This window comes from Bifidobacterium sp. M0399 (genome assembly GCF_016100595.1).
GTDB classification, from domain to species: Bacteria; Actinomycetota; Actinomycetes; order Actinomycetales; family Bifidobacteriaceae; genus Bombiscardovia; species Bombiscardovia polysaccharolytica.
Map to the genome: position 1 here is coordinate 114189 of NZ_JACFSD010000002.1, position 57671 is coordinate 171859.

43 protein-coding genes, 3 tRNA genes, 2 pseudogenes and 1 CRISPR repeat array (2 of these 49 cut by a window edge) are annotated in these 57671 nt (G+C 60.0%); of the genes and pseudogenes, 7 read left to right on the top strand and 41 right to left on the bottom strand.

Features of this window, described 5'->3' with window-relative positions; all coding sequences use genetic code 11:
* A protein-coding gene (locus H3V09_RS05155; RefSeq protein ID WP_198191367.1) for an FAD-binding protein crosses the window boundary here: on the bottom strand, positions 1-1185 show its 5' portion. The gene continues 48 nt to the left of window position 1, outside the view; only the first 1185 of its 1233 coding nucleotides appear in the window; the start codon lies at positions 1183-1185; the stop codon falls past the left edge of the window.
* A gap of 327 nt (positions 1186-1512) precedes the next feature.
* Between H3V09_RS05155 and H3V09_RS05160 the strand changes: the two genes are divergently transcribed.
* A complete protein-coding gene (locus tag H3V09_RS05160; protein WP_198191366.1) occupies positions 1513-2844 on the top strand; it encodes an O-acetylhomoserine aminocarboxypropyltransferase/cysteine synthase family protein in 1332 nt (443 codons plus the stop codon).
* A gap of 160 nt (positions 2845-3004) precedes the next feature.
* Here H3V09_RS05160 and rpmG read toward each other — a convergent pair whose 3' ends face one another.
* The 13 genes from rpmG to H3V09_RS05225 form a co-directional block, all read right to left on the bottom strand.
* A complete protein-coding gene (rpmG, locus tag H3V09_RS05165; RefSeq protein ID WP_015022386.1) occupies positions 3005-3172 on the bottom strand; it encodes a 50S ribosomal protein L33 in 168 nt (55 codons plus the stop codon).
* A 46-nt stretch (positions 3173-3218) separates the two neighbouring features.
* Positions 3219-3292 (bottom strand) — tRNA-Met (locus tag H3V09_RS05170).
* A 4-nt stretch (positions 3293-3296) separates the two neighbouring features.
* A tRNA-Thr gene (locus H3V09_RS05175) sits at positions 3297-3368 on the bottom strand.
* A 1-nt stretch (position 3369) separates the two neighbouring features.
* Positions 3370-3451: transfer RNA gene (locus H3V09_RS05180), tRNA-Tyr, on the bottom strand.
* A gap of 116 nt (positions 3452-3567) precedes the next feature.
* Positions 3568-4563: a class 1b ribonucleoside-diphosphate reductase subunit beta gene (gene nrdF / locus H3V09_RS05185; protein ID WP_015022387.1), complete on the bottom strand. Its 996-nt coding sequence runs from the start codon at positions 4561-4563 to the stop codon at positions 3568-3570.
* Positions 4564-4733: 170 nt separating this feature from the next.
* Positions 4734-6929, bottom strand: coding sequence for a class 1b ribonucleoside-diphosphate reductase subunit alpha (gene nrdE, locus H3V09_RS05190; protein ID WP_110425749.1), 2196 nt, complete (start codon positions 6927-6929; stop codon positions 4734-4736).
* Between the two features lie 51 nt (positions 6930-6980).
* Positions 6981-7478 carry a class Ib ribonucleoside-diphosphate reductase assembly flavoprotein NrdI gene (gene nrdI / locus H3V09_RS05195; protein ID WP_015022389.1) on the bottom strand — a complete coding sequence of 166 codons (498 nt, stop codon included), beginning with the start codon at positions 7476-7478 and terminating at the stop codon, positions 6981-6983.
* Between the two features lie 175 nt (positions 7479-7653).
* A complete protein-coding gene (gene nrdF, locus H3V09_RS05200) occupies positions 7654-8649 on the bottom strand; it encodes a class 1b ribonucleoside-diphosphate reductase subunit beta (RefSeq protein ID WP_046323878.1) in 996 nt (331 codons plus the stop codon).
* A gap of 65 nt (positions 8650-8714) precedes the next feature.
* Positions 8715-9203, bottom strand: a complete 489-nt coding sequence (gene nrdI / locus H3V09_RS05205) for a class Ib ribonucleoside-diphosphate reductase assembly flavoprotein NrdI (protein ID WP_121913617.1) — start codon at positions 9201-9203, stop codon at positions 8715-8717.
* Between the two features lie 180 nt (positions 9204-9383).
* The gene (locus H3V09_RS05210; RefSeq protein WP_198191450.1) at positions 9384-10484 is read right to left on the bottom strand and encodes a histidinol-phosphate transaminase; all 1101 of its coding nucleotides are present in this window, start codon (positions 10482-10484) and stop codon (positions 9384-9386) included.
* Positions 10485-10604: 120 nt separating this feature from the next.
* Positions 10605-10898, bottom strand: a complete 294-nt coding sequence (groES, locus tag H3V09_RS05215) for a co-chaperone GroES (protein WP_015022393.1) — start codon at positions 10896-10898, stop codon at positions 10605-10607.
* Positions 10899-11076: 178 nt separating this feature from the next.
* A complete protein-coding gene (locus tag H3V09_RS05220; protein ID WP_198199036.1) occupies positions 11077-12504 on the bottom strand; it encodes a hypothetical protein in 1428 nt (475 codons plus the stop codon).
* A 103-nt stretch (positions 12505-12607) separates the two neighbouring features.
* Positions 12608-13261: a GNAT family N-acetyltransferase gene (locus H3V09_RS05225; RefSeq protein WP_198191364.1), complete on the bottom strand. Its 654-nt coding sequence runs from the start codon at positions 13259-13261 to the stop codon at positions 12608-12610.
* Positions 13262-13340: 79 nt separating this feature from the next.
* On the opposite strand from H3V09_RS05225, the gene H3V09_RS05230 reads away from it, so the two are divergent.
* From H3V09_RS05230 to H3V09_RS05245, 4 genes and pseudogenes are all read left to right on the top strand, one after another.
* A complete protein-coding gene (locus H3V09_RS05230) occupies positions 13341-14018 on the top strand; it encodes a 5-formyltetrahydrofolate cyclo-ligase (protein ID WP_198191363.1) in 678 nt (225 codons plus the stop codon).
* A 101-nt stretch (positions 14019-14119) separates the two neighbouring features.
* Positions 14120-14335 carry an FmdB family zinc ribbon protein gene (locus tag H3V09_RS05235; protein WP_044097723.1) on the top strand — a complete coding sequence of 72 codons (216 nt, stop codon included), beginning with the start codon at positions 14120-14122 and terminating at the stop codon, positions 14333-14335.
* A 72-nt stretch (positions 14336-14407) separates the two neighbouring features.
* Positions 14408-14746: pseudogene (locus H3V09_RS09175) on the top strand (SAF domain-containing protein); the annotation flags it as partial.
* Between the two features lie 718 nt (positions 14747-15464).
* Positions 15465-15875, top strand: a complete 411-nt coding sequence (locus tag H3V09_RS05245; protein ID WP_390895337.1) for an MscL family protein — start codon at positions 15465-15467, stop codon at positions 15873-15875.
* 9 nt (positions 15876-15884) lie between these two features.
* Here the strand turns inward: H3V09_RS05245 and H3V09_RS05250 are convergent, their stop codons facing one another.
* From H3V09_RS05250 to H3V09_RS05305, 12 genes are all read right to left on the bottom strand, one after another.
* Positions 15885-16118 (bottom strand): hypothetical protein, encoded by a 234-nt coding sequence (locus H3V09_RS05250; RefSeq protein WP_198191362.1) that lies wholly within the window; start codon positions 16116-16118, stop codon positions 15885-15887.
* The gene (locus tag H3V09_RS05255; protein WP_232339463.1) at positions 16118-19828 is read right to left on the bottom strand and encodes a helicase; all 3711 of its coding nucleotides are present in this window, start codon (positions 19826-19828) and stop codon (positions 16118-16120) included. The genes H3V09_RS05250 and H3V09_RS05255 overlap by 1 nt, the downstream gene beginning before the upstream one ends.
* A gap of 8 nt (positions 19829-19836) precedes the next feature.
* Positions 19837-21429, bottom strand: a complete 1593-nt coding sequence (locus tag H3V09_RS05260; protein WP_198191361.1) for a variant leucine-rich repeat-containing protein — start codon at positions 21427-21429, stop codon at positions 19837-19839.
* A 250-nt stretch (positions 21430-21679) separates the two neighbouring features.
* Positions 21680-23215, bottom strand: coding sequence for a glycoside hydrolase family 30 protein (locus H3V09_RS05265; RefSeq protein ID WP_198191360.1), 1536 nt, complete (start codon positions 23213-23215; stop codon positions 21680-21682).
* A 52-nt stretch (positions 23216-23267) separates the two neighbouring features.
* Positions 23268-24809: a glycoside hydrolase family 30 protein gene (locus H3V09_RS05270; protein WP_198191359.1), complete on the bottom strand. Its 1542-nt coding sequence runs from the start codon at positions 24807-24809 to the stop codon at positions 23268-23270.
* A 322-nt stretch (positions 24810-25131) separates the two neighbouring features.
* Positions 25132-25512: a 50S ribosomal protein L7/L12 gene (rplL, locus tag H3V09_RS05275; protein ID WP_045924837.1), complete on the bottom strand. Its 381-nt coding sequence runs from the start codon at positions 25510-25512 to the stop codon at positions 25132-25134.
* Between the two features lie 103 nt (positions 25513-25615).
* Positions 25616-26137, bottom strand: coding sequence for a 50S ribosomal protein L10 (rplJ, locus tag H3V09_RS05280; RefSeq protein ID WP_015022404.1), 522 nt, complete (start codon positions 26135-26137; stop codon positions 25616-25618).
* Between the two features lie 219 nt (positions 26138-26356).
* The gene (locus H3V09_RS05285) at positions 26357-29068 is read right to left on the bottom strand and encodes an alpha-L-rhamnosidase-related protein (protein WP_198191358.1); all 2712 of its coding nucleotides are present in this window, start codon (positions 29066-29068) and stop codon (positions 26357-26359) included.
* A gap of 54 nt (positions 29069-29122) precedes the next feature.
* Positions 29123-30016, bottom strand: a complete 894-nt coding sequence (locus H3V09_RS05290) for a hypothetical protein (protein WP_198191357.1) — start codon at positions 30014-30016, stop codon at positions 29123-29125.
* A gap of 3 nt (positions 30017-30019) precedes the next feature.
* On the bottom strand, positions 30020-30895 hold the full coding sequence (locus tag H3V09_RS05295) for a carbohydrate ABC transporter permease (RefSeq protein WP_046323336.1): 876 nt from the start codon (positions 30893-30895) through the stop codon (positions 30020-30022).
* Positions 30896-30899: 4 nt separating this feature from the next.
* Positions 30900-31889 carry a carbohydrate ABC transporter permease gene (locus H3V09_RS05300; protein ID WP_198191356.1) on the bottom strand — a complete coding sequence of 330 codons (990 nt, stop codon included), beginning with the start codon at positions 31887-31889 and terminating at the stop codon, positions 30900-30902.
* A gap of 130 nt (positions 31890-32019) precedes the next feature.
* Complete coding sequence (locus H3V09_RS05305; RefSeq protein WP_046323884.1) at positions 32020-33372, bottom strand: ABC transporter substrate-binding protein; 1353 nt, start codon at positions 33370-33372, stop codon at positions 32020-32022.
* Between the two features lie 308 nt (positions 33373-33680).
* On the opposite strand from H3V09_RS05305, the pseudogene H3V09_RS09180 reads away from it, so the two are divergent.
* Together H3V09_RS09180 and H3V09_RS09005 are read left to right on the top strand one after the other, a co-directional pair.
* Positions 33681-33932 (top strand): annotated as a pseudogene (locus H3V09_RS09180) (DeoR family transcriptional regulator); the annotation flags it as partial.
* A 327-nt stretch (positions 33933-34259) separates the two neighbouring features.
* Positions 34260-35015, top strand: coding sequence for a substrate-binding domain-containing protein (locus H3V09_RS09005; RefSeq protein WP_232339462.1), 756 nt, complete (start codon positions 34260-34262; stop codon positions 35013-35015).
* A 197-nt stretch (positions 35016-35212) separates the two neighbouring features.
* On the opposite strand, the gene mtnN is transcribed toward H3V09_RS09005, so the two are convergent.
* The 15 genes from mtnN to H3V09_RS05385 all read right to left on the bottom strand — a co-directional run bounded on the left by mtnN (position 35213) and on the right by H3V09_RS05385 (position 53772).
* The gene (gene mtnN, locus H3V09_RS05315) at positions 35213-35947 is read right to left on the bottom strand and encodes a 5'-methylthioadenosine/S-adenosylhomocysteine nucleosidase (protein ID WP_198191354.1); all 735 of its coding nucleotides are present in this window, start codon (positions 35945-35947) and stop codon (positions 35213-35215) included.
* Positions 35948-36012: 65 nt separating this feature from the next.
* Entirely contained in the window at positions 36013-37233 is a 1221-nt protein-coding gene (locus tag H3V09_RS05320) for a 3-deoxy-7-phosphoheptulonate synthase (protein WP_198191353.1), read from the bottom strand.
* The gene (locus tag H3V09_RS05325) at positions 37230-38375 is read right to left on the bottom strand and encodes a 3-deoxy-7-phosphoheptulonate synthase (RefSeq protein WP_198191352.1); all 1146 of its coding nucleotides are present in this window, start codon (positions 38373-38375) and stop codon (positions 37230-37232) included. Before H3V09_RS05325 ends, H3V09_RS05320 begins: the two co-directional genes overlap by 4 nt.
* A gap of 155 nt (positions 38376-38530) precedes the next feature.
* Positions 38531-39895 (bottom strand): C1 family peptidase, encoded by a 1365-nt coding sequence (locus tag H3V09_RS05330; RefSeq protein WP_046323340.1) that lies wholly within the window; start codon positions 39893-39895, stop codon positions 38531-38533.
* 112 nt (positions 39896-40007) lie between these two features.
* A complete protein-coding gene (locus H3V09_RS05335; RefSeq protein ID WP_198191351.1) occupies positions 40008-41024 on the bottom strand; it encodes a CPBP family intramembrane glutamic endopeptidase in 1017 nt (338 codons plus the stop codon).
* A gap of 191 nt (positions 41025-41215) precedes the next feature.
* Entirely contained in the window at positions 41216-42940 is a 1725-nt protein-coding gene (locus H3V09_RS05340; RefSeq protein ID WP_198191350.1) for a cell division protein, read from the bottom strand.
* A gap of 144 nt (positions 42941-43084) precedes the next feature.
* Positions 43085-43804, bottom strand: coding sequence for a pyroglutamyl-peptidase I (locus H3V09_RS05345; RefSeq protein ID WP_046323342.1), 720 nt, complete (start codon positions 43802-43804; stop codon positions 43085-43087).
* Positions 43805-43826: 22 nt separating this feature from the next.
* A complete protein-coding gene (locus tag H3V09_RS05350) occupies positions 43827-44618 on the bottom strand; it encodes an IspD/TarI family cytidylyltransferase (RefSeq protein ID WP_110425775.1) in 792 nt (263 codons plus the stop codon).
* Positions 44619-44738: 120 nt separating this feature from the next.
* Positions 44739-45719, bottom strand: coding sequence for a polyphenol oxidase family protein (locus H3V09_RS05355; RefSeq protein ID WP_232339461.1), 981 nt, complete (start codon positions 45717-45719; stop codon positions 44739-44741).
* Positions 45716-46597: an aldo/keto reductase gene (locus H3V09_RS05360; protein WP_110425777.1), complete on the bottom strand. Its 882-nt coding sequence runs from the start codon at positions 46595-46597 to the stop codon at positions 45716-45718. Before H3V09_RS05360 ends, H3V09_RS05355 begins: the two co-directional genes overlap by 4 nt.
* A gap of 78 nt (positions 46598-46675) precedes the next feature.
* Entirely contained in the window at positions 46676-48928 is a 2253-nt protein-coding gene (locus H3V09_RS05365; protein WP_198191349.1) for a DUF2207 family protein, read from the bottom strand.
* Positions 48925-49509: a LemA family protein gene (locus H3V09_RS05370; RefSeq protein WP_046323346.1), complete on the bottom strand. Its 585-nt coding sequence runs from the start codon at positions 49507-49509 to the stop codon at positions 48925-48927. The genes H3V09_RS05365 and H3V09_RS05370 overlap by 4 nt, the downstream gene beginning before the upstream one ends.
* A gap of 80 nt (positions 49510-49589) precedes the next feature.
* Positions 49590-52370: a polyribonucleotide nucleotidyltransferase gene (locus H3V09_RS05375; RefSeq protein ID WP_198191348.1), complete on the bottom strand. Its 2781-nt coding sequence runs from the start codon at positions 52368-52370 to the stop codon at positions 49590-49592.
* A 250-nt stretch (positions 52371-52620) separates the two neighbouring features.
* Positions 52621-52890, bottom strand: coding sequence for a 30S ribosomal protein S15 (gene rpsO / locus H3V09_RS05380; RefSeq protein ID WP_024626835.1), 270 nt, complete (start codon positions 52888-52890; stop codon positions 52621-52623).
* A gap of 165 nt (positions 52891-53055) precedes the next feature.
* Positions 53056-53772 carry a hypothetical protein gene (locus H3V09_RS05385; RefSeq protein ID WP_198191347.1) on the bottom strand — a complete coding sequence of 239 codons (717 nt, stop codon included), beginning with the start codon at positions 53770-53772 and terminating at the stop codon, positions 53056-53058.
* A 447-nt stretch (positions 53773-54219) separates the two neighbouring features.
* A CRISPR array of direct repeats spans positions 54220-57671; the repeat unit is 32 nt; unit sequence ATTTCAATCCACGCTCCCGTGAAGGGAGCGAC; it runs 3184 nt beyond the window's last position.

Below are 57671 nucleotides of genomic sequence, written 5' to 3' on the forward strand. Positions count from 1 at the left end.
GATGCCGAAGGTGGAATCCACGCCTTTCTGGATGGCACGGGCCAGGGCCACCATGTCGTCTGATCCGGCACCCCCGCGGTTGGTCAAGGCCAGTGTGTGCACGTCAGACAGGGCAGCAGCCGACCCCTGCTCCACAGCGAATCCCTTGTGGAAACCTGAATAATCGATCAGCCAGGCTGCTGAGGTCTTGACCAAGGCCGAGTCTTCGACAGGATAGCGAGGGGCATCCACCGGCAGGGCATCCGCGGCCTCACGGCTGATAATTGGGTTGGTGAAGAAACTCCCGCAGCTATGACGGTCAAGCAGCACCCGCTCGCCCCTAGGGCCGTGAAGGTCATCCTGGACTGCCTCCAGAGCCTCTTCCAGGTCGGAGGTTCGGCGGCAGGACCCCATCCAATCAGTCAGGTACCGGTAGGGATCCTCCAGCATCCCCTTGCCTGCTCTGACGGTCAGGACCGCCTGTCGAATCCGCTCTAGAGGCAGGGTTGCCCCAACTTCCACACCTAGAGCCTTGGCAAGCTGGACGGAATCCACCTGAGCGGCAGACCCGTGCCGCAAAACCAGTGTGACAGAAAGCACCACGTACCGGGGAGTGGGGAAGAACCGCGTATCTGGCACGGCAGGCGCCTGGTACATGGTCTGCTTGAGCAGGGAGGTCCTGTATCCGAAATCGAGATCAGAGGCACGTAGATAGGCAGTGACCTTGTCCTGGCGGTCCCAGACCTCGACCGAGTCGACAAGACGCCCGACCTCCTGGCCGTAGGCGCCAATGTTCTGGACAACCGAGGCCCCGACAGTCCCGGGGATGCCTGATAGACCCTCTACTCCAACCAGATGCATGCGCACGCAGTAGGAGACCAAGTCATCCCAATTGGTTCCAGCTGTGGCATTGATATGAACGACAGGAACGCCGCCCTCAGGCGGAGCCACCTCGTCAGGAACGCTGATGTCCTGGCGGGTGTCACGCACAACCACGCCGGGAAAGTCCTGGTCAGAGGCCAGCAGATTGGATCCTCCGCCGATCAGGCAGAGGGGCAGCCCCTTGGAATCCGCGCCCTCCACAGCCTCGATCAATCCGACCCTGTCGTGTGGCTGAATAAAGGCTGCAATACGTCCTCCCACACCCATGGTGGTGATATCAGCAAATGTCGGAGTTGAGGTGTTGACCGTGACTGCTTCTGGCATGTCTTTCACTGTATCATCGCGAGTGACAGGGTTGGTCTGGAGCCCTTCTTATATTCCAGCCATCTGATCTGTTGCCTTCATCCGCTTTCTCGACCCACTGGCCCGATTCAGTGAATTACGGCAGGCAAAAGCAAAATACAGCCACACACAGGCAGGTTCTTTTGAATTAGCTCGGTCAGCCGATGCATGCCGACAAAGACGACGGCGGCTGAATAACCTCCTATAAGGAACGTCTATAGAGGCACTGTTGTCTCGAAATCTGAAAACGAGTTTGATATTCCGTGAAGCACGCGAGCATCTAGACCATATTCAGAGGAACACATCCGCATGAGCAAAGGATTCGCGACAAAAGCCGTCCATGACGGCTATGACTGTCAAAGCCAAGGCGGAGGCGCAGCCAGCGTCCCCATCTACCAGTCGGCCGCTTTTGACATGGTCACCGCCGACCGGGGAGATGCCCTGGCCGCCGGTGCAATTCAAGGGTTCTCTTACTCACGCCTGGCCAATCCCACAGTCAAGGTCCTGGAGGATCGCCTGGCCAGCTTGGAGGGGGGCAAGGGGGCTGTGGCCATGGCCTCAGGGATGGCCGCCGTGTCGTCAGCCCTCATGTGCGCAGCCGAAAGCGGCGGGAGACTAATTTCACCGGTCGATCTTTATGGAACTTCGGTGGATGCCATGAAGACCTTCTTTCCCAACTTCGGCATCGAAACGGATTTTGTGGATGACATCAACGACCTTGACGAGGTGGAATCCCTGATCCAGGACAACACCAGGGCCATCTTCGCCGAGTCCGTGGCCAATCCGTCCACAGCCATAGCCGACATCCCGGGCCTGGCCGACCTTGCCCATCGGCATGGGCTGGCCCTGATCATCGACAATACGGTGCCCACACCCTACCTGCTCAATCCAATCGACTTCGGCGCCGACATCGTCGTCCACTCGACCACCAAGGGGATCAGCGGCCACGGCAACGCACTGGGCGGGGTCATCGTGGATGCAGGGCGATTCGACTGGGGCAACGGCCGCTTTCCGCAAATGAGCCAGCCCGAACTGATCATCAGCGACGAGCGACACGGGTCCATGGTCAGCTTTCTGGATGCCTTCGGCAAGATGGCCTTCCTGCACAGGATCCATACCAAATACCTGCATACCTTCGGGGCGGTCATGAGTCCTTTCACCGCCTACCTGCAACTGACCGGCCTTGAGACCCTGGCCCAGCGTGTCGCCGCCGAGGTAAAGACGGCAGCGATCCTGGCCCGCCACCTGCTGACCATTCCCCAGGTGGAACAGGTCAATTACTCAGGCATTCCGGAGGGTCGGCACCAGGGCGATGCGGACCAACAGGACCGCCTGGCTTCGACTCTGCTGCCCAAGGGCGTCGGCACGATCCTCTCCTTCAAGGTCAAAGGGGGCTATGAGCAGGTGAAGCGCATCGTGGACTCAGTGCATCTCATGAGCTACATGCCCAACATCGGCGACTGTCGCACCCTGATTGTGGACCCGGCCAGGATCACCCACAGGGAGGTTCCAGGCCCCTACCGCCTCAGTGCCGGTGTGGGCGACGACCTGATTCGGATCTCCGTAGGTCTGGAGAACCCGAATGACCTGGTCGCCGACCTGGATCAGGCCTTTGCAGCCGCCTACCAGAACACTCGCTAAAAGCTGCGTCCTCTACATCATAAAACCCATTCTGCTCCCAACACATCCCGGGTAATGGGGAACAGGCATATATGCAGAGTTGCATAAAGAAGAGCCTCTTGTATAAAAAAGGACCCGACCAAGTGGTCGGGTCCTGATGAAGCCAAACGATAGGAAGAACTCAGCGAGTCTCCCGGTGCAGGGTATGCTTGCCGCAACGGGGGCAGAACTTCTTGAGCTCCAGACGGTCAGGAGTGTTACGACGGTTCTTGGTCGTAATGTAATTACGCTCCTTGCACACGGTGCACGCCAGCGTAATGCCAGGACGGATATCTGCGGCTTTTGCCATGGTTCACCTCTATAGTCGTTGCACGACCGACGTATGTCGGCCACAGTAGCGAGGAAGAGACTCGAACTCTTGACCTTACGATTATGAGTCGTACGCTCTAGCCAGCTGAGCTACCCCGCCAGAGAGCCTCGGGTGAGAATCGGACTCACGACCTCTTCCTTACCAAGGAAGTGCTCTGCCACTGAGCTACCGAGGCGTGGCGGATAGAGGATTCGAACCTCTGAAGCATTACGCGGCTGATTTACAGTCAGCTCCCTTTGACCGCTTGGGAAATCCGCCATGTCGCACTAGAACCGGAGCTCCGTACGGCAACTTGCCTATAATGACATGTTTTTTCGTTTTCCGCAAGTCCCGCTCCGACGTCGTGTCTTCCGCGTCGGAGCGGGACAGGCTGGTCAGAAATCCCAGTCGTCGTCGTCGGTCTCCACGGCCTTGCCCATGACATAGGAGGAGCCCGAGCCGGAGAAGAAGTCGTGGTTCTCGTCGGCGTTGGGACTCAGCGAGGCGATGATGGCCGGATTCACGTCGGTGCTGTCCGAGGGGAAGAGTGCCGGATAGCCCAGGTTCATCAGCGCCTTGTTGCCGTTGTAGCGCAGGAACTTGGTGACGTCCTCCACCAGACCCACTCCGGAATACAGGCTCTCGGTGTATTCCACCTCGTTGTCGTACAGGTCACCCAGGAGCTCGTAGGTGTAGTCGCTCATGGCCTGACGCTCGGAGTCGGAGACCTTGGCCAGCCCCTTCTGGTACTTGTAGCCGATGTAGTAGCCGTGCACGGCCTCATCACGGATGATCAGGCGGATCAGATCAGCCGTGTTGGTCAGCTTGGCATGGCTGGAGAAGTACATGGGCAGGTAGAAGCCCGAGTAGAAGAGGAAGGACTCAAGCAGGGTGGAGGCCACCTTGCGCTTCAGGGGATTGTCGCCCTCGTAGTAGTCCAGGACGATCTGGGCCTTGCGCTGGAGGAACTCGTTGTGCTCGCTCCACTCGAAGGCCGCGTCGATCTGTGGCGTGGAGGCCAGGGTGGAAAAGATGGAGGAGTAGGACTTGGCATGGACCGACTCCATGAAGGCGATGTTGGTGTAGACCGCCTCCTCATGGGGGGTCAGCGCATCCGGGATCAGGCTGACGGCGCCCACGGTCCCCTGAATGGTGTCCAGAAGGGTCAGACCGGTGAAGACCCGCATGGTCAGGGTGTGCTCCTCCTCGCTCATGGCCTGCCAGGAGGGCAGATCATTGCTGACGGGAACCTTCTCGGGCAACCAGAAGTTGCCGGTCAGACGGTCCCAGACCTCCAGGTCCTTCTCGTCCTCCAGACGATTCCAGTTGATGGCGGAGACCCGGTCGATCAGCTTCAGCGGCTGCCGGGGAATGGAAATGGGTGGGACCATGGTTGATTGCTCCTTGTTGGATAGGTGTTCGACAGTGCGAAGCGGATCATGACAGGACCGTCAGTCTACCGCATGGACGGACCCGACCTGTGGACGTGGATGCCAAAGGGCCGGCGCCGCCCTCAAAGACGGTACCGACCAGTGATTGCATATGCCTTAGGACATGCGCCTTAAAGCATGCAGCTGACGCAGCCTTCGACCTCGGTGCCTTCCAGCGCCTGCTGGCGGATCCTGATGTAGTAGAGGGTCTTGATCCCCTTGCGCCAGGCGTAGATCTGAGCCTTGTTCAGATCGCGGGTGGTGGCTGTGTCGGGGAAGAAGAGGGTCAGAGAGAGCCCTTGGTCCACATGCTGGGTGGCCTCGGCGTAAGTATCCACGATCTTCTTCCAGCCAATCTCGTAGGCATCCTCGAAGTAGTCCAGGTTCTCGTTGGTCATGTAGGGGGCCGGGTAGTAGACGCGCCCGATCTTGCCCTCCTTGCGAATCTCGATCTTGGAGGCGATCGGGTGGATGGAGCTGGTGGAGTGGTTGATGTAGGAGATGGACCCGGTCGGGGGGACGGCCTGGAGGTTCTGGTTGTAGATGCCGTCCTTGAGGATGGCCGCCTGGAGTTCCTTCCAGTCCTCAACCGTGGGAATGTGGACCTTGTACTGGTCGAAGAGGTCCTTGATCCGCTGGGTCCTGGGCTCCAGGGAACGGCTGCCCTCAGTGTACTTGTCGAAGTAGTTCCCCTGGCCGGCAGGCTTGGCATAATCGGACTTGGCGAAGGAGGCGAAGGCCTTCCCCCGCTCCACGGCCAGGGCATGTGAGGCCCTGTAGGCGTGGTAGGCCACGGTCATGAAGTACATGTCGGTGAAGTCCAGCCCCTCCTCGGACCCGTAGTGGATGCCCTCGCGGGCCAGGAAGCCATGGAGGTTCATCTGGCCCAGACCGATGGCATGACCCTCGTCGTTGCCCCGCTTGATGGAGGGAACCGCCTCGATGTTGGTGTGGTCAGAGACGGATGTCAGGGCCCGCACCGAGGTTTCGACCGTGTCGGCCAGGCCGCCGTCCATGGCCTTGGCGATATTGAGGGATCCCAGGTTGCATGAGATGTCGCGGCCGATATGTTCATAGTTCAGATTCTCGGAGTAGGTGCTGGGCTCCTGGACCTGCAGGATCTCCGAGCAGAGGTTGGACATGGTGATCCGGCCGTCGATGGGGTTGGCCTTGTTGACCGTGTCCTCGAAGAGGATGTAGGGGTAGCCGGACTCGAACTGGATCTCGGCCAGAGTCATGAAGAAGTCGCGGGCGTCGATGTACTTCTTGTGGATCCGCTTGTCCTTGACCATCTCCTCGTAGTGCTCGGTGATGGGGATGTCAGCGAAGGGCTTGCCGTAGACCCGCTCCACGTCGTAGGGCGAGAAGAGAGCCATGGGCTCCTTGCGCTTGGCCAGCTCGAAGGTGATGTCGGGAATGACCACGCCCAGGGCCAGGGACTTGATGCGGATCTTCTCGTCCGCGTTCTCCCGCTTGGTGTCCAGGAAACGCATGATGTCAGGATGGTGGGCCGACAGGTAGACCGCGCCGGCACCCTGGCGGGCACCCAGCTGGTTGGCATAGGAGAAGGAGTCCTCCAGAAGCTTCATGACCGGAACCACACCGCTGGACTGGTTCTCGATGTGCTTGATGGGCGCGCCCATCTCGCGCAGGTTGCTGAGCAGCAGGGCCACGCCACCGCCCCTCTTGGACAGCTGCAAGGCAGCGTTGACGCCGCGGGAGATCGACTCCATGTTGTCCTCGATGCGCACAAGGAAGCAGGAGACCGGCTCACCGCGCTGGGCCTTGCCCAGGTTCAGGAAGGTTGGGGTGGCGGGCTGGAAGCGTCCGGAGATGATCTCATCCGTGTACTTCATGGCGGCCTGCTCATCCCCGTCGGCCAGCTCCAGGGCCACGGCCACACAGCGCTGGGGGAAGTCCTCCAGGTAGCGCTTGCCATCGAAGGTCTTCAACGCATAGGAGGTATAGAACTTGAAGGCGCCCAGGAAGGTCTCGAACTCAAAGCCGCTCTCGGCCGCATGCTTGTAGATCCTGTCCAGGAACTCAGGGGTATAGCTCTCGAAGACCTTGCGATCGTAGTACTCGTGATCCAGGAGGTAGGCAATCCTCTCGGCCGTGGAGGGGAAAGTCATGGTGTTGGGCCGTACGTGCCGGTCCATGTACTGGCGCTCGGCCTCGCGGTCCTTGTCGAACTGAATCCTGCCGTCCTTGTCGTACAGGTTCAGCATGGCGTTCAGGGCATGGTAGTCGTGAGCCGGATCGAAGGTCTCCTCATCCTCGGATGCGGTCCTATCCAGGGCCAGGGACGTGTCCTCGTTTGCTCCCATCGGGTGTCCTTTCATGAGTATTGCAGTGATAGTGCGTGTAATGAAATAGGCTCAGGACTCGGGGTGGTTGCGGAAGAAATCCACAACCCCGCGGCGGACCTTCTCCTGGTCCTCCTTGGTGCCCATGAGCTCGAAATAATAGAGGAAAGGCACATTGCACTTGCGGGAGATGATGTCCCCCGCCATGCAGAAGGCCTCCCCGAAGTTGGTGTTGCCCGAGGCGATGACCCCGCGGATGCCGGCCCGGTTGGCCGGGTCGTTCAGGAAGCGCTTGATCTGCGGCATGACCGCCTTCTTGGCTGATCCGCCCCCATAGGTGGGGACGATCAGGATGTAGGGCTGCCGAATGTTGAGCGGCGGATCCTTGGGCCTCAAAGGGATGCGGAAGACGTCAATCCCCTCGTCATCCAAATGGCAGTTGGCGATGAACCGGGCGGTGTTGCGCGAGGCCGACGAGAAGTAGACCACGGCCCCCAGGCGCTGACCCTGGGCGGCGAACTCGGGAGCACTGAGCTCCGAATCAGTTCCGGCGGTCTGCTGTTGCTCCATGCTTCCTCCTGATCAGGCCATCCAGAGCCTGTCTTGACGGTGATGCCCGCCCTGAAGACGGACCGATCAGAACCCGCCCAGCGCGAGCCTGAACTACTATATGTGCTATTGATATTAAAAACGGTGAGCATATATAGGGTTTTCTGTGCCCAATATCACAGCAGATCCAACTCGCCTAGAAGTCCCAGTCGTCGTCGTCAGTGGACTCGGAGTGCCCCATGACGTAGGAGGAGCCCGAACCTGAGAAGAAATCATGGTTCTCGTTGGCCGATGGCGACAGGGCCGCCAGGATCTCCGAACTGACATCAGTCTGGTCGGCCGCAAACCGAGCCGGGTAGCCCAGGTTCATCAGCGCCTTGTTGGCATTGTAGCGAACGAAGGCGAAGACGTCCTCGACGAAGGGGAAGCCCTCATAAATCTGCCCCGAGTAGACCATCTCCAGGTCGTAGAGCTTGTCCAGCAAATCGTTGGTGAACTTCTCCAGCATGGCCTGGTCGGCCTGTGTCCTCTCCTCCAGACCCCGCTGATACTTGTAGCCCGAGTAATAGCCATGGATGGCCTTGTCACGCAGGATCAGACGGATCATGTCGGCCGTATTCATCAGCTTGGCATGGCTGGAGAAGTAAAGGGGCAGATAGAAGCCCGCATAGAGCATGAGCGAGGAGAGCATGGTGGAGGCCACCTTGCGCTTCAGGGGATCCTCGCTGACATACTCGTGCAGGACCGTGTGGACGCGCTCCTGGAGGACGTCGTTGGCCACAGCCCAGCGGTAGGCCTTGTCGATTTCCTCGCTGGAGCAGAGCGTGGAGAAAACCGAGGAGTAGGAGCGGGCATGGACCGACTGCATGAAAGCGATGTTGGTATAGATGGCCTGCTCCTGCTCGGTGCGGGCGTGATCGATCTGCACCAGCTCACCGATGGTGGCCTGCGTGGTGTCCAGCATGGTCAGTCCGGTGAAGACACGAACCGTGGTCTGGCGCTCATGATCGGTCAGGGTGTTCCAGGATGGGATGTCGTTGGACAGGGGCACCTTCTCGGGCAGCCAGAAGTTGGAAACCAGTCGGTTCCAGACCTCCAGATCCTTCTCGTCGGTGATGTTGTTCCAGTTGACCGGGCGAATCCTGGCCTCAGGGGTGACACGGTACTGGGGCGGGGTGATGGATTGGCGCATCATCTCGTCGTCGGCATAGACGCCGGCCTCTGACTTGGTGCTTTCTTGCGTGCTTTCCTGCTGGCTCATGACAAAACCGCCTTTCGTGAATCAGTCGACTGCTGCTGGAGCTGCACTCCCATTCCGGCCAGAATGGCCCTGACCGCTTGAACATCCTCCGCGGTGCCCAGCAGCTCGAATCGATAGAGCTCAGGGACGCCGCACCGGCGGGCTATCAGAGGGCCGGCCGCGCAATAGGCGCTGCCAAAGTTCCGGTTGCCCGAGGTGACGACTCCGCGGATCAGTCCGCGGTTGACCGGATTGTTCAGGAAGTGGATGACCTGCTTGGGCACGGCCCCCTTGGCTGACCCGCCGCCATAGGTGGGCACCAGCAAAAGGTAAGGCGCATCCATAATGGGCATGGGCTGGCGCCGCTCGTACAGGGGGATGCGGATGGGCCCCTCCACGCCCAGCCGCTGCACAAAGCGGTGGGTGTTGTTGGAGACGCTGGAGAAGTACACCAGCTTGGAGGCACCATCGGGAGGATCGTGCCGATCCACATCTGCTGAGGACATAGTGACTGTTGCTCCTTGGTAAACACTATATATTGGATAGACTAGGCCAGCCAACCACAATATATAGGTTTATCCAAGACGACACAAGCTCACAAGAGCAAAACAGCCTTTGCTGTGACATTCCAGACAAGGACGGAGACAGCAATCATTGGCATTTACGCTCGCGACAGTACGCGGCCTTCAGTCAGCAATCGGATCCTGCGGTAAACCCTGCCGACGCAGATCAGCGCAAACTTCCAGGACCCGGTCGTTGGCTTCCCGCTCCCCCACAGTGATGCGGATGCCCTCGCCGGGGAAGGTCCTGACCGACAGGCCTGCGTCGCGGAAGCGCTGATCAGCCTGTGCGGCGGCCTGGCCCAGAGGCAGCCAGTAGTAGTTGGCCCGAGGCTCAGGAATCTTCCACCCCTGCTCCTGCAAACCAGCCAGGATCCTGGCCCGTTCCTGCTTGAGTGCCTGGACCCGTTCGGCCAGGCGGTCCTGTGCGTCCAGGCTGGCCATTGCCGCCGTCTGGGCCACATCGGTGACGCCGAAGGGCAGGGCCACCTTGTTCATACCGGCAATAATCGGCTCCGCTGCCACGGCGTATCCGATCCGCAGACCAGCCAATCCATAGGCCTTGGAGAAGGTCCGTGCCACTATCACATTGGGATGCTCGCGCACAAGCGTCAATCCGTCGGCTCGATCAGGGTCGTCGTTGAACTGTATATACGCCTCATCAAAGAGCACCGGCAGGTCTGCGGGCAGGGCTTGCAGGAGCCGTTCGGCCTGATTGCGATCGACGTTGGTCGCAGTCGGATTGTTGGGATTGTTGACAATGACCAGTCTGGTGTGGTCATTGACCGCGGCGATCATGGCCTCGATGTCATGGCGCCCCTGCTTATCCAGAGGCACAGGCACCCCGGTGGCGCCAGCCGTGGTGATGATGATGGGATAGGCCTCGAAACTGCGCCAGGGATAGACCACCTGATCGCCGTGACCGGCCACCAGGTCAACCAGCTGGGTGATGACCTCAGTGGATCCGCATCCCAGTTGAATGCATGCTGGATCGACCCCGTGCAGCTTGGCCAGCCGCTCTACCAGACGGGTGCCATGCATGTCCGGATAGCGGTTCAAATGGCCCAGGGCCTGCTCTGAGACGGCCTGAAGCACACCGGGCAGGGGCGGGTATGGGTTCTCGTTGCTGGAGATCTTGTAACTGGTTAACCCGGGAACGGCTGGTGCCGGGCTGCCCTGCCGGTATCCGGGAAGGGAATCAATGCTGGCGCGATGACGATAGTACATGGGCACCATGCTAGTGGCCGCCACATGTCCCTGCGGCATCTGGTCCGCTGCACGGTCCTGACGAGACGCAAATGGCCCCTGGTCCTTTCACAGGACCAGGGGCCACTAATCACCGCCTCTTTACTTGAGGATGGCCAGAACGTCGCGCGCGGATACAATCAGGTAGTCCTCGCCACCGTAGTTGACCTCGGTGCCGCCGTACTTGGAGTACAGAACCTTGTCGCCAACCTTGACATCCATGGGGATGCGCTCGCCCTTGTCGTCACGACGGCCGGGGCCTGCCGCCAGCACCTCGCCCTGCTGGGGCTTCTCCTTGGCGGTATCGGGGATGACCAGCCCGGAAGCGGTCTTGGTCTCCGCCTCAGCCTGCTTGATGACGATCTTGTCTTCCAACGGTGTGAGTGAAATCGACACTGTGGACCTCCTACATCTTGTGAGAACAGCCAATGAACCCACGCCGGAACGTCGATGAGAGGCTGACGAACACTCACCACGCATTCCTTTGCGCTACAAGTCATAGTAGCGCGAAATTAGCACTCTGCCAACTTGAGTGCTAACGCTGGTGGTGAAAGATTGATTGTCGATTGGCCCCTCAGGACTTGGCTGACGGACGACGCCGGGCCAATATGGCCTCCACGCCGATGGACAGGGAGTTCTCGCTGCGGTCAGGCGCTTCGACCTGGGCCTGCATCTCCCTCTCATGGAAGTCGTCGGGCCGCCCATCGGCCTTCTTCTTTTCGGGGGGACGGGCCACGGAGACCTGACGGGTTGACTTGATCTCCAGGCTGTGGGGACCCTCATCTTCGTTGCTCTTGCCGTCCTTGTCCGCTTCCTCGCCGCGGGCCGATCCCAGGGAGAAGGAAATCAGATCCTGGCCTGCCGCCATGTCGAAAGCATCCAAGGCCGGAGAGGGATTGATGCGTTCGAGTTCGTTGGTGGCATCCTCCTGGGCCTTTGCCGAGGACGACGATGCCGCGGATTTGGAGGCCTGATCTGACGAAGCCTGGTGCTCTTTGCCGATAGACGCAGAGACCGATCCGGACTTGCCTGAATGGGCAGCGGCGGATTGGGCAGGCATCGACTGTGAAGAAGTAGGCCGGACTGCAGACTTCGAGGCAGCGGATTTGTCCATTGGCGACTTGGGCGTAGCAGATTTGGAGGCAGCCTTTTGGGCCTTTGAGGATTTGGCAGCTGCCGGTTTGGAAGCCGCCGGTTGAGAGGCCGCTTGTTTGGCTGGGGTCTGCTCAGAGGCCTTCTTGGTGACGGGCTGCATGTTCGAGGTATGTCCGGTCTGAGCAGCAGTCTTCTCATTCGACTTTGCGGACCCGGCCGAACCCTTGGCCTTGCTGGTGCCGGCTGACGGCTTTGCTGGCTTGGCGGAATTGTGCTGCCTGGCCTTGAGCGCTGCCTGCTGATCAGCCTTGGCCTGAGCCAGCGTTTGACGAATCTCACCCTGGTCAAGCACATCCGTGGCAGTTTCCGTGCGGCCCTCATTCTTGGCCTGCACAGGCCTGCCGGAGGTCTTGCCCTTAGTCAGACTGGCCGCCTGCTGACGACGCTGCCTAGCACGCCGCTGGGCCAAATTGCGCTCCCAAATCCGAGCCTGGGCCGAAGCATGTGCGCCGGCGGCCAACACCACTATCACCAAGGCCAGAGGAATCAAAGTGAACCATGGGCTGTAACCTACAAGGTAAGAGAGCCCAGCCACCAGCAGAGTGATGACCAACAGGGTAAGGACCAGGATGCGACGACGGCGTATGGCCGCGCGGCGCAACTGTCTGATCTGCTTGATGCGCTGGGCCTGACTCAGCCGGTTGCCATCCTGCTGCCCTTGCTGCATGACCAACCCTTTCACCGTCCTCGACTGCCTGTCGCAGAACCTCATACCGTCTTCCCGACCCACCATGTGCAGGGAGGTGGAAAGCCTGTCCTGGCGATGCTCCGAGGCCCGCTTCATGCCCTTGACGGTGCGAAACGGCAGCCAACCCAGCACCAGAATCACTGCAATCACCAAAACCATGATGCTGCTGAGTGATTCATAAACCATAGGTACTACGTTAGTTGACGGTATGCCCCAAGCGGCAAGTCAAACCCAGCGTGTCGACCATGTCCGCCCCAGGGGTTCATAAACGGGCCAGCAGATCTGGATCGAATTGGTCGCTGATCCAGGCAAAGGTCAGGTGGTCCCGCCACTGTCCGTTTACATACATGTAGCTGCGACGCAGCCCCTCCGGCTCCATGCCCAGCTTTTGTACTACACGCAGGGACCGCTGATTTTCAGGCAGAATCGCAACCTCCAGACGGTGCAGATGAGGCCCGCTCCTATCCTTGAAGACCCAATTCGCCACCATGGCCAAGGCCAGGGGCGCGAATCCGTGACCGATCCAATCCTGGTCAACCCAGTAGCCCGCTACCCCCGTGCACATGGAACCATAGCGGATGGCGCCTAGGGAAATCTGCCCTACGATGCTCTGATGAAAATCCATCAGGAAGACCGCCGAAGTACCCTCCTGCCGGGCACGCTCCAGCTCCTGCATCCACTGGGCATAGGTCATGCCAGGTCCGTGGCGGGGATCCCCCGATTCCCATGGGGCCAGCCAATCACGATTCCTCCATCGAACCGCATTCCATGCTGATTGATCACCCTCGCGGATGGGTCTCAGCAGGAAGTCCCCATGGCCTGGGGGCGGGGTCAGACGATCAGGCAGGTTCAGGGCATGGCCCGAGCGGGCCCGGGAACCCTGCCAGACCTGACGGAAGGTATGCAGAACCGACATGATTCCATGTTCTCACCGAACGGCAGCTGAGGCAGACAGGCGTCCATCCGGGAGAGCCCCTACTGGTAGAACTGAGGACATGAACGAGCAGGAACGCATCGATATGGACAAGCAAGATCGGCGTGGCCGGCTGCTTGAAGACCGAAGGCACATCGATCAAGCCCAATGCCTGGATGCGGGCCGCAAGCTGGCCTATCTGTTGGCCGACCATGTGCTCCCCGGAGTCGAACGCTCCCGAAGCGACCAGAGCCTGACCGTGGCTGCCTTTGCCTCCATTCGGGGGGAGATAACCATGGACCCCAGTCTTGACCTTCTGCTGGGCCGGAGATACCAGGTGCTCATCCCCATGCTGGGCACGGGCACCCAAGTAGGCTGGGGATGCCTGCAATCAGAGCATGATCTGGATGGCATGAAGCGGATTCCCGGCTGGCGGCCGGACGAACCCGATATGCCGGCACTGCCAGCGCAGGCTTTGCATCAGGCTGATCTGATCCTGGTGCCGGCACTGGCCATCGACCATACCGGCATTCGTCTGGGTCGGGGCGGCGGCTGGTATGACCGGGCTTTGGCCTTGCGCGCTGAACAGACCACAGTGGTGGGCATCTGCTGGCCCGGCGAATTCGTTGAAGCTCCTCTGCCCCATCTGGACCATGATCTTCCTGTGGATGCCGTCCTGACGCCTGAAGGTTTCACGCCCACAGCCGCAGGTCTATCACGAAGACACAGAGCGGACCATAATGGTGATGAACAAGACTGACGAGAGGCCCGGTACCGATTCTTCTGGTCGAAGCCACCACTAGGATATTGGGTGTTGAACCAATCGTCGCGCGAACCGACCATCAGCGGAGGGAAAGAACGGTGCCCACCTATCATTATCGTTGCAAGAACTGCGGATACGACTTTACCAAGGAGCAGTCTTTCAACGACGAACCCATCACCATCTGCCCCAAGTGCGGGCAGCAGCAGGTCCGCAAGGTCTTCTCCGCAGTGCCTATCGAGTTCAAGGGTCATGGTTTCTACCGGACCGACGGAGCCTCATCTTCCTCCTCTTCGAGCTCCACAAGCAGCAAGTAGACCAAGAGGCACATTCGACCACATCGACCATGCGGACCCATACGCCGGTCAACATCCTGGCAGGCTGGGGGCATGGTCGATTTTCCCATCTTCACCAAGAAGAACAAGCCTTCAACGGTCACCAGCACCCTGACTCGCCGACGGCGGCTTTTTCGGCTACGGCGCGTAGGGGCCGCCCTGGCATTGGGGCTGGCAGTCTTCTGTGCCCTGCAGATCCTGGTCCAGGCGCAGGGCCGTCTGTCTGTATTGGTCGCCGCTCGGCCTATTGCACGCGGCTCAGCCATCGAGCCTGCCATGGTTCGGACACGAATCCTGCATGGCAGGGAACGGCTGCCCGGCCTGATCGCTTCATTTGGGCAAGTACGCGGACGGAGGCTGATGGTCAGCGTCCGCACAGGGCAACCGCTGACCACGGCCATGATCAGCAACAGACCGGCACAGCCGGCCGGGACCACCCCAGTGACGGTCCGCCTGGCCGATGATCCGGGAGACCTGCAGGCCGGCGATCAGGTGAGTTTGCTAGCCGCGGGGAACTGCCCGGCCGACAACGGCCCGCATCCCACCCAATCCAGTTCCCTGCCGCCATCCTCCAAGCGAGACCAACCCCGTTCCGATAGTGTGCCGGGGCTTGCCCACAGTCGACAAGTCAACGAAGTACAGACACCGGCTCCCAGGCAGGCCTCGGGTGGCGGACGCTGCATGATAGCCGAGCAGGCTCTGGTTTTGCAACCAGCGCAGACCGTCCCCAGGAATCAATCCAATCCAGACGGGCGGGAGGGCGACCAAGGCCGGCAAGGATCCCAGTCCATCTTCGCTCTGGATGCCAATCAGGCCCTGCTCTTGTTGTCGCTGGATCCATCCACCCCTGTCATTGCCATCCGCCCCGAAAGAACCTCTGCACCGACACCCTCCAATCATGTCGGAAAACCGAAACCATCCTGCGCCCGCGATAATGGAGGGAGAAGCAGGCATGGGCGCTCCATGCGCTACATCAGCTACGGAAGGATGCAGGATGGCCTCGATCAATCAGGTGGCGGCCAAGGATACCGCCGAAGCAGTGCACAAGATCTCGCAGATCAGCAACAAGGGTGTGCTGGGCGAATTCAAGCAGTTCATCTCGCGCGGATCCATGGTGGATATGGCCGTGGGCGTGGTCATGGGTTCAGCGGTGACCAGCGTGGTAAACGCCATCGTCAACAATCTGATCAGCCCCCTGATCGCCATGATCTTCGGCAAACCGGACCTGTCGGGGCTCCTTACTATCAGCTACCGGAACGCCACCATCTCTTTCGGTGCCATTCTGACGGCCCTACTCAACTTCCTCTTGATCGCCATCGCTGTTTACTTCTGCATCATTATGCCCATCAACAAGCTGCGGCAACTGAGCAGGGCCGCCTCGGGCATCAAGGACCAGCCCAACGCACCCAGCCCCCAGGACCAGAGCCTGCAGCTGTTGCGCCAGATCGCCGCCGACATCCACCAGTCAACAGGTGCAGACAGTCAAGATGCCGGAACCGGTCTGCCGACGGGACAGAATTAGAACCAGCAGTCAGTCGCCACGCTCATTGGGGAAGAGTCCCCAATGCGGCGGCAGCTCACCCAGGATCCGTCGGTCATCCCCGTCAAGACGATCCTGCGTGCAGACCTGATCCTGAGGATCCTCCTCGATGCCGTCAACATCGAACCGTTCCGTGCCTGGGCGAACCACCCGGCGATGCCGACGTCGGCGTGAAGCTGCGGGATTACCGGCCTGATTTCCCCGGTCTTGCTGATTATCCGCCATCAACGCGCCTGATGGTAGATATCGGCAAGGCGAGCGACGATCCTATCGGCTTCCTTATCAGGGTTGACAAAGGCCGAAACGCTCCAGACCGTCATGACCGACCAGCCAAGATACTGCAGGTCCTCGGTGGTGAACCGGTGACGCTCCCTGGTGGACTGAGTGTGCATGAACTCGGCATCGTCGGTCAGCACGGCCAAAGCATAGGGCTTGTTCTTGAGCCCCACCACCAATGGAATTCGGGGTGCCTGGTCATAACCGTAATCCAGGGCAACATCCAACCCTCGGGTCCGCAGCCGCTGGGCCAAATCCCGGAAGAGCACATTGGTAGACTGCTCGGCCTGCTCGGGCCGGACCGGCTCCGCGTCAGGATGCTCAGCCCAGGTCAACAGATCCTTGAGCAGACGCGGCCCGGGCTGGTGAAGACGGTCATCCTCCAGATCCTCAGCAGAGAAAGCTGCGACAATGTCCAGATTCCGATCCGGCAAGACCAGAGCATCCAGCAGCATGCCCTTGCCTCTTTCGCCTTCCAGATCGCCAAACTGCTGCAGGAGACGGCCGTGGGTGGTCTTGGCAAAGCCCAGAGTGAGGATCACGTCTGTGGCCCGGGCACCGCAGACCTCGTCAATGCCGACAATGCGTACGTGCCGCAGGAACTTGGCGAAAACCCTGTCCTTGGCGGCTGCCGACTTGAGTTCAGCGCCCAGCCGCGAGCGATGGGTAGCTGACAGAGTGACCACAGTCAGCAGGTAACTGTTCGGTACCAGGGAAAAAGATCCGGCCTTGCGCTTGAGCATATCGACGATAGCAGCGACCTCCTGCTGGCTGGACTCGACCAGACCGGTGGCCATGACCGGGACGCCAGCACCCTCCACCCTGGTCAGGGTCACCCTGCCAGGCTCCCGGCAATCGGGCACAGGCGCCGACAAATCCCCATAGCCGTGATCCTTCAGGAAGGCGTCCAGACGAATCGAGCGGCGCGAAGGCCGGGCTTTGACAGTGACCGGAACCAGACGGTCGATCAGCTGCAACAGGCCATCCGAGGTTACGGTCGGCCGGTGGGCGATGACTGCCACCTGCCGGGCTCGAGCCAGCACAGTCAGGACCTGGATGGAAGGCATATGGGCCCCGGCGTCGATGATGACCGTATCGGCCAGCTGTGTCGGATTGGTTCTGGTCGCCAGCGTAGCAGGAGTCGCGATGATGATGGGCTTGGCCGCCGACAGTATGCTGGGATGGGCCTGTTGGAAGACCGGAAGGGAGGCACCAGGGTTGCCTGCCAGCATGGTGTGCAGCTGATTGGCCTCCTGTGTGCGCGAGAAGAGCAGCTCGGACAGACGCTTTTCGCTCTCCTGGGCAACCATGGGCCCTATGCTGGCCACGTGCTGTGCATCCACCTGGCTAAAGCGGTCGGCCGCGTTGGATAAGGCGGAACCGTCCTGGTTGGAGATGATCTGCGAGGAACGCATGATGTCGTCAAAGACCGTGGTCCACCACGCCAGCTGCAGTTCGGCCCGTACCGCCTTACCTTCAACCTGTCGGTTGCGCAGATCCTGGACCAGGCCATCCAGACCCGCCTTGTTGAATTCACCCTCCAAAGCGCAGCGTTCAGGCAAAGTATCCAGGGCTGTATGGTCGTCAAAGAGGGCCTTGAGCCGCTCCTCCACCTTGTTGAGGTCCATGGTCTCCAGATCACCGCCAGCCGGAGTTGAGTCCAGGACGGTGTCCAGAGCTGTCATGTCACGAATCAGAGATTCCTGAGTGTCAATGATGACGTCCAGCTTGGGCGGCAGGACCGGCCAGCCGCCGTGGGGGACGAAGGTCCGCCACTGCTCGGCCTGCTTTGAGACCACCACCAGCGACTCGTGCAGATCCTCGACCTGCGCACCAGGCCTGAGCAGGCTCTTAGCCTCCTTGACAAGACGTCGACGCTCCCAGAACCCCAGATTGGTGCCATCAGCCTTGCGATCGGCCTTGGACTTGGTGGCCTCGATCATGGCGGGAATGTCGCGCTCGAAGATGGAGGGCTGGAAGACATCCAGAACACGGCGCAGGTTCTTGAGGACCACCACCTGCCGTCCCCAATCCTTGACGGTGGCCGGCACGGGGAATCCACAGGTCTCTACAGTAGATTTGACCTGCTCACGGGTGTCCGGCAGAAGCCGCTGCAGAAGACGAACCACACGGGAGTAAGCATCCACGGCCTCGTTATCGTTGATCAGTGTGGCACCGAACCAGGGAGTGTCTTGGGGGCCGATGACGAATTCGCCCAGCTCGGCAGCCCTCTCCAGCTTGTCCGCCCAGGCATCCAACTCGGGCTGCAGGTTGTGGGCCGTGGCCGCACCCAAACGGACACGGGTGGCAGGATGCGTAGGCATGTTGGCAATGTTGGCCAGATTCTGAATCGTCTGGTAGGCCGAAACTCCCCAGCCCGAATCCACTCCATGAAGATCGCCCAGGTAACGGGTCAGCCGGGAACGGACACCCACAAGCTCGTCAGCCACCTGATCAAAATGCTCGCTGGCCTTGCCGGGTTTGAAGCCTACCGCATCGATCAAACGCTGATCCAGGACGCGGCCCAGTTGGTCGTCGGTCAGGTCAAGGGCCATGCCAGCCATCCCGGCAGCTTCCAGACGGTGTTGGAAGCGCCGCTTCTCCTCCACCACACAGGGCACATAGAGCACTGTCCTGCCTGCGGTGACGCAACGCGAGGCAATGGCCAAAGCATCGTCGGCGCTGTGGCGGCCGGTCTGTTCATCCACAAGCACGCTATGCCCGGTCGCCACCAGCTGGGCTGCATAACGGACCCGGTTGGCCACATCTCCGGACTCGAATTCGCTGTGAGGATCCGCATCGAAGGGACTGTAGTCGGGCACGGATCCGCCCTTGAGCCGCTCGGAAGCCGCCTGGTCGCCTGCCAAAGCATCCAGCAGATCGTTACCGGTGGACCCGACAGTCATCCGGTCCAGAATCCGGAGGCTTTCACCAAGCAGCTGGGCCGATGGCTCGATGAAACACCCTAGGACAATTTTCCGTTCGATGGTGAAGTCGCTGATATGCGGCGTGATCAGGGCCGTCATGTCCTTGAACAGCGATGAAGTTTCTGGCGTGCCGCCCTGATAATGGGAGGCGGAAAACAGGCGGTCAGGATCCAGGGTGATGCCTCGCTCGCGCATGGCCGATATCAAGGCAGGATTAAGATCCACCTTGCCTGTGAATCTGATGGAGGCTCTGGAGGTTCCCTGTGTGCTCTCATCAATACGCACAGGGTAGAGCAGAACAGGCATGTCGCGCCCCTGCCAGGCAGCCACTCCTACCACCATGGAGAGCTGGGCAAAGCCGCTGGCACGCTCCTTGGCGGCCTGATCGTCCAGAACCCGCTCCATGCGCCGGTGGGCCGCGCGCAGCATGCCCCGGTCTCGGAAGAGCGCATCCAGATGGACCTGGCCGCTGGCGAAAAGCTGTGCAATGCCTGAAGGATGCGCATGTGACAGGTCCATCTGCGCAGCCAGCTGCGATACACTCTCCAGAGGAGTCAATCCCACCTGGTTCTGGTATTCCTGGCGCCATCCTCGAATTCGATCCAGAGGAGTCAGCGGAGCTTTGACCTCTTCTACCGCACGGTCGGGGGAGGATTCGGCCGCTGATGCCTGTGCATCCTCGGTACGTTTGCCCTGTTCCGATCCCCCGGTGCTCATTACCGTCTCGCTCATCCGTCTACTCACTTCCGCACGGCGTTCAGATATTCGTGATACCCCTCATTGTTTTGCAGGGCCGCATCGATGTCCCGGTCGCCCTGGGCCTCCAACCAGGCGTAAAGATCATCGTAAAGGGCCGGGTTCATGGCCAGGAAAGGCAGCAGCTGCCGATGCTTGGCCATGGCGAACTGCAGGGCGAAGTCCCCGGTTCGCTTGGCATCATCAGAACTCATCCCGTCCACCTCTATGGCTTCCTGGCCACGGTCATAGTCGCCCTTGGAAACCCGTTCGAAGACGGATCCGGGCTCAAAGGCCGGCTGGTATTGATGGTCATCATCCGGCTTTTCCGCTGGATCAGGAAGCCGGGACTGATCCGGTTCCTCCTTGGACAGGCGGGCCAGCTCCACAGCTCCCAGCGGGGTGAACCCCTGGGCTGAGCCTGATTCGCCCCCCCGGCCTTGTCTGGACTGGCCGTCTGCATGGCCTTTGTAGTCGGAAGAGACGCTTTCATCTTGTTGACCACGATCATCACTAGCATTCTGGTCATAGCGTTCCTGGTCATGAGCGGATTCAGCGGAACGCGAGCGACGAGCATCAGCGAAAAGGTCACGGTCGACCGGCTGCCTGTCCTCCTCCTGGGTGCCGACCAGCGGCAGACCCTGCTCGGATTCGTCCTCCTGCCACGGCAGGGGTCGGCGGTCTTCGTCACGAGAGTCCTGAGCCTGGAAGTCCCCTTCACGCCGGCCACCCTCGCGGCCTTCGAATTCTTTGTCATCCGGCTGGTCAGCATAGGCTCTGCGAGGGTCAGCTACCTGACCATCTGCCGAGCCAGTACCTGCCGATCCCTTGTCAGTCTGGCCACGCTCTGCTGAATCAGGATCGTCATAATACCGCGCTTGCGAGTCACGCGTATTCGCAGACGCTGATCTTCCGGAGAAAGGCGGCGACGCGCTATCCTCCGAGTCGCGAGCAACTGAGGCAGACCTGGGACGATCTTGTGAAATTCCGTCCGCCTCTTGGGAAGAATCGGCTGTCCTGGCGGCACCCAGGGCCATATCATGAAGGGCGGTGACCCGGTTGCGGACCCCGTCGGCCTTGAAGATGCCGGTGGGCTCGCCGGCGCGCATGTCCAGAATGTCGTCAACGGACATGTCAGCTGCATCAGGCTCCACCGTGCCGCGGGGCTGTGTGGAGTATGAGAAGAGGTCAGGTACCCGGAGCGAGGGATCGGTTTGGTCTTCTTCGGGATTGCTGATGCGCACGAAATCGACAGGAACATCACCGAACTGGAAACGAGCCGAGGTGCTGGACAGGGGGTAAGCGGCATCCACAGGCAGCCTGACCAGTGATCCGTCAGACTGAATCAGATAGGACCCGTTGGTGGAACCCATGTCGCGCAGGGTGGCCAAACCGTCCTGATCGACGGTGAAAATGGCATGTCGTTTTGACATGGATTTAGTCTGATCGGTCACCTCCAGACGACGCCGGCCGTCATCGGGCAGCGGACGCAGAGGCTTGCGGCCGATCTCGACGGTCTCGCCAGGCTTGAGCCGGGTCTCTTCCACCCCATTGAACTTGATTATCCACACCTGCCCCGGTCGCCGATCGTCACTCACGTTTTCGACCTCCCAAATCTGCAGCCGCCTTCACTCGGTACTATCGCCTATTCTGTCATGAAACCCAGAGATAGGATTGATTGCGTGCCGAATTAACTGATAAAGGACACATGAAGGACTGGCAGACATGCCGGAGCAGTGAGCCTTCCCTGCAGGCAAGGCTTGGGCATCGAAGTGAACCGCATAAAATGGCGGCCGCCCTGGCTCCGGATAAAACCATCAGAGTCCATCAGCGGCCGCCATCATCGAATCAGCCCTGGTCGTCCTCTCCCTCATCGTGGTCATCAGCTGGGTGCGGAGTCATATGGACAACGAATTGGTCATCCTCCGGCACCCTACTGCGGTTTACGTGGTCGGAGTCTGACACATGACAGGAGACCGTCCCAAAAGCCGGTACACTCACCGGTCGCCAGCTGGCGCCCCAGCCATTGACGGTCAGGACTGCCCGGATAGGCTCTCCGGTCGGGTTGTAGAGGATAACGCTGAGCTCGCCGTCGTCGCGAACGAAGGCAACCGAGCCCAGACCGCCTGTCCTTCCGTCGCGGGTATAGCTGGTGGAGGCCACCCTGCGAGCGCCGATCGGCACATCCTGCCCGAAATTACGGAGCATGAAGTATTCCAGATTGCGCTTGACACCGCCAGTTTGGGAATCGATGGTGATGACCCCGCGCCGGCCCATAGTCCGCGCCCAGCTGGGCAGACCCTGCTCATCCAGAGCCAGATTCCACAGGTCAATCATGCCCACGCCCTGGCGGACCAGTCCGATGCCGATCTCTCCGAACATGACATGGCTGGCCTCGTCCACCTGCTCGTCCAGCATGCAGCGCCGCTCACTCATGACCGAGCGCCATCCGGGGAACTGCCTGGTGGCATTCACGACCCACTTGGGCAGGCCGGAATATGTATGCATAGCCGTACCGGCAAAGCTCTGGGCTTCGACAGGGGTCATATAGTCGCTGACCGGACGGCTGAAGAACCTCAGACCGTCATCACCGAAGAAGATCTCCACCTCGGGGAAGCTGCGATCCAGAGCCGGACGCAGGTAGTCCACACCCCAGCGCACCAGCTCCTCAGGGGTCCAAATCGTCATAGGCCAGGGTGGATTGTTTGAGGGCTCGTTCTGCATGGTCACTGCTGCAATGGGAATCCCGAGCTTCTGGTAGGCCTCGATAAAGCGGACAAAATAGCGGGCATAGGCCGCATCGACCGTGTCCTGTCGACGATAGCCGTTGCCGCAGTATTGCCCCAGCCGCAGACGACCAGCCCCGTCCAGCCGACCGCTGTCCTTCATCCAGGCGGGTGCGCTCCAGGGAGAGGCCAGAATCCGCACGCCCGGGTTGATGGCCATGATCTCCTGAAGGACGGGGACCACGTACTTCATGTCCCTGGTAGCTTCGGGCGAGCCTGGCTTCCCCTGCCCAATGGAGAAGTAGGACATACCCGCATCCGACAGTACTCCCTCGGGCAGGTCATCATAGGAGTAGTAGCGCTGGCTGGAGAAGTCGCAGGACCCCATGGAGATCCTCAAGGTGGACAGGCCTGCCTGAGCCGGATCGAAGAGCTCGGTCAGAATCCGATGACGTTGGTCAGCATTCATGGCCGTCATGAACAGGTAGGCGCTGGAGTCCGTCAGAGCAGCGCCGACCCCCTCCCAGTACTGGTAGCGTCTGGTGGGATCAACGACAATGGGAACGGCTGCCTCGGGCCTAGTCGTCGTCTCAGGGGTCGCTATAGGTTCTCGCCGCTGGGACAGATCCCCTGCCGTCGCGGTCCAAATCTCCTTCATAATCGTATTTCTCCTTCCGCCGGGCTCTTTCCCGGTTTGCAGAATCCGAGCCTCAGTCCTGTCCTGGAGCCTTGTCGTCCACAGTATGCGCAGGCAGCTGCAGAGCGAAGTCCTCATCCTCGGGCACGGCCGAATCGTTGATCCGCTCACTCGTCGTCGCGTGCATGGTCACGGTCCCCCAGGCGGGCACGGTCACGCTCTGCCAGCGGTCCCCCCAGCCGTTGACGGTAATGGCCGCCTTGATAGGCTTGCCTGTGGGGTTGTAGATGTGGGCGGCGATGGATCCGTCCGGTGCCAGGAAGGCCACGGAGCCCAACGAACCACTCCAGCCGTCCGGGGTGTAGTTGCTGGAGTCGATCACCACTGAGCCCGGCTCCACGTCCTGGCCGAAGCTGCGGAGCATGAAATACTCCAAATTCCTGCGGACCTTGCCGCTGCCATGGTCGATGGTGACCACGCCGCGCCTGCCATCGGCACCGATCTGGTTGGGCAGCCCCCGCTCGTCCAGGGCCATGTTCCACAGGGTAATGAAGGAGGAGCCATGCCGGACCAGCCAGTTGCCGATGACGCCAGACATGATGTGTGCGGCATCCTCCGGGGTCTGGTTCAGCATGCAGCGACGCTCGGTCATGCCATAGAGCCACTGCGGATAGACCCGGTTGGCATAATCCAGATGCGGGTAGTCGTTGTCATAGGTATGCAAGGTAAGACCGTCGATGGACCGGGCCTGTTCTGCGGTGACATCCTTGTCGACCGGTCCGGTCAGGCAGTGTCCCGAGTCATCGTTGATGAAAATGCGCACCTGGGCGTGCCGACGATCCAACGCAGGCCTCAAGAAGCGGTGGGCAAAGTCGGCCTGCTGGGCCAGCGTCCAGAGCATGGCCGGCCATGGAGCTGCATTGGAGGGCTCGTTCTGTACAGTGACCGCCCAGATGGGGATGCCTATGGCCTCCATCTCGTCGATGTAGCGGGCGAAGTAACGAGCATAGGCCCCTTCGACAGAGTCCTCCAACGGATCATAGCCGTTGCCTGTCCACTCATTGAAACGAAGATGGCCACCCATACACAGGTGGCCGGTATTCTTCATCCAGGCTGGTGCAGTCCAAGGGGATGCGATGATCTTCACGGCAGGATTGATGGACAGTATCTCTTGCACGACGGGGATGATGTACTTGTAGTCCTTGGTGGCGTCCGGGGCACCGGGCTCACCCTCGCCCAGAGAGAACCTGACCAGATCCCTGTCCTGCTCGCCGAAGGGGATGTCGTCATAGGTGTAGTAGGGCTGGGAGGACGGCTCGCAGGAGCCCAGCGGAATGCGGATGACCGAAAAGCCGCCCTTGTCAGGGTTGAACATATCGTCCAGAAGAGCATGTCTCTGCTGCGCGGATTGACTGCCCCAAATCAGCGATGCCGCGGCATCAGTGATGGCGGCTCCGGCCCCGATCCAGGGCTGATGGCGCTGGCAGGGATCGATGACGATGGGCCTGGCGTCCTTGGGCTTCTCTCCCATTGGAGGGGCTTGCAGAGGCCGGCGGCGATCGGTCAGGTCACCAGAGGTCACGGTCCAGAACTGGTTGGTGAAGGTGATGGTCATGATTGCTCTCTCGTTGTCATATCTGGGCATCGGCGTCGTGGTCGATAGGACAGGGCTTAGCTTAGCAGCGAACACAATCACAAACAAACTGTTTCGATCAACTTCGATCATTACGTTTGCAAGGTCATCTCTATGCTTCTGAGTAGCGAAAACTAAGGTCACGACTGCAAAGCGCATGTGCCCATACACATCGGGTGCAGATTGGCTCAGAGCAGCCTATTCACCCCGCGCGCACAGCCGACAGGATGTATAAGAAAAAGCCCCGCACCGTCATTAACGGTTTGGGGCTTTTTAACATGCAAGGGCTCAGAAGAGCCGATGACTACTTGAGCTCGACGGTGGCGCCGGCCTCTTCCAGCTGAGCCTTGGCCTTGTCGGCGTCTTCCTTCTTGGCGCCTTCCAGGACGGCCTTGGGAGCACCGTCAACCAGAGCCTTGGCGTCGGCCAGACCCAGGTTGGTGATGGCCTTGACGGCCTTGATGACCTGAATCTTCTTGTCGCCGATGGCGGAGAGGACGACGTCGAACTCGGTCTTCTCCTCCTCGGCCGGAGCAGCGGCACCGGGGGCGGCAGCGGCCACGGCCACAGGGGCGGAGGCCTCGACGTCGAACTCGTCCTCGAACTTCTTGACGAAGTCGGACAGCTCGACCAGAGTCATTTCCTTGAACGCGTCGATGAGCTCGTCAGCGGAGAGCTTGGCCATAATGGCTTCCTTTCATTTGTGGCGACCGGCATTGACTGGTAGGCCGATCACCGAACATCTTTTTTTGTGTTTACCGTATGAATCCGGGCCAATGGCCGTGGACTCAGGCGGCCTTTTCCTGCTTCTCGCGCAGGGCGTCGAACGTGCGCACGGCCTTGGTAGGCACAGCGACGAACAGGTTGGCGGCCTTGGACATGGTGCCCTTGAGCGCGCCGGCCATCCGGGAGAGCAGAACATCGCGGGATTCCAGATCCGCGATTTTCTCCATGGCATCCGCGTCAGCAACGGCTCCATCGATGAAGCCGCCCTTGACGATCAGTGCCGGGTTGTCCTTGGCGAAATCACGCAGCGTCTTGGCGGCATTGACGTAATCACCCTTGACGAAGGTGATGGCGCAGGGGCCGGCAAGCATCTCATCGAGACCCTCGATTCCAGCCTCTTTGGCCGCAATCCGGGCTAGCGTGTTCTTCGCCACGTTGTAGGAAGTATCGCGGCCTAGCTTGTTTCGCAGATCGGCGACCTGCGGAACACTGAGCCCGCGGTACTCGGTGAGGATGATGGCATCGGCGTCACGGAACTTGTCCGTCAGCCTGGCGACAGCCTCTTCCTTTTCGGGCCTTTTCATGGCGTTCCTTCCTAGACAGACCTCTGGAGGGAGCCGGACGACTGAGCATGGCGGGCAAAAAGAAAGCCCTGCCGACAGGCAGAGCGGAAAACAGGTCGCAAGGACCGATTTGAAACTCAACCTGTGCTGGCTCGATCAACCGAACTTAGGAGACCCAAGGGTCCCGACCAACGGTCTTTGGTATGCAAGGGCTAACAATACACAGATCAGAAAAGACTGTCAAGCCTGCGCGTGCGGCAGCACCAGATGGTGATGGCCGCAGGGCAGCGCATCCGCAAGCAACGATCCCGCTCTGCAACGAATGCCGGCCACCCGATTGTCGGCATCCAAGGCCTTCAGCATGATTGGCGACCCGTCCAGCAATGCCTCGACCTGACCCCCTGGCCTGACACCACATATAGGCGGGAGGACCAAATGACCCCGACAGCCCTGCGGCACCACCAGGTCCAGATCGATATCCGGCAGGGGGACAAACCCTGGCCTGCTATCCGCTTTTCCTGTAATCCTATAGGAGATATGGATGTCCCCAGTGGGCACGGGCATGGTCAGCTCGGCCCTGCCCAGACCTCCAGGTTGGAGCGCGACAACGAATTCTCGGTACCCGGGTTTCAAAGGCCGCAGCCCCATCAGCCCGCTGGAAATCAGCCAGACAGGTGAGGCCCCCCATGGGTGCGAATAGGTGGTGTTGGATTTGATCGATGGGTCCCAGGCCTCCATGGTGCCTCCAGCACCCTGGTCCAGCATATGCTTCCAGGTGCGGATACCGTCACCTGCCGAAAGCAGAGCCAAGGCATCAGCCCCTAGACCCGATCGATAAAGTCCATCCAAAAGCACGGCGGCCGCATAGGCGCTGCAGGCCATCCCTCTACGACGCAGATAGGCACCGACCGCCTCCAGACGAGCGGGATCAGAGGGAGGCGCAAAAGCCAGGACAAAGGCCGAGGCATGCATGGCACAGTGATCGATGGGCGGGCCGTCGGGACCGTCTAGCAGGCCATCCCGGTAGGCGCCGACCGCTGGATCGTAGAGCCGCTCATTCAAGGCCTCCTGCATTTTTCGGGACACCTCTGCCAGACGGGCAGCTCTGCTGCGACGGCCCAAGGCCCGCGACAGACGAGCCATGGCTTTATAAGCAGCACTGGCCAGTGCGTTGATGACCGTATTGACACGGCCGAAGACATATCCATCGCGTTCAACGGGCGGCCAGTCGACCAGGTCGCCATCCATCTGGCTGGAAGTGCCGGGGTCCTTGACGATCAATCCGCTGTCTTGGTCCAGATATTTGTCTGGCAGCAGTCTCATCAGCCGTTCGTACTGGGCCGCCGCCTGGGTCAGATCCCCGGTGTGCATCCAGGCATCGTGCACAGCCAAAATGCTGTAGAGGGGCCACTCGGTGGGCCAGGTTCTGTTGGCGATGAGATAGTCCACACTGTAACGGCCCAGGGCGGGCGCATCATCCAGCACCATATGAGCCCGCTGCTGGATCCAGGCATCAGCCTCATAGGGAGCCCGTTCCCGAGTCCAGGAATCTACGTAGATGTCAGCGTTGAGTCCCCTGATGGTGTTCCGCCCCAGCTGCCAGACCTCATCCAACAGAGGCCTGTCGCAATGGAACCTGGCGTGGTCGTCATATACGGGAGACTCAAGGCACTCTGCCCACAGGCCCCCGTCAGACAGGCTCGCCAGCAACCCTTCAGGGTCAGATTCCGCAGGCCAGATCAGCTCCAGATATCGAAAGACCCGGATCCCCCAAGTCTGTGCCCGGTTGCTGCCAGGTTGCAGCCGCCAGCGATCCTGATAGACGTTGGAGGTGGCCAGACGGTAACGAACGCCTCCTTGGCCGTCCAGGACCTCCCCGTAGCGGACGGTCAGATCCAAATGTTGCGACAGATCCACCCGAAGCCCGATGCCGCCCAACCGCACGGAGCCGAAGTCCAGCAGAAGATGGCCAGGAGCAGCCGCCAAAACCCTATGAGCTTTCACCCGAGTCAGTCTGGTGCCATCCGCAGGAGCGGCAAGGCACTTGGAGAATGAGGGCCGAATCCGAATCTTCCGCCAGGCAGAGTCGTCAAAGCCCGGCCGAGAAAAACCCCAAGGATATCGGGACAGGTCGATGTCCTCAGCCGGAGCCTGATAGTAGGTTGTGCCGATGGACGCGCTGTCAGGAAAGGCCTTGGCACCGCTAATAGCCTTCCATTCGGCGTCCGTGCCGTAGTGCTCCACACTGCCGTCAGGCCGGCCCACATCCAACTGGGCCTGAAAGCGTCGGCCTTCCATGGCATAGGCCACCACGCCCAGAACATTCTCCGCTCCCGGACGCAAGAGGCCGGTGACATCGTAGCCCCTGTAACGATCCTCTCCATCCAAGGGAAATACCGGTCCACAGCCCAGAAAGCGCCCATTGAGCCATAGTCGGTAGACAAACTGACGCGCAGGTACGGTGCTGTCAGCGGTCGCGTACAGACTAGCCCAGAGGATCGGCCCCGGGGGCAGCCGGATCACACCACGCATCAGCGCCCAACCTTTGGCATTGCCCTGAGGACCTGAGGAGTTCTTTTCGTCCTCTTCGGACCAAATGGCTCGAGCGTGCCAGACCAGGCCAGGCCCCGTGCCAAAGGTGATGGGTTCAGACCCTATCAACCGACGGCCCTGTGCATCCAGCAGAAGAACGGTCAGCCAATACCGTCGCGAAGGATCCATATCAGGTCCAGGCAGACGGCTTCCATTAAGCTCGTCCGCAGGTTGGATGCCAGTGTCTGCAAGTATCCGCCCCTTAGGTTGTTCGAAGACTCGTACCCTAGCGAAACGGACTTTATCCGCCCAGGACGGCAAAGGATCCAGCCTCCACCTGACCGTGGGCCTGGTCCCCGGCTCGATATCCACAGGACGGTCCCGGTCCTCGATCAGCACCTGCAAAGGCTCACAGCCCATTCCAGCGAATCCTCCTTGAGCCTGCTTTTAAATACAACTGTTCTTCATGAACCGCTATTGCCGGTAGTCCTGCAGCGCAGTGAAGGAGGAGCCCTTGGCTCCAGCGTCAGGCAGTCCATACATGGCCTGGACACCCGGGTCCCCGCTCTCACGGGCCATCTGTTGGAAGAAGGGATCGGCCTGCCACCGCACAGCCGCCCAGACCAGATACCAGATTAGACCTGTGGCCAGAAGAGCCACCAGGATGGGCGAGCGCATCAGCCCCCAGGCATATCCAGCGAGGACCGCCAGCGACAGAACCATCATGTACCAACGGCGCACCGACAGGAGGAGGCCATTGACCAACACCTTGCGGATGCGCGCCCGAGGATATTCCACCAGCAGTACCAGAGAGACCAAGGCGGTCTGAACCAGGAGCAGCAGGCATACCAGGATGGGGAGGAACAGAATCTGGCCCCATGAGAGCTGCGATGCAATCTGCAGATCATAGATCAGCGCGAAGGCGATGAGCCCCAGAGGCAGCCAAGTCGCCCATGACCTCAGGGCCAGAACCTTGTAGGCCCGCCAGTATGCACGGAAGAATCCATAGACCGTACCCGAATCCACATAGGGTTTCGCTATCCAATCCGGCAGAGACTGCCCATGCTCTGTCATGGAATCCACGGCCTGCCGCCTGGCCCGGGCAGAGGCCGATGACAGGCCTGGATGATCGCGATAGATGGCAAAGAGGGCAGCCAGACCAGGCGCGGACAGTACGACTGACAGCAGATAAGTCGGGAAGTACTGCAGATCTCTCAGAAAGATCAGTACAGCAGCCATAGGCAGCATCCCCAGCAGGGAGCAGCACCCAGCACCCAGCACCACAGCAATGGAGTTGGTGATCCCCAAGAGGGCCCGCATGGCGTAGCCCTTGGCGGGACGCCCCTGGTCGCCATCGCTTCCAGCCAAGATTCAGCCTTTCATACCGGATGTCGCAATGCCGGCGATGAACTGCTTCTGACCGATGAGGAAGACGATCAGAATGGGCAGGACCGAAAGAACCGAGCCGGTCATAATCATGGCAAAATCAGCATTGTACTGGGAGATAAAGAGCTTGAGGCCCAGCTGGATCGTGTAGAGCTTCTGGGAACGCAAGTAAATCAGCGGACCCATATAATCGTTCCACGTATTGGTGAAAGTAATGATGGCCAAGGCCGCTAGGGACGGTCCCGACAGGGGAAGCATAATGCGCCAGTAGATGCCAAACTCACTGAGCCCATCCAATCGGCCCGCCTCAGACAGATCCTCAGGTATGGTGTCGTAGAACTGCTTCATCATGAAAACACCGAAGGCTCCAAAGGCTTGCAGAAGGATGATAGACCATCTGGTATCGGAGAGACCGACGGCGGAAACCAGCTTGAACTGCGGAATCATGTAGGCCTGCCAGGGAACGGCCATGGTGGCGATGTAGATCAGGAAGAGGGTGGTACGTCCCCTGAAGGGGATCTTCGAGAAGCCATAGGCGGCGAAGGACCCGGTGAAGACCTGCAGGAGGGTCACAATCACAGCGAAGAAGATGGTGTTGAGCAACCAAGTCGTCATATCCGACTTGGTCCAGATGGCTGCGTAATTCTCCCAGTGCCAGACCGATGGGAACCACTTGATGGGGATGGCATAGACCTCATTGTTGGGTTTGAGGGAGGAGAGGAACATCCAGAAGAAGGGCAGGAGCACGAAGGCGGATACAGCAATCATGGCCAGATACCCGATGACGGTGCCGACGATCTTGGCCGGGGAGACCTGCTTCTTGTTCCAAGGAATGTCTGCAGAGACTGTATTGGTGGACATGATCTCAGTCCTCCTTCAGGTTGTTGTACCAGAACTGGAAGAGCGTGACTACCATGCATATGGCCAGAAGAACCAGGGAGACGGTCGAAGCATAGCCGAAGTCACCACGCTCGAAGGCCACACGGTAGATGTACTGCGCCAGAACCAGGGTGCTGGTGCCGGGTCCGCCATCGGTCATAACCAGTGTCAGATCAAGAATCTTGAAGGATCCGATGGTCAGGGTGACCATGACGAAGAAAAGCGTGGGGCGCATCATGGGAACGGTCACATGCCAGAAGCGCTGCCATCCGTTTGTGCCATCGAGCTCAGCAGCCTCATAGAGCTCGGAGGGGATGGTCTGCAGACCTGCCAGGAGCAGGATCATATAGTAGCCGACCTCTCGCCAGGTACCCACGACGATGACCGCAGGCATGGCCCAGGTCGTCGAGCCCAGCCACCCGGGGGGATTGCTGATGAAAAGCCGCAGGAAGGAGTTTATAGGGCCGGACTTGGGGTCGAAGAGCATGCCCCAAACCTGGGCCGCAGCCACTATGGAAGTGATGTAGGGGAAGAAGGCCACCGTTCTGAAGAAAGCGCGTCCGCGCAGCTTGGAATTGAGCAGGACGGCCAGAGCGAAGGCCAGGACCAGGGTCAGGGGGATGTGGACTATCGAATAGTAGATGGTATTCCACACCGAGGTCATGAAAATCTTGTCGTGGGATAGCCTGACCCAGTTCTTCACGCCGTTCAAGACGGGGTTGCCGAAGGCCGACCACTTGGTAAAAGCTATATAAAAGAGCGTAAGAGTGGGCAGGAGAGTCAGGCAGATAAAACCTATGAAATTCGGTGATATGAATATCAAACCATTGCGCAGGTTCCTTCGTGAAATCGCCTTAGCATTGAACTTGCCCTGCTTGGCACTCGGGGCTCGGCGTCCGCCGCCGGGCCTATGAGACCCTGTTTTGTGATCAGCGACCGCCTGTCGATCGTCGATCACACCGATTTCTTCTGACATCTGTGCCTCTCCTTACTACCATCATGCGTCATGGGTTCGGGCAGTCCACGGCCGCCCTTACTCCAACTGGCTCAGTAGGAGGCTTCAGGACCTGTATGCATCCTGAAGCCTCCTCATCCGTCACCAGGAACTACTCGTCCAGCACGCCCTGGTCCTTGACGTTCTGGGTTGCTTCCTTGAGCCCATCGGACGGGGACTTGGCGCCGGTCATGATCGAGGAGTGGGTGTCCTTGAGGAGGGAGTTGATGGTGTCCGTGGCCGTGGCCACGGGGGCTTCCATCTTCATGTCGTGCTTGCTCCATGCATCCTTGGAGGCCTGGTCGGAGGCCATGCCCTCAGGAGAGAAGAAAATCTCGGTCACCTTGTCGTCGATGTAAGCGGGGGTGGTGGAGAGCTTGGCCAACTCAAGAGCGCCGCCTTGGCCACTGGCCCACTTCACGAACTCCTTGGCAGCAGCCAGTTTCTGGCCGGTGGCCTTGGAAGAGACTGCCAGGCTGGTGGGGCTGCCGAAGGTGATCGGGGTCTTGGGCAGCTTCTTGTCGGGGTTCTGGGGAGCCGGAGCCATGCCCCAGCTGAATTTCTCGGCTTCACCAGACTGTTGCTGGCTGACAAGGGTGGCGGCGTACCAAGTGCCCATGGGCATCATAGCGGCCTTCTGAGTGCCGAACTGCGCCTGATACTGAACCTTGTTGGTGAATGAGGTGTTCCAGTCGATCGTATACTTGTCCTTCTGCCACTCCAAGGCCCTCTTGTAGAAGGGCTCCATGTATGAGAAGTCGGCCTTGAGGAAGGTGCTGTCTGCCGACTTGCCGCACTGTGCCAGAGCGAAGGACTGCACCACGGACTGCCAATTGTGCATGTACATGGGGTAGACGCTGTTGGCATCGTAACCTGCTGCCGGCAGCTTCTCCTTGAGTTCCTTGGCAGCCTTGGTGTAATCATCCCAGGTCCACTTGGCGTTCGGCTCTTCAACCCCGGCCTTCTTGAACATGTCCTTGTTATAGAAGAGGACCCAGGTATCACTGCGGTAGGGCAGGGCGAAGTACTTGCCATTGTGCTCATAGCCGTTCAGATCAATGTGCTTGTTGCCCTGGTAACCCTTGGCGATGTCGGAGATATCCGCCAGTCCCTGTGAGTCTGAATAGGTGACGTACTTGAGCATGTTCTTGATGGGGAAGACATCGGGCTGGGCGCCAGAGGAGATGTCCGCCGTCAGCTGCTTGTCATAGTCATCAGCGGAGTACTGCTTGACGTTGACAGTCACGTTGGGGTGGGCTTTATGGAAGCCGTTAGCCAGAGTCTTGAACTCGGGGGTCATGTCCAAAGACCACCCTGCGAAGGTGATGGCTGTTTTGGCCTTGCTGTCGAATCCGTCACTGCCTGAGGAGGCTTGCTTGCTTGAGCCACCACCGCCGCAGCCAGCCAGCAGCATGATGCCCGCAGTAGTCACCGCCAGAGCCTTGGTTACAGTTTTCACGTTCATGGTCATCCCTTTCCTTCGGCGACAATGCCGGGGAAGAGGCCGGATGTGGCCGACCCCTCTCTCGTTCCAGATTCGTCACAGTCCCTAGGTGAACCCTTGTTGGCTTACCTGCCCATGATGATTCCGAACGAACAAAACCAGACTAAATGGTCGGAAAATGACCTGAAGAGTTTGTTGCAGTCTGTTTCCATCACTCTTAGGAGATAACTCTGGTATACACTATGAAGGCTAGGCAAGTTAGAAAATCAGGGATGTTGGCCGTCGTGACTGCCCTCATCAGCATCGTAGTAAAGCATCGAGGCCGGAGCATGAATCAAAGAGAATCAGGGGCAGGAAGTAAAAAACAGGACCCCGCCGATGGGTCCTTTCCAAAGCCCCCGGCGGCAGGATGGCTCCCGGCTCAAAGACGAGAGCTGATTCTCAACGCACTTCTTAGAGACAGCGTAGTCAGAGTGCCCTACCTGGCGCAGATGATGGGCACCACTGAAATAACCATCAGAAGGGATTTGAACAATCTGGCCAGAGCTGGTCTCGTCAGACGAGTGCGCGGAGGTGCCCTGGCCGTCAAATCCCTGGATCCCCAAGGCCAATCAGCCGAAACGTTTACAGTCTCTTCCTCTTACGATTCTGGCCTGGCCTTGACTGGAATACCAAAGTCATCTGTCGGAACGAAAGTCGCCTCGAAAAAGAAAGCCAGAAGACTCAATAAAGAAGCAAGAACCAGCAGCGGAAACACCGACGGCAAAACCAGTGCTAACGTGTCAAGCCTTACCATGGATAATGCCTCCAGCCAGGATGGAACTACTGTCGTTCGTCGAAGCCGAATCGGTGTAGCCCTACCCGAACCCAGCTTCATCTGGCCCTCAGTGACCGATGCGATTAGACGTATGGCAGCTGAACAATTCGACCTGGAGATCGTGGCCAAGGAAACTTCCTACGAGACCTTTCCCGAGGTAGATATCCTGGATGATCTGGCTGCTGATCCACAGATGCTTGGACTGATCATGGCCCCCAGCATTGAACCGGATGTCGCACCGGAAACCTGGCAGTGGCTGACCGAGTGCCAACTGCCTGTAACCATTCTGGAACGCCATCCGCCACAATGGCTGCCCGGATTCTTCGACTCGGTTCATACTGACCATCCAGCCGGAGTCCGCCGAGGACTGCAACATTTCCGTCAGCACGGCCACCACCGTGTGGGACTGGCTCTGGGCAGCACCCCCACCGCAGGCGATATCGAGCTGGGCTGGCGGTTGATGATGAAAGAAGGAGGCGGGCTTGAACAGACCTTCCTGCTCAAGGACAAGCAGCCATATGTGGCCGAGGATGTCGAGCTGATCGTCCAGACGATTCTGGAGACACAAACCACGGCTGTCCTGGTCCATCCAGACTACCTGTCCATCGCTCTGGTCCAGGCCCTGGAAAGACGGGGGTGCCACATTCCCAATGATCTATCCATGATCACTATCGACGGCTACACCAAGCGCCTGACCGTCTTGCGATCCTCGGCCCAGGATCTGGCGTCCGCTGCCCTGCGCCTCCAGGTGCGGCGGATACAAGATCCGGACCAGCGTATCGAGCACGTCTACATCGAGCCCGCACTCATTGACAGGGGATCAGTTGCCGATATGGCTGACAAGTAGACATCATCTGCTTAGGGTCTGCATGGAGCAACTGACAACCAGCTGCTCCATGAACCGGTCAAGACCAGAGTGGCCGCAATAACCATGTAGTTGATGAATAATCAGCCAACGAATGCACAAGCGAAGGCCGTCAAGCCCCAGTCAACAGCCTTCAATAGGCAAAAGGCCCTAAAGCAGGGAATCCTTGCTGTCAGCACTCAGAGCTCGCGCACGATGCCCAGCACCAGCCTGGCGGCCGTGTCCGCATATTCGGAGATGTCGAACTCCCGGAAAACCTCGTAGTCGGTGTCGGCGTTGTCGCTCAGAGCGCGGATAACCAGTGCCGGCACCTTGTTACGGGCCGCCACGTGGCAGACGGCCGCACCCTCCATCTCGACTGCGTCGGCCCCGGTCTGCTCCTTGACTTGAGCGATCTTCTCCGGGCTGTCCACAAAGTAGTTACCGGTCGCAATTGTGCCGACGATATGCTTGATCCCCATGGCATCCAAGGTCCGATCAGCCAGATCCAGCAGGTGAGGGTCTGAGTGGAACTCCTCCGTGCCGGGGGCTGACTGGGCCACCAATCGCATGTCGGTATCCAGGTAGCGCAGGGTGCCTCCAAGAACCACGTCATTGATGTGCAGGTCCTTGTTCAGGTTGCCGGCGATGCCGGAGAAGATGACGGCCTTGGGATGGAAGGCATCGATCAGATACTGTGTGGTGGCGGCAATGTTGACGGTGCCCATGCCGCCCACGGTGGCGGCCAGCCGAACCAGGCCGTGTGATCCATCAAGGGTGCCGCTTATGACCTTTAATCCGGCATCGCCGGCATGGGAATCCTGATCCGCCTGTTTCAGGCCTTGGCCGATCAGAGCCACCTCCTCATCCATGGCTCCTATGATGGCAACCGGCCGCTGATCTTCGCCCTCCATGGAATCGCCTGCTTCACTCATATCTGACTCCTTACCCATGATTTCACCCGCAACTGCGGCCCGACCAGCCTACTGCAGACCGCAAGTCAACGAGCCGTGCCGCGACGACGTTCCACTGCCTCCGCCAGCTCCTCCAGCAGGTCCTGAGTATCAGGCCACGAGATGCAGCGGTCGGTGATCGAACACCCGTAAACCAGTTGGTCCAGCGGAGCCGGCTTCTGATTGCCACCACGTATGAAACTCTCCATCATCAGCCCGGTAAAGCCCTCCTCGCCATCGCCTATTCGCTGGGCCAACTCATGGACAACCTGGATCTGGCGCCGCTCATCCTTGCCGGAATTGCCGTGGGAGGCATCGATGATCAGTCCGTGGGCAGCCGCGCTGTCCTTGGGCATGCGCTGGCGCAGCACGGCAAGGGCCGCCCGCACCGAGTCCTGATCGTAGTTGGGGCCGGACTTGGAGCCGCGAAGAACCAAATGGCAGTCGGGATTGCCCATGGTCGCTACGGCTGCGGCCTGACCTTCGTGGTCTATCCCGAAGAAAGTGTGACGCTGAGAGGCCGCATAGCAGGAATCAATAGCCACATCCACGCTGCCGTCCGTAGCGTTTTTGAAGCCGATGGGCATGGACATGCCGCTGGCCAGTTGGCGATGGACCTGGCTCTCCGTGTTCCGAGCACCGATGGCCCCCCAGCTGACCGCATCAGAGATGTACTGGGGCGATGTTGGTTCCAGGAATTCCGTGGCCGCCGGAAGCCCCGTCTCCAGCACACCCAGCAGGATGCGCCGTGCCAGGACCAGGCCCTTTTGGATGTTGTGGCTGCCATCCAGATCGGGGTCGTTGATCAGGCCTTTCCAGCCGACCGTCGTCCGAGGCTTCTCGAAGTAGACCCGCATGACAATCAGCAGCCGATCCTTCAACCGCTCATTGACGGCCGACAGACGACGAGCATAGTCCAGAGCGGCATCAGGGTCATGGATGGAGCAGGGACCCACAATGACCAGCAACCGGTCGTCCCGCCCATGCAAACAGTCCACAATCTCCTGCCGGGAGCGGATGACCAGATCCTTGGCCGGCCCATCCAAGGGGTATCGGGTCAGCATCTGCGCGGGTGAAGGCAGGCGGTCAAGCTCAAAGACCCGCCTGTTGACGATCCGCCCTATGCCTACCTCGTCCTCCCACCTGGGCACGTTCCCGGTCTGCAGGGGGTTGACGCCCGCCGCCAGCGCCTTGTGCACCAGTTCGACCTCGTAGGCCTTGCTGGGTCGGGGTAGGGGCTCCTGTGGCTCATCCTTCATCCGACTCATGCCTTCTTCCTTTCCCGACGAGCTTGCACGGCATCGGCCAGGATCTGCAACAGTTCCTCGGTCCTGTCCCAGGAAATGCAAGCATCGGTGACGGACCTGCCGAAGACCAACTGATCCAGTGGGGCCGGTTTCTGGTGACCGCCCTCAAGGAAACTCTCCATCATGATGCCTGACAGGCCCTGCTCGCCCTTGGCGAGACGGTCTGCCAGCTCCTCGACCACCTGGGCCTCACGTACGGGGTCCTTGCCGCAGTTGCCGTGAGCTGCGTCCACAATCAGACCTCTGCAGGCGCCAGGGCCCAACGGCGCCTGATGTATGGCCTCCAGGGCGGATCGGACGGATTCCGCATCGTAGTTGGGACCATGACCAGAACCGCGCAGAATGATGTGGCAGTCAGGGTTTCCCCTGGTCTCGGCAGCGATGACATGGCCGTCCAGGTTGATGGACAGGAAGTGATGTTCGGATGCCGCAGCCAGGCAGGAATCGACCGCAGCCTCTACGCTGCCATCGGTCGAGTTCTTGAAGCCCATGGGCATGGACATGCCGCTGGCCAGCTCCCTGTGGACCTGGCTCTCCGTGTTCCGAGCCCCGATGGCCCCCCAGCTGACCGCGTCGGAAAGATATTGTGGGGTGATGGGGTCCAGCCATTCTGTGGCCGCCGGAATCCCCTGGCCCAGGACCTGCCAAAGCACCTGGCGGGCCAGGCGAATCCCCTTGCGGATGTTGAATGTTCCATCCAAGTCGGGGTCGTTGATCAGCCCCTTCCAGCCGATCGTGGTCCGAGGCTTCTCGAAGTAGACCCTCATGACGATCAGCAGCCGATCCTTCAACCGCTCATTGACGGCCGACAGACGTCGGGCGTACTCCAGAGCAGCCTCCGGGTCGTGGATGGAACAAGGGCCGGTGATGACCAGCAGCCTGTCGTCCCGTCCATGCAGAACTTCGCGAATGGCCTGGCGGGAGTCCCTTACCAGACTCATCCGCTCCGGGTCCAAGGGTCGCGAGCGCAGAAAAACCCTCGGGGCCGGGATTGGGTCCAGCTGACGAATGTTGACATCCACTGTTTCGGGAAAGACGGCCGTATCGGCAAAATACTGCCGCTCCTCTTCCGGGATGATATCCGGTTCCTTGACGAATGCCACGGTCGCTCTCCTCTCTGTCGTACTGCGACGATTACGCCCGAATTCCTTATGACCGCCCACATCCGGGCCAATGTGGACAGTCCGTTCCCGGGATCCTTATAGACCACGGGAACGAACAGTTTGATGGATAAAAGTGGATGAATTAGTGCTGTTGCTCAGGCCAGGGCACCCATGGGGTCCCAGGCGGGCAGCATGATGGCATCCTGGTCGAAGGCCTGACGATACTCCTCGGACAGCATGGACTTGGGTACGGCCACCTCGTAGACATACTGGCTGAACCAGTCGTCGCTCATGGTGAAGTAGCCCTTGTTGGCGATCTCTTCGCCCCAGGAGTTCTCCACCCGCCAGCGGTTGGTGGTCCGGCCGTCATCGGCCACGTCCACGCCCACGAATGCCATGGCGTGGTTCTGGGCCGAGTCGCCGAAGCGCACCCGCTGCTCCTTGTCCATGTCGAAGTCCACTCCGTAGACCCGGCCATACTCGAACAGGTCGGTGGCCCACTGACCGGCCTTGCGGTCCATCATGGGGTGGCAGTCGGCGCCGAACCATACCGGCAGGCCCTGCTCGCTCATCAGACGACGGGCGCAGTCCTTCATGACCTCCACCGGAACGTTCAGATACTCGGTGGGATCGCCGCCAGCCACGTTGCCCAGGTGCTCAATGCCGATCTTGCGGCCCTTGGGGTGCTCGGGGCGCGGATCGTCGACCAGGCAGACATAGTCCTCAAGTCCGGCATTCACGTAGCGCTTCCAGAACTCCTGCGGGGTAATCCGCCCATCCCGGTGGAAGACGCCATCCTTGTCGGTCCACTCCCAGTCGAAACTGGTGGGCGGGGTGCCCAGATGAATGGTCAGCATACGATGACCGGCCTCCAGGGTCCTATCGATGATCTCGTCGATGCCGTCTGGGTTGGCCACCATGTGAGCCGTGGCCTGGTGGAGCAGACGACGCAGCTGATCGTTCATCTGGCCGGTGTCCTGGGAGGAGGCGGTCTCGGGGTAGAACTGCTTGGGTACTGCGCCGTACTTCTTATAGATGTTCATGGCCATGATCCACTGGCCGCCATCGCCCATGACATCGCCCATCAGGAAGCGCATGAGCTGGGAGTCGACGGGCTCGCCTGCACGCACCAGAGCCGCTACGTCGCGCAGGAAGTAGTTGACGCGCTCGAGCTTGTCGTAGTACATGGCGTAGTTCTGGGACAGCTCGAAGTCGCCCATGGGGTTGGCGGTGCTTTCGTCATCAATGTTCAGAGCCTTGCGGGCCACGAATCGTGCCACGTTCAAGGAGCTGAAGAGCCAGCAGCGGCCGGAATGCGCCTGCGAGGTGACCGTGCCGTTGTCGATGCTAACCGAAAATCGGTGCTGCAGCAGGCGGGAGCGATTATAGTTGTGGGCTACTTCGTCGATGCCTACCTGGGTGACGGCGTTCATGGCGACGTGGTTGGCCTCACGCTCGTCGAAGGCGGTGCGCAGGCCCTCCAAACGGGTCTGATCCAGTGGTGTCAGTGCTGATGTCATACGGTCTGTCCTTGTTTCCTTTCATGCGGATGTATCTGCATCCCTGCATCCAGCATAGCGGGAATCGGTCATCGTGGGTTCGTCTGGAGGAGGATGTGGACAGCTGCGGCTATCAAGCCAGGGAGAAGCGCTGGGCCGCATTGACCACGGCCAGGACCACCAGGACAGCCAGCCCAAGGGAGATCCAGCCCTTATAGGTGCCAGGGCGTGAGCTGTTGGCGCGCAGGCGGTCTGCCAGCTGTCCCCGAATCAGCCAGAGGACGACCAGTCCCCCAACCAGGCCCAGAAGGGTCATCCCCTGGTTGATCAGCGTGCCGGTGCGGGCCGGCACCGTCTGGGTCAGCCACATCATGGCGTCGGCCAGGACCAGGTTGTTGAAGATATGCAAAGCCATGGACCAGAGGATGGAGTATTCCATGGCGATGAAACCCAGAACCAGACCCAACAGGAAGGTGAACAGACTCTGGGTGATGTCCCCGTGCAGGCAGGCAAAGATAAAGGAGGAGGTGACGATGGCGAAGGTTCGCCCGTAGGGTCTGAGCCTGCCCATGACCACGCCGCGCAGCAGGAACTCCTCGACGACGGGGACCAGGATAGCCGTGTCCAGTGGCGACAGGAACCCATGCTGACCCGCAGCGATCTGCGAAGTGGTGGAATGGTAAACCAGCCCCAGTGCCTGGGAGCCCTGGTTGACCACCCATGTGAAGCCGGTTTCGATGCTGCTGGCCAGCATGATCAGCAGGATGGCCCCGACCAGTACGGCCGGACCAGGGTTGGCTTGAGCCTTGTACCGCACCGGGTTGGAGCCGCGGCCGAGCAGGTCCTGGCCGCGGGTGCCGAAGAGGAAGATCAGCATGACCAGATCGCCCAGCAGATCACCTAGCCCCGGCTGACGGGCAATGCCCAGGGCTGCAGCCACTGATGGCAGATTCAGAACCCCTGCGATCAAGTTGGCCACCACCAGATACACCAGGGCGTAGAGGGATTGCAGGTCCACCCCCCGACGCACCTGGGCGCTCCACGAGCGTGGGGGCCCTGGAGATGCGCTCGATCCGCCCTGTCTGCCCGTATCCGCATCGGTCGAATCTGTGGCGGGTGACTCTGATAATGAGTGATTTGGTTGCTGCATGATGCTCTCCCAACCCTGTGGACCCCATGGCCTGCGCCCTTCACCACTGACTCTAGGCCAGAGCAAGGGTTCGGATCGAGATTGACGCCCATGCCGGTTTCGACATGAGATCAGGCAACTTCAAGGCAAGAAAAAGCCGGGTTGCAGATCATGCTTGCAATCCGGCCCTTACGAACAGTGAAGTTCGCTGATCAGTCCCGATCGGTCGGGGTCATGCCATCGTTAACGGGCGGAATGACCGTGGTCTCCTGGTCAGTGACCGCCTTCTCCACCTGTTCACCCTTGGCTTGGGCCGGCGCATCACCGGTCTGGTCGGATGCATCGGGCAGGGCGCTCGGTGCCGGGGAGGGCAGGACCTGAGTCGGCATATTGGCCGAGGATCGGACAGTCACAGCCGCGCTGGTCTCATCTTCGGAATTGCCGGCTGAATCAGCTGCCACGTCATCAGTTGCCAGGTCATCGGCTGGCTGACTCGCTGCGACCGGATCGTCCAATGCCTGAGGGGTTTCTTCCTGGGTGTCGGCAAGGGGCTGGCCTACACCATCATCCTCGCTTTCAGCCTTCGTCGCTGGGGCCGGCAATGGATCAGCGGCAGGCACCGCGTTGACCACGGGCACGCTTGGCGCCTGCCCCTCGTCCTGGTCATTGACCACAGTCTCATCATGGAAGCCGTCGAAGTTGCCGAAGGACTTGGAGAAGATGTTCCGCAACTCATCGACCCGAGAGGTAATGGTGGCTTCCCGGTGCTGCAGCTTGGTGATGTGGTCCTTGAGCCCGTCCAGCTCAGCCTGTGCGGCCTTGCGTTGAGCCTCGACCTCGGCCTGGGCGCGCTGCTTGGCCTCCTCCAGCAGCTGGCTGGCCTTGCGCTCGGACTCCTCGCGCTTGAAGGAGGCGAACGAATCGGCATCCTTGCGGGTGGCCTTGGCCTGCTCAATCAGCTCCTGGGTCTCCTTCTCGGTCTTGACCCGCCGCTCCTCCAGGCTCTTGAGCAGCTCGCCCACCTTCTTGGTGGCATCCTCCTGCTGGGCGGCGATGTCGGAGCGCACCTGCTCGGCCTCGGCGTTGACCTTGGCCATGGTCTCGGCGCTGGTGACCTTGGAATCGTCCACAATCTGCTGGGCTTCCGACTTGGCCTTGTCAGTGATCTCAGAAGCTTGCCTGCGGGCGTCATTCAGGCTCTTGGAGACCTGCTCGCGCACGTCGGCCAGCTTCTTGTTGGCATCGGCCAGGGCTTTCTGAATCTGATCGTTGGCATCCTTCTTGAGCTTGGCGATCTCCTCGTCGCTCTTGCGTCGCTTGTCGGCGATCTCCTTGGCGGCCTTGGCCTTCTGCTCGGACAGCTCCTTGTCCTGGGTGGCCTTGTTGGTGGCCAGCCGCTTCTCATGCTCTTCGCGGGAGTTCTGCAGCTCCAGATCCAGGGCCTGGCGACGTTCGGCCACCACCTTGTCAGCCGCGGACTTGCTCTGTTCGCTCTGCTGCTTGGCGGTGGTGGTGACGGTCCTGGCTTCGTCGTTGGCGGCCTCGACGATGGACTTGGCCTTGGCGTTGGCCTCGTCCACGATGTGCTTGGCTTCAAGCTGGGCCTCGTTGACCAGGGTCGTCGCCTTCTCCTGGGCGGAGGTCTTGGTGGATGCCGCATCCTGCTTGGCGCGGTTGAGCAGCTCGGTGCTGGTCTGTTCGGCCGAAGCCAGCAGCTGCTGGGCGTTGGCTCCAAGGGAGGCGAAGGAGTTGCGAGGCTGCTCGACCTTGCGGGACTTGGCCTCCTGGAGTTCCGCCTCCAGCTTCAGAATGCGATCGTCATCGGCCTTGATCTGCTGACGCAGCCGGGCCAAATTGCTCCGCGAGGCCGCCAGGGCCTGGTCGACCCGCTCCTTGTCATAGCCTCGCAGGACAACGGGAAACTGATCTTCGGCCATGGAAACACTCCTCTTCGCCACCAAGACATGCCGGCCCGTGACAAAGATGTCTTCGGTCCGGTGGATTTACCTCGACTCTACCCCATGCCAGGCCGAAATTTGCTGTCTGACAAGCTGCCGACACACTGACCTTACATACGGGGCTCAGGCAATCAGAATAGGGCTGGAGGAGGGCCTCCGGTAATAGCGAATGGTTTCATTGACTACCTCGCGCACAGCCTGTATCTGCTGATCCAGGGGCAGACCGCACTCCTGTCCGCCGCTTTCGTTGACCAGGGGAAGGCTGACGAACCCGGCCAGGACATCCTTGTGCCCTGCAGCCCATGCCAGCAGGTTGTAGAAAAGCGCGTTGCAGACATAGGTGCCCGCGTCCGAGCTGAGTGTGGCCGGGATGCCGCAGGTGCCAAAGTCGTGCAGGATGGCCCTCAGCGGCAGACGGGTCCAGTAAGCGGCAGGACCCTGGGGATCGATGGGCAGACGGCTGGTCCGACGGACGGCATCCTGGGACTCCTTCTCACCTAGGTTGTCACGGTCGCTCGCGTCGTCCTCCTTAAGATTGACAGCGCAACGCTCCATGGCGATGCCACGAGCCCGACGCTTGAGCCCTGTGGCGATGATGATATCGGGGTGCACCCGCTCTATGGCCTCATGCAGTATGGGCCAGGCCTTGGCGAAGCTGACGGGCATGATGACGGAGGAAATAGTCAAGTCCACGCCCTCCAGGGGATCTTCCTCGGTTGGACCGACCTTTCGCATGCCCTCCATTCCATGCTCGGCCAGAGCTTGTGAGACCTGGCTGGAGGGGTTGACGTCAACACCCTCGTAATGGTCGTATCCGGCGACGATGACCTTGATCTGCTCCATGTGCCCCATGGTACACAGGGCTTCACCCGGCCAGGGAGCCCGCTATCCATTCAGCCATGGGCACGTCCGAGGGCAGGGTGATCTTCATGTTGGTCACGCTGCCGGCCACGATGGCCACCGGCTCCTCAGGCAAGTGGTCCACCACAACCCTGGTGTCATCAGTGGGATGGAAGTCGGGGTCCGCAGCGGCCAGGTCGTAGGCCTTGCGGAGGGTGCCGAAGCGGAAGGCCTGCGGGGTCTGAGCCCGGAACATGTTGTCGCGGTCGGGCACCTGACGCACCACCTTGCGCTCGCCCAGGTCGCCGGCTATCAGCATGGTGTCACTCGAGGCCACGGCCACGGTTGCGGCGTTGAATGTATCCAAGGCATCGATGCAGCCATTGATGGACTCCTGGCTGACGAAGGGGCGTACCGCATCGTGGATGAGCAGCTTGGCATCCTGGGGAATCTCCGCATCAGCCAGGGTCTGCAGGGCCGCCTCGGTGCTGTCCATGCGCTCGACGCCGCCCTGGATGACCATGCGGACCTTGTCGTAGGTGTCAGCACCCACGATGGCCTCGACAGACTCCCGAACCCGATCGTTGACCACGACCAGAATGTCGGTGACGCGGGCATTGGACTGGAAGGCGTCAATTGACCAGGTGATGATGGGTTTGCCGCCCACCTGCACCAGCTGCTTGGGGTTGTTCTCGTCAAACCGAACGCCCAGCCCAGCCGCAAGAATCACCGCTACAACTGGCTGAATCTGCTCCTCCGGCTCTGCGTTATCCTGACTGGCCTCGGACGGGGCTGCTGATGCTCTGCTCTCACTCATACACCCAACGGTACTCACGCGAGGACAAGGAAGGGCGCAGACCCGGCGCTATCTGCACCGAACATCTGCACCCGAGGCCTGCTCCGGCCGCCAGAAACCGGATCGATCAATCTCACGGCTTCAGTCATCGGCCAGAATAAGGGCCAGCATGCGCCCCTCCCCAGCCTTGTTGGCCAGCGAGGCCCGGCGGTGGGAATACCAGAGTGGGTTCTCCAGGGTGCACAGCGATCGGTGCAGATCCTCAAGACGCTTTGGTAGGGAGGGACCCTCACTGTCCTGGCTGCACAGCTCTTCCAGGTCCGGGTCCTGACGCAGATAGCTGGTCGCGGCACCGATCCGGGGGGCGGAGTCTACGATATTGGTCACTCCTGCCGCCTTCAGTTCCATGATGGCAGCAGTGGCGATGTCGATGGCGATTCCGCCGAACCTGCACGGTCCAGATGCGCCAGGGAAACGCTTCTCGAAGTCATCGGCCAGGTCCGAACCCACCTGATAGCAGTCCGCGCAGATGCGAGGCCCAAGGGTTGCCACGATCCTGGACGGGTCAGCACCCTTGTCGGCCATAGCCTGGACTGTTGACGGAATGACTCCAGCCACCAGACCCCGACGGCCGCAGTGGGCTGCCCCCATCACGCCGGCCTGAGGGTCGGCCAGCAGCACGGGAAGACAATCAGCGGCAAAGATGCCCAAGGCCAAGTCGCGACGGGTGGTCACCTGAGCATCGGCCTCGCAACGCCCCTGGGGCTGACCTTGGTCGGCATCCCAGACCTGGGCTGAGTGAACCTGATCCACCAGGACCATGGGGCGGTTCAGCTGGCGACCCAGAGCCTGACGGTTGGCGGCAACCGCCTGCGGGTCATCGCCTCCCTTGCCGCCCAGATTCAGCTGGGCATAATCGCCCGAGGAAACCCCGCCCAATCTGGTGGTGTAGACCACTTTGATCCCTGACGCCAGGGCGATGGGAATGGTGACTGGGATTGGCCGACCCTGATCATCCAGCGACGATAGGGGGCTGCTGTCCAGCAGGGTCCGTTCCCGATCCCAGGCTTCTCCCTGAACACTCTGGGAGTTCTGCTCGTTTGGTTGAGGCTTGAGGCTCATGCAGTCGCCGCCTGGTTCAGACGGTCCATCTCCTCTTCGCTCAGCTCCATGTCGGCCGCCTGCAGGGAGTCCAGAATGGTGGCCGCCCTGTGGGCCCCGGGAACCACGAAGACGTTGCGGTTCTGGGACAGCTCCCAGGCCAGGACCACACGCTGGTGGGAGACACCGCGCTCCTGGGCCACCTGACGGAAGGTGTCATAACGGGTTTCGTCCTTGGGCGCTCGGAAGCCTCCCAAGGGGCTCCAGCAGACGAAGGCCAGACCCAGCTCGGCCGCATGGTCCAACTCCTGGCGGGAGCTGGTGAAGGTGGGCGAGAACTGGTTCTGCACGGCCACGAGGTCATCGCCCAGAATCTGACGAGCCAGGTCCATCCGCTCAATGTCTACGTTGGAGACGCCTAGGGTCCGGGCCACGCCCTGTTTGACCAGCTCAGCCATGGCCTCCAAGGACTCCTGATAGGGCACCTGCGGATCAGGCCGGTGCATGTAGAGCAAATCGATGGTGTCCACACCCAGGGCCTGAGCGGACTCCTTGGCGTGCCGGATCAGGCTCTCCGGTCGACCGTCCACAGCCCAGGTTGGCCGACCATCGGTGAAGTTGCGGTAGTGCCCAACCTTGGTGGCCACCAGCACATCCTGACGGGGTCCCTTCCAGGAGTCCAAAGCCTGGCGAACCAGTCGTTCATTGGTCTGCTCAGGACCACCTGACTCGTAGTAGGACCAGGCAGTATCCAGATGTCGGCAACCAGCATCCAAAGCCTGATGGATAACGTCGATGGCCGTTGCCTGGTCCGGCTTGCCCTCGATGGACAATCCCATGCAACCCAGTCCGACCGCTGTCGTAGTAAAGGGCCCCAAGGCCCGCATCGACGATGTCATACATGTACTCCCGTCTTGTAGATTGATGCCAGCTTCAATGCCGCCGGCTTCCTATCGAGCTTAGCTTGTGGCCCAGTATCAACGACCGCCGAAGGAACCACCACCGGAGCCGCCACCGGAGCCACCGAAGGAACCACCACCGGAGCCAAACCCACCAATACCACTGCCAGAACTGTTGCCGCTGGCCTGGCCGATCAGGCCGCCGATCTGTTCGAGTCCCTGGGTCAACTGAGTACCCAGATCAACCACCCCGCCTTGGCCAAGCATTGAATTTGCAGCCAATGCTTCAGGGCCACTCACGGAGGAAGCCACCGGAACATTCTGGCTGTAAGGCAGGAAGGTACAGTAGAGCAGGCTCCCGCGCGCATTATTATTCAGCCAGTCGAAGTCGGTCAGTTCAGGGCTGGCCTGTGCCAGCTGAGCGACAACCCGGTCACTTATACCGAAGGCCGCAGCGTAAACCAGGTAGCGGTCCCAGAGCACCAGGTCCTCCACGCCCCGGTGGCTAAAATCGCTGAAGTCCAGCAGATAGCGCCGAAGCCCTGACACCTGACCAGCCATGAGCTGTCCATTCCTGCTGAGCACTTGCCAACTACCATAACGAATGGAGAATGCTGCAACAGCCACCAGAAGCACGGCCAATGGCGCACGTACCAGCACGGTGCCCGGCAGGAATCCAGCCAGCAGGATGAAAGCGGCCAAGAGCACGGCCAGGAAGGGCAAGATCTGTATACCATGACGATAGGCACGCAGGTCAGCATTGTTGGTCTCATACTTGACGGCCTTGTCGAAAGCCTCCAGATAGACCTTGCCATGATTAGCTTCGGTGCTGGAGAAGAGAGCAATCATCTCGTACAGGTCGAAACGTTCATCCTTGGAGCCCATCAGAGCGGAAGCACCTTCCAACATGGTCAGGCAGGCTTCCTCGCTTAAGGACAGGGCCAGGGAGGCTCGATCCTGACTGCAGACCGGATTAATGACCACCTCCATGGACTGCCGTTTGCCTTTGTGGAACAGCGAGCGCATCACCTTAGTCAGGGAACCTCCGCCGGAATTCGCCCGGTCCTCATACTTGACCGGAATCAGAGCGATGGCCCGCTTGGAGGCCAGGGAGAGAATGGTGGCTGACAATTGCCTGCCAATAGGGGATTCTCGGGTCAGCATCAAATCGTTGATAACAGCGGCCACGGCCGGTGACAGATCAGGAGGCTGACGGTAGTAGATAATATCGCCTCGGTACTGAGAGTCTCCATAGGTGCGGAAGGCCTGCCAGAGCATCACTACAATCAGCGCGATAGCAGCTAGGACAGTCAGTACACCAGCCAAAAGTCCGATCCGCGCCCGTCTGGTCTGCTCGGCGTGCCAGTGCTCATACTGCTGGCGCTCCTGCTTGATGATGCGATCACGCGCCGGTTGAGAGTCAGTCCTGACCACCGAGGAAACCCTCTTCGCATCGAAGAGAGCCACCAAATCCAGATGCTGACCTGGCCCGATCCGGTCAGCTGAAAAGTGGATACTGCTGTCATCGTCCACCTGGTAGGAACCCTTGCCAGCGAAATGGAGCCAGGCCTTGGCATCCTTGTCCTTCTCTGTTCCTATAAGCTTGGGAAGCCTGACATCAGCGCTCATATGCTCGACGGAAATCTGGTTGGTGTCGCCCACGGGCTCCCATTGGAATTCAGCCACATCGGGATGGGCAGTAGTGACACCGTGGAAGGTCATGTCGATGCGGAAGCGCCGACCTGAATCCTCGGCAATCTGCGGAATGTTCCAACCCAGCTCCACCTGACACCGGTCCCCCTGGGCGCCGCAGGCGGATCCTTGGTCCGAGTCGCCCGGCTTGTAGGATTCCAATCCTGAGTCCGAGACTGTGCCCATATACCAGGTGCCAGCCATGGTCTTATCCCAGTCGGGAACCTGATCGAGGTTATCAGGATCCGTCGGCGGATCGGCTTGCCTATATGTAGAGCCATTGGTCAGGTCGCGCACGCTTATGTCACTGATGCCCGTCAGCCGGTCAGGCTTGATCTGATAACGCTGGTAGAGCTCCCTCCAGGGACGTTTGTCGCCGTTGTCGTCCTCACGGGAGTTCATGGTTACGGTCAGGTCCTGACTGATGCGCAAATCGCCGTTATCCAGGACCTGGACATCATAGTCCACTGAATCGTATACCAGGTCCGGCCAATTCTTGTTGAAGATAAGCAGAGCAGCGACTATGCACGTCACCAAGGCTGCCACCAAAGCCAGTGCCAAGGCTCGGAAAAAGCGGGAAGTGCTCCAGGAGGGATGGCCTGAGACCGGTTTCCCAGAGGAGGCCACTGGGGCGTTCACTGTCCGAAGTCCACTACGGGCGCCTGGCGGCTACCCTCGTCAGCCTGGAAATACTGGGCCTGACGGAAGTGGAAAAGGGATGCGATGATGTTTGAGGGGACCGTCTCGATGCGGGTGTTGAACTTCTGAACCACATCATTGTAGAACTGCCTGGCGTAGGCGATCTTGTCCTCCAGGTCCTTGAGCTGACGCTGCAAGTCCAGGAAGTTCTGGTTGGCCTTGAGCTCAGGGTAGGCCTCCGCCCGAGCCATCAGAGTGACCAAGGATTGGCCCAGCCGCTGCTCGGCATCGGCACGGGCCTGCATCTGGTCCCCGCCAGCTGTCTGGGCCTGGGCCACGTCGGCGCGGGCCTTGGTCACCTCCTCCAGGACGGAGGACTCGTGTGAGGCGTAGCCCTTGACCGTCTGGACCAGATTGGGCACCAGGTCGGCACGCTGCTTGAGCTGGACGTCAATCTGGGCCCAGCCATTGGCTACTCGGTTGCGCAGATTGACCAAACCGTTGTAAGCCCCGATGCCCCAGATGACCAGCAACACGACCAGCAGGACAATGACGATAAGCACGATCAGTGATACGGACATGCCCTCATTCTCTCACTAAATTCAGAGGAGACAAAAACGGGACCCCGCCCAATGGAACGGGGTCCCGGTATCAGCAGGAATCAGTCCTCACTGTCGAAGGGGTCGAAGTCCCTGCGCACCCGGCGACGGGGACGCTCGGAACGCTCCTCCCTGTCGGCCCGGTACTCGTCGTAGTGCTCGTCGGCCGCATAGCGCGGATTCTCCCTGCGGCCACGATAGCCGCCACGTCCGGAAGAGCGACGCTCATGACGGCCGCCGCGATCACCACGGTCTTCACGCTCGGCACGGCTGCCACGGCTGCGACGCTCGCCACGGCCCCGGCCGCCACGATCCTCGTCATCGTCGCGGGAGACCCGACGACGATCGCGACGGGAGCCACGGTCCTCGTCCTCGAACCAGTCTCCGCCATCCTCATAGTCGCGGTCGCGGCTCTGACGACGGTGCCGGGGACGATCCTCCTGGTCCTCGTCGTCGTAGTAGCGATCATCATGATCTGAGCGAGAGCGGCGCGGTGCCTCATACCGATCCTCGCGCTCGGAGGAACGGCTGCGGCGATCACGACGATCACGGTCGCCACGACCACTGCGATCACGGCGATCACCGCCACGGTCACGACGGTCTGTGCGGCCTCCGCGATCACGGCCTCCTGCGGACTCCTGGTCCTCGAAGCCGGGAACGGCCAGGGAGATCTTGCCGCGGTCATCCACACCCTGGACGATAACCTCGACGGTGTCGCCCTCCTTGAGGACGTCCTCCACGGAGTCGATGCGCTCGCCGTTGGCCAGGTTGCGGATCTGCGAGATGTGCAGAAGTCCGTCGGTGCCCGGTGTCAGGTTGACGAAAGCGCCGAAGCTGGTGATCTTGACCACCTTGCCGTTGAAGGTCTCCCCCGCCTCGGGCACGTGTGGGTTGGCGATCTGGTCGATGACCTCCTTGGCCTTGGCTGCAGCCTCGCCGCCTTCGGAGGCGATGTAGACCGTGCCGTCGTCCTCGATGGAGACGTCGGCGCCGGTGTCCTCCTGGATCTGGTTGATCATCTTGCCCTTGGGGCCGATGACCTCGCCGATCTTGTCAACAGGAACCTGAGTGGTGATGATGCGCGGCGCATAGGGGCTCATCTCGGCGGGCCCGTCGATGCACTCGTTGATGACATCCAGGATGGTGGCCCGGGCTTCCTTGGCCTGCTGCAGGGCGGCGGCCAGGATGTCGGCGGGAATGCCGTCCAGCTTGGTGTCCAGCTGCAGGGAGGTGATGAACTCGGAGGTGCCGGCCACCTTGAAGTCCATATCGCCGAAGGCATCCTCGGCACCCAGAATGTCAGTCAGGGTCTTGTAGGTGGGCCGACCGTCGACCTCGCCCGTGACCAAGCCCATGGCGATGCCCGCCACAGGGGCCTTCAGGGGCACGCCGGCAGCCAGCAGGGACAGGGTGGAGGCGCAGACGGAGCCCATGGAGGTGGACCCGTTGGAGCCAATGGCCTCGGAGACCTGACGGATGGCGTAGGGGAACTCCTCGCGGCTGGGCAGAACCGGAATCAGAGCGCGCTCGGCCAGGTTGCCATGGCCCACTTCGCGGCGCTTGGGCGAACCCACGCGGCCGGTCTCGCCGGTCGAATAGGGCGGCATCTCGTAGTTGTGCATGTAGCGCTTGGTGGTGGGGCCGGACAGGGCATCGATGGTCTGCTCCATCTTCAGCATGTTCAGAGTCGTAACGCCCAGCACCTGGGTCTCGCCGCGCTGGAAGAGGGCGGAACCGTGCACACGGGGCACCACGTCCACCTCAGCGGACAGGGTGCGGATGTCGCGCAGGCCACGGCCATCAATGCGGTAGTCCTGGGTCAGGATGCGACGGCGGACAATCTGGCGCTGAAGCTCCTTGAAGGCATTGCCCAGCTCCTTGTCCTTTTCGGCCTCGTCCATGTCGGTGAACTCGTCGGCCAGAGCCTCGCGGACCTTCTCCTTGATCTCGTGGATTCGATCCTGGCGGGGCAGCTTCTCTGCGATGGACAGGGCCTGGTCCAGGTCGGCATGAGCCACCTGGTCAATGCGGGCATAAAGCTCGTCAGTGTACTCGGGGAAGAGCTGGAAGTCCTTGGTGGGCTTGGCGGCCTTGGCCTTGAGCTCACTCTGGGCCTCGCACAGAACCTTGATGAAGGGCTTGGCAGCCTCAAGACCCTGGGCGACAACCTCTTCGTCGGGCTTGATCTGGCCCTCGTCATAAATCAGGCTCCAGGCGTTCTTGCCGGCACCGGCCTCGATCATGGCGATGGCGACGTCCCCGCCCTCGACCACACGACCGGCCACGACCAGCTCGAAAACGGCGCGCTCGCGCTCGCTCCAGCGCGGGAAGGCCACCCACTGGCCATCGATCAGGGCCAGGCGCAGACCCGAGACCGGACCCTCGAAGGGCAGACCTGAGATCAGGGTGGATGCGGAGGCCGCGTTCAGGGCCAGCACATCGTAGGCATCCTCGGGGTTGACGGCCAGGATGGTCTCCACGACCTGGACCTCGTTGCGCAGGGTGTGCGGGAAGAGGGGGCGCAGGGGGCGATCAATCAGCCGGCAGGCCAGGATGGCCTCGTTTGAGGGCCGACCCTCGCGACGGAAGAAGGAGCCGGGAATCTTGCCCGCGGCATACATCTTCTCTTCCACATCGACGGTCAGCGGGAAGAAGTCGTAGTTCTCCTTGGGGCTTGACCCGGCGGTGGTGGTGGACAGCACCATGGAATCGTCATCAAGATAGGCGGCTACTGCCCCATCCGCCTGCTGGGCGAGACGACCCGTCTCGAAGCGCAACGTGCGCTTGCCATATGATCCGTTATCGATCGTGGCTTCTACAGCCGTGATTTCGGGACCCTCCATAGGGTTCCTCCTTTTGTTTACTGCTTGTTTACTACCTGAGGTCAGGATGCTCGGCGTCGCTTAACTGCCGGAGATCCTTGTACTTCGGTCTGGTCCTGCCGAACCCCATGTCCGGCGATTTTCATTCCTTGCGGACCAGCCTTGCATTTCAATTCGGCACCATCTTCTGCAACCCCATCCCGGGATCGACGGTACCTGGTTCAGTCATGCAAAAGCGCCCGAGCGCTAGGCCCGGGCGAAAGCATGCATATCAGTGGCGCAGTCCAAGACGCTCCACCAGGGAACGGTAGCGGTTGATATCCACCTTCTTGAGGTAATCCAGCAACCGACGACGATGACCGACCATGAGCAGCAGACCACGACGTGAATGATGATCGTGCTGATGCTGCTTGAGGTGCTCTGTCAGGTCGGAGATTCGCTTGCTCAGCAGAGCCACCTGGACCTCGGGGGAACCGGTATCGCCCTCGTGGGTCGCGTATTCCTTGACGATTGCCTGCTTCTGCTCACTCGTAAGAGCCACGGCTCCTCCTCTTGCATTCTTCCGTTACGCGGTGCACCAGCCCTATGCTGAAGCGCTCTCGATCCGCGGGCGAAACACGCCAAAAATCCATTATACACAGCGATGGGACCGGAGGCGGAAATGGAAGGAGGAATGGATTCATCCCCGACGAACTCGGTGATGAGGTCAGGCCGCGGTGATCAGGCCTCCGAAGAGGACGATGGCGATGGCCGCCAGCTCGATGATGAAGAATAAGGAGAGGGCGGACCAGCTGTGGGTCAACGTGTTCCAGGGGGAATCCTTGCGCACACAGACCAGGATGGCTACGAAGACGACCGCAAAGACCGCCACGCCCAGGCCAGCGGCGATGATGCCCAGATTGGCCGCGTTGGCCAGGATGGCCTGATGCTGGTAGACCACGAAGGTGCTGTACCAGAAGTTCATCTTGAGCAGGCAGAGGCCGGCGATCAGCTGTTCGGCGGCCAGGCCCAGCACGAAGACCACCCGCCAGAACCAGGAGGACGACTCGATGATGGACATGCCGATCCCCATAAAGGTCAGCACGGTCACCGTCCAGGCAATCAGGGCTATGCCGCGCGGGTCCAGGACCGAGGCATAGTGGAGCACGCCCTGGGTGTGGTTGATGGCCAGCGAGCGCCCGTATCCATATGGAATGACGATGGCCAAGAGGACCGCCAGCGCGAAGACGACCCAACGGACCGGGCGGGCACGGCGCTGCTCAATCTCAGCCAGAGAATATTCCGAATCCGGAATAGTCGCTTCAGGGTGGGCCGAAACCTTGTTCACAGCAGTCGCATCATCCAGGTGCAATGGCACAGATGCAGAATCGGCTGAAGCGCTTCTGCCAGATTCCGCGCCACCTGCATCGTCGAATTGCTCCATCGGCGACCACACCTCCAAGTCCGCTACTCGTGGACACATCGCATACAAGCTTATACCGGGCGGCACACCCGCGCCTAGGAATGAGAGAATGGCATGAAAATGATCGGTACTATACCAAAGCAGCAACTCATACTTATGTTTTTGAGGAGCAGAATTTATAAAAGAGTTCTTAGGGAAGAACTGATTTAATACATATTCCAGCTAAGAGGCAGTGCTGTCTGGTTAATTCAAAGTAGCGCGATTAGTTTTCCGTTTTAGGCTTCCACGTAGGAGGCAATGCATTTGCCGCAGGCAGAGAGCCGTTCGTAACAGTATTCCCAATCCACACTCCCACGAAGAGAGCGTCCGTTCTCATTGCCTTAGTGGGCCCAAGACTGGGCATTTCAATCCACACTCCTCGTGAAGGAAGCGACCCATGGATGGTGAAAACTTTGCCTTTGCATTGATATTTCAATCCACGCCCCCACGAAAGGAGTGGCCACTGGTAATCCTCGATCATATGTAGGCCTCCCAATTTCAATCCACGCTCCCGTGAAGGGAGCGACCTGCTCTATAAGCCGTTTGCCTTCGTGTTGAAAATTTCAATCCACGCTCCCGTGAAGGGAGCGACCTCCCTGGCCAAAAGAGGGTTCAATGTCCTGGTATTTCAATCCACGCTCCCGTGAAGGGAGCGACCCCCGTCCGAAGCCGCGTTGCGGGGCACCACCTTATTTCAATCCACGCTCCCGTGAAGGGAGCGACGTAGAGCATTCTTACCATATTTGAAAGTATAAGCATTTCAATCCACGCTCCCGTGAAGGGAGCGACTAAAGACCCCAGCAAACCAACCACCGGCACCGCTATTTCAATCCACGCTCCCGTGAAGGGAGCGACCCGGCCGGATGTATCGCACTAGCGCACCGGTCAGATTTCAATCCACGCTCCCGTGAAGGGAGCGACATTGATTCAAACCGTTGTACATACTGATATGCGAATTTCAATCCACGCTCCCGTGAAGGGAGCGACCCTTATCCCGGAACAGCTCCGGCTCCACGCCAAGATTTCAATCCACGCTCCCGTGAAGGGAGCGACACCACCAAGGACGGGCTGCGCGAGAACAGATATAATTTCAATCCACGCTCCCGTGAAGGGAGCGACAACCACCATCAACAACCTGGCGGGCACCCCGATATTTCAATCCACGCTCCCGTGAAGGGAGCGACATTAAAGGTGTATCAAGAAAGATACATGGATGAAAGATTTCAATCCACGCTCCCGTGAAGGGAGCGACCACCCTGATCCACCATGGTCGTGACGGATTTGATATTTCAATCCACGCTCCCGTGAAGGGAGCGACTCACTCCGTAGTAGGAAAAGTACGGATTGTGGATATTTCAATCCACGCTCCCGTGAAGGGAGCGACGCTGATTGATTATGCACAACAGCAGAACATCGTATTTCAATCCACGCTCCCGTGAAGGGAGCGACTCCCATCCAGGCAAGCAGCACAGCCGCAGCCAGCAATTTCAATCCACGCTCCCGTGAAGGGAGCGACCTGGACCCAGGCGAGCATGACGACCCAAAGACCGGATTTCAATCCACGCTCCCGTGAAGGGAGCGACTTCTGCGTCGGATGCAGGGCGTTCGGCTCCCATGGATTTCAATCCACGCTCCCGTGAAGGGAGCGACACTTGTGAGGGTCGGGCGCGTACAGGATCAGCGTATTTCAATCCACGCTCCCGTGAAGGGAGCGACCCCCATAATGGGCCTCTTTCTCTCGGTGTAATACAATTTCAATCCACGCTCCCGTGAAGGGAGCGACAAATTTCGTCAAATATAATGTAGCGAACGTTGGGATTTCAATCCACGCTCCCGTGAAGGGAGCGACAGGCCATCGGCAGCCTCATGAGCCGCGAAGAACAATTTCAATCCACGCTCCCGTGAAGGGAGCGACATGGAATAGCCCCGCCGATGAGCGGGGCCGGTTATTTCAATCCACGCTCCCGTGAAGGGAGCGACCCCCGACAGCCGGGACACCCACGCCGGGCCGGTATTTCAATCCACGCTCCCGTGAAGGGAGCGACCCCCACACGCGGCACAGACCGCGTTATAGCCTATATTTCAATCCACGCTCCCGTGAAGGGAGCGACTATATGAGCATTCGGTCACCATATACCTGAGTCATTTCAATCCACGCTCCCGTGAAGGGAGCGACCTTGGATTGTGTCTTATCCTCACTGCTTGACCTCATTTCAATCCACGCTCCCGTGAAGGGAGCGACTGGCAAACCTTTGGACAGAGTACCCGTATCTCAGAATTTCAATCCACGCTCCCGTGAAGGGAGCGACCGTGCTGGGCCTTTAATTTACGTAGCTGTGCGCGATTTCAATCCACGCTCCCGTGAAGGGAGCGACTTCGATGATGTGTGCATATACCGCATGGTCAGGATTTCAATCCACGCTCCCGTGAAGGGAGCGACCTTCGTATCGAAGTTCCTGGCTATCATATCAACGATTTCAATCCACGCTCCCGTGAAGGGAGCGACGGAGCGGGAACTACCGGGACGCGAAGGCCAGGCTATTTCAATCCACGCTCCCGTGAAGGGAGCGACATTTTGGCAAAAGCGACCAGGTAGTGCTCCCCATATTTCAATCCACGCTCCCGTGAAGGGAGCGACGAGTAGTCCGGAAATGACTGTCAGACGGCGCATAATTTCAATCCACGCTCCCGTGAAGGGAGCGACTTGGTAATGGTATGCGCGGCAGTCACGGCACCCAGATTTCAATCCACGCTCCCGTGAAGGGAGCGACTTTCGACCGTATCACCAAGCGGGTCACGATAACGATTTCAATCCACGCTCCCGTGAAGGGAGCGACCTCTGCCTTGATGATGGTGATGCTCGGGTCCATATTTCAATCCACGCTCCCGTGAAGGGAGCGACGCATAACCGCCTGACGAATAGATACTAGTCAGCGTATTTCAATCCACGCTCCCGTGAAGGGAGCGACCGGCGAACGCCTTGCAGGCGGCCATCGACCAGGTATTTCAATCCACGCTCCCGTGAAGGGAGCGACCAGCGTGGACGGCAAGGTCGTCTACCCCGGCCAATTTCAATCCACGCTCCCGTGAAGGGAGCGACATCCACGGTCCGGCTGGTAGGAACTGTAGGGCGATTTCAATCCACGCTCCCGTGAAGGGAGCGACCATATTGCCTTTCCCTATAATGTGTTCTTTCCTTATTTCAATCCACGCTCCCGTGAAGGGAGCGACAGATTTTTCATCATCACTGACAAGGGTGCAATAATTTCAATCCACGCTCCCGTGAAGGGAGCGACTTTTTTCGTTACCAACACCCGGGGTTATATCGGATTTCAATCCACGCTCCCGTGAAGGGAGCGACCGTTGACGGCGCAACGGCGATAGCCAACGCCGGATTTCAATCCACGCTCCCGTGAAGGGAGCGACAATGATGTCTGAGCTTAGTATGACGATACCGGAAATTTCAATCCACGCTCCCGTGAAGGGAGCGACGGCAAATGGCGCCTTTGGGATAGCGAGCATAAGAATTTCAATCCACGCTCCCGTGAAGGGAGCGACCTGCACCTTGGCCATCAGATAGCGGTTCTGCTTCTATTTCAATTCACGCTCCCGTGAAGGGAGCGACCGGTGCTGATGCCGGTCGTGTAGCTGGTGTTCTGATTTCAATCCACGCTCCCGTGAAGGGAGCGACTGAAATCCTTCCCCGGACAGGAGAAGGCGAACGAATTTCAATCCACGCTCCCGTGAAGGGAGCGACAATAGCAACAAACCATTTCAATCCCACTCCCTGGCATTTCAATCCACGCTCCCGTGAAGGGAGCGACCGGTCGGCTACTATACCGATGGCCAGCCGAGACGATTTCAATCCACGCTCCCGTGAA

Excerpts from the sequence above, each read along its gene's own strand:
- H3V09_RS09005 (WP_232339462.1), top strand. The coding sequence starts at position 34,260 with ATGGCAGCTGAACAATTCGACCTGGAGATCGTGGCCAAGGAAACTTCC.
- H3V09_RS05385 (WP_198191347.1), bottom strand. The coding sequence starts at position 53,772 with ATGGAGCAATTCGACGATGCAGGTGGCGCGGAATCTGGCAGAAGCGCT.
- H3V09_RS05245 (WP_390895337.1), top strand. The coding sequence starts at position 15,465 with ATGGTGGATATGGCCGTGGGCGTGGTCATGGGTTCAGCGGTGACCAGC.
- nrdF (WP_046323878.1), bottom strand. The coding sequence starts at position 8,649 with ATGCGCCAATCCATCACCCCGCCCCAGTACCGTGTCACCCCTGAGGCC.
- H3V09_RS05330 (WP_046323340.1), bottom strand. The coding sequence starts at position 39,895 with ATGACATCAGCACTGACACCACTGGATCAGACCCGTTTGGAGGGCCTG.
- H3V09_RS05335 (WP_198191351.1), bottom strand. The coding sequence starts at position 41,024 with ATGCAGCAACCAAATCACTCATTATCAGAGTCACCCGCCACAGATTCG.
- H3V09_RS05265 (WP_198191360.1), bottom strand. The coding sequence starts at position 23,215 with ATGAAGGAGATTTGGACCGCGACGGCAGGGGATCTGTCCCAGCGGCGA.
- H3V09_RS05360 (WP_110425777.1), bottom strand. The coding sequence starts at position 46,597 with ATGACATCGTCGATGCGGGCCTTGGGGCCCTTTACTACGACAGCGGTC.
- H3V09_RS05160 (WP_198191366.1), top strand. The coding sequence starts at position 1,513 with ATGAGCAAAGGATTCGCGACAAAAGCCGTCCATGACGGCTATGACTGT.
- H3V09_RS05340 (WP_198191350.1), bottom strand. The coding sequence starts at position 42,940 with ATGGCCGAAGATCAGTTTCCCGTTGTCCTGCGAGGCTATGACAAGGAG.
- H3V09_RS05285 (WP_198191358.1), bottom strand. The coding sequence starts at position 29,068 with ATGGGCTGTGAGCCTTTGCAGGTGCTGATCGAGGACCGGGACCGTCCT.
- nrdI (WP_121913617.1), bottom strand. The coding sequence starts at position 9,203 with ATGTCCTCAGCAGATGTGGATCGGCACGATCCTCCCGATGGTGCCTCC.
- H3V09_RS05250 (WP_198191362.1), bottom strand. The coding sequence starts at position 16,118 with ATGGCGGATAATCAGCAAGACCGGGGAAATCAGGCCGGTAATCCCGCA.
- H3V09_RS05375 (WP_198191348.1), bottom strand. The coding sequence starts at position 52,370 with ATGGAGGGTCCCGAAATCACGGCTGTAGAAGCCACGATCGATAACGGA.
- H3V09_RS05350 (WP_110425775.1), bottom strand. The coding sequence starts at position 44,618 with ATGAGTGAGAGCAGAGCATCAGCAGCCCCGTCCGAGGCCAGTCAGGAT.
- H3V09_RS05320 (WP_198191353.1), bottom strand. The coding sequence starts at position 37,233 with ATGAGTCGGATGAAGGATGAGCCACAGGAGCCCCTACCCCGACCCAGC.
- H3V09_RS05270 (WP_198191359.1), bottom strand. The coding sequence starts at position 24,809 with ATGACCATCACCTTCACCAACCAGTTCTGGACCGTGACCTCTGGTGAC.
- nrdE (WP_110425749.1), bottom strand. The coding sequence starts at position 6,929 with ATGGGAGCAAACGAGGACACGTCCCTGGCCCTGGATAGGACCGCATCC.
- nrdI (WP_015022389.1), bottom strand. The coding sequence starts at position 7,478 with ATGGAGCAACAGCAGACCGCCGGAACTGATTCGGAGCTCAGTGCTCCC.
- rplJ (WP_015022404.1), bottom strand. The coding sequence starts at position 26,137 with ATGAAAAGGCCCGAAAAGGAAGAGGCTGTCGCCAGGCTGACGGACAAG.
- H3V09_RS05225 (WP_198191364.1), bottom strand. The coding sequence starts at position 13,261 with ATGTCGGTTCTGCATACCTTCCGTCAGGTCTGGCAGGGTTCCCGGGCC.
- rpmG (WP_015022386.1), bottom strand. The coding sequence starts at position 3,172 with ATGGCAAAAGCCGCAGATATCCGTCCTGGCATTACGCTGGCGTGCACC.
- H3V09_RS05345 (WP_046323342.1), bottom strand. The coding sequence starts at position 43,804 with ATGGAGCAGATCAAGGTCATCGTCGCCGGATACGACCATTACGAGGGT.
- H3V09_RS05370 (WP_046323346.1), bottom strand. The coding sequence starts at position 49,509 with ATGTCCGTATCACTGATCGTGCTTATCGTCATTGTCCTGCTGGTCGTG.
- H3V09_RS05210 (WP_198191450.1), bottom strand. The coding sequence starts at position 10,484 with ATGTACTATCGTCATCGCGCCAGCATTGATTCCCTTCCCGGATACCGG.
- mtnN (WP_198191354.1), bottom strand. The coding sequence starts at position 35,947 with ATGAGTGAAGCAGGCGATTCCATGGAGGGCGAAGATCAGCGGCCGGTT.
- H3V09_RS05220 (WP_198199036.1), bottom strand. The coding sequence starts at position 12,504 with ATGGTTTTGGTGATTGCAGTGATTCTGGTGCTGGGTTGGCTGCCGTTT.
- H3V09_RS05355 (WP_232339461.1), bottom strand. The coding sequence starts at position 45,719 with ATGAGCCTCAAGCCTCAACCAAACGAGCAGAACTCCCAGAGTGTTCAG.
- H3V09_RS05230 (WP_198191363.1), top strand. The coding sequence starts at position 13,341 with ATGAACGAGCAGGAACGCATCGATATGGACAAGCAAGATCGGCGTGGC.
- H3V09_RS05295 (WP_046323336.1), bottom strand. The coding sequence starts at position 30,895 with ATGTCCACCAATACAGTCTCTGCAGACATTCCTTGGAACAAGAAGCAG.
- nrdF (WP_015022387.1), bottom strand. The coding sequence starts at position 4,563 with ATGGTCCCACCCATTTCCATTCCCCGGCAGCCGCTGAAGCTGATCGAC.
- rplL (WP_045924837.1), bottom strand. The coding sequence starts at position 25,512 with ATGGCCAAGCTCTCCGCTGACGAGCTCATCGACGCGTTCAAGGAAATG.
- H3V09_RS05300 (WP_198191356.1), bottom strand. The coding sequence starts at position 31,889 with ATGTCAGAAGAAATCGGTGTGATCGACGATCGACAGGCGGTCGCTGAT.
- H3V09_RS05255 (WP_232339463.1), bottom strand. The coding sequence starts at position 19,828 with ATGAGCGAGACGGTAATGAGCACCGGGGGATCGGAACAGGGCAAACGT.
- H3V09_RS05305 (WP_046323884.1), bottom strand. The coding sequence starts at position 33,372 with ATGAACGTGAAAACTGTAACCAAGGCTCTGGCGGTGACTACTGCGGGC.